A 56,603-nucleotide genomic window follows, 5' to 3' on the forward strand; every position below is an offset into this window, starting at 1 on the left:
GTGAGAAGCAGTTCCCCGCGGGGAAGTTCATGGTCCCCTGCGCGCTCATCATCGGCCAGCGGACACAGTCCACGGACAAGAAGACAAGCCTCAACTCGGCCCTTCGAGACTTCGCCGTCCCGGTCTGACACCAGAAATCCGGAGCGGTTGATACTTCCGTAGAGGGAGTGTGACGGGACGGAATGTGACGATGGAGCACCTCGACGACATCCTGGCCGAGTGGGCGCTGGGCACCCTGGACTCTCCTGCCTGGGAGGCCGCGGAGCGTCACCTGTCCACGTGCTCGCGCTGCCGGGTCGAGGCCGACCGCCTGTCCATGGCTCGCGAGGGCCTGTCGATGGCGGTGCCGCCCGTCGAGCCGCCCGCCGCCGTGTTGCAGGGGCTGATGGAGCGCATGGAGGGGCCGCGTCGCTTCGAGCGCTTCGCGGACAAGGTCGCCGCGTTCTACGACCTGTCGAGGGAGCGGGCGCTGGCGCTGCTGGAGTCGCTGTCGGATGCGTCGCAGTGGATGCCGGGGCCGGTGGAGGGCTCGGAGCTGCTGCCGGTGGAGCCGGGGCCCGGGCGCGAGGGGATGATGGCCGCGGTGCTGCGGCTGGGCCCGGGCGTGCGCTACCCGCGACACACGCACCATGGCCGCGAGCTGAACCTGGTGCTGGAGGGCGGGCTGCGCGAGCAGGACGGGCACGAGGTGTGGCCGGGCGAGGAGCTGACGAAGACGGAGGGCAGTGCCCACGGCTTCAGCGCGCTGCAGGGCCCCGCGTGCGTGTGCGCGACGCTGCTGGAGGGCGCGACGGAGTTCGAGGAAGAACTCGCCACGCCCGAGTGAGTTGTCATAGCCTTGAGACATCTGGCGCCCCTACTTCGTCCATGAGCCCCTGATGGCTTGCCATCAGGGGCGGGGCGCCGACTTTTCTTTTCAGGTCGGGAGGGGACATGCCTCGGGTGTTGCGTGAGGTGGTGGGAGCGCTGACGCACGAGGGCGCTGCGGCCTTCGACCTGTCCCAGACGGACCCGCTGACGCACCTGACCTTCACCAAGGGCTCGGCGCTGCTCGAGGAGAGCTTCTACCGGACCCAGGTGGAGGAGATTCAGCGCTACGCGGCGGCGCTGCTCGCGGCGGAGCGTCACGAGCGGGGCTTCGGCTGGAAGTTCGCCGCGTACATGCGCGACCCGGTGAAGGGGAAGGGCAATCGCATCCAGGGGAGTGCCGCGCCGGCCATCCTCTCGGCGGCGGACCCGGACGGGCCCTTCACGGAGGAGTACACGTTCCGTTGTCTGAGACACCGCGCGGATGACGTGGCGGTGTTCGTCACGCACTTCGACAACCTGGGGCTGGGCGAGGTGCCCGAGGCGGCGCGCAAGGGCATGGCGCGAGCGCTGGCGGACATGGACCTGTATCAGCTGCTCAAGTACGCGGGGCGGCGGTTCCCGCTCTCTCGGCGCCGGAAGAATGGCCAGCGCGCGAGCCTTCGGCTGGTGGATGCGATGGGCGTGGCGAAGGCGCACCTGGATGAGCGCACGCTGAAGCTCTACCGCTACCTGCACGCGCCCACGCGTGAGCGCTCGGCCCTGGCGCAGGGGCTGGAGCTGCTGGAGGCGCGCCGCGCGTTCTTCGGCGGCGAGGCGAGCGTGGAGAACTTCGTGAAGGGGCGGCTCTCCACGGAGCAGGCGCTGTCGTTCATGGGGTCGACGCAGGAGACGTGGCGCCGCGTGCTGGACGTGCCTGGGCTGCTGCCGGACCTGGCCTTCAAGGGCTACCTGCGCGCGATGTACCGGGCGGGCATTCCGGTGGACGTGCTGCTGGCGGAGGCGCGCAAGCGGCGCTTCGCGGGGCTGTGGCCGCATCAGGTCTACATGGGGTGGTGGGCGGCGATGTGGGGCAAGACGCGGCAGAACTCCCAGGAGGAGGACTGCTTCCACGCGGACCCGGAGCCGGCCATCGCGCCTGTCTTCGAGGTCATCCTGGAGAAGGTGTGCGAGGGCTTGTTGCCGGAGGGCAAGAGCCTGGGCCTCGCGGATATCTCCGGCTCCATGTTCGCCACGAAGCTGGGCGGGGCGAAGAGCTCCGCGCACGTGGGGGACGTGGCGGTGGTGCTGGCCGCGGTGATGTCGCGCGAGCTGGGGTACGCGGCGACGTTCTCCGATGACATCTTCGTGGAGGACCTCGCTCCGGGGCAGGGTGTGCTCGACCTGTCCGCCAGACTGCGCGGCGGGCAGGGGTGGGGCGGCACGCAGGTGGTGAACGCGGTGATGAACCTCATCACCCTGCTGCTGAAGAATCCCTCGCGGCCCAGGCCCCGCACGCTCTACTTCTTCTCCGACATGCAGTTCCATCCGCCGGAGGTCCAGAAAGTGGATCCGGCCCTGGTGGAGTCGCTGCGAAAGAAGGGCCTCGAGTTCGACGCGAGCGTGCCGCCGCTCCAGGCCGTGCTCCAGGCGTGGCACCACGTGCTGGGTCCGGTGGACGTGGTGCTGTGGAACCTGGAGGCCTACGACAACGCGCCGCTGCCCTCGCGGGTGCCCAACGTGTTGATGCTCGCGGGCTTCGACGCCAACTCGTTCCGACACGTGTCCGCGTGGCAGGCGTCAGGCAGCCCCGCGCTTCCGGCGAAGGCCCAGGCGGTGTCCCCCGCTGACGCGGGTGGCGTGAAGAACCCGGGCGTGGAGCTCGACTTCATCCGGACGTTCTGACGGTCAAGGCTCAGGCGTGCTTCTCGTCGAAGGCGGCTGGCTTTCCTGCCCCCACATGCAAAGGCAGCGACCGTGATGTCTGGGGTCGCTCCCTCTGCAATGAATGGCAACTCCGCGGTCTGGCCTGACGTCGCTCAGCCGGGTGGGGCTTCAGGAGTGGAGTGGCTTACAGACACTCAGGGGGGTGGTGCTTGGCGCAGGTATAGCAATAGCACACGGCGCCGCCCGGCTCTTCTGATGAGGGTCCTTCGGCGGAATAGAGTGCATGTTCATGCTTGGCCAGATGCTCCTTCACGGCGGCATCGTCCAGATCATGTGCCGCACCGCCGCAACCCCACGCCGGAATAACGAGTGCCGTCATCGCAAGCAGACCCGCGAGCTTCCTATTCATGGTGTGTCCTTTGAGTGAAGCGTTGCCGACGGATGGCTGCATTCTCCATCCGGTGCTCCCGCGATTCGCCATAGCGAAACCGAGAGTCCTGGAAATGTGCCACAGCTCTGATTGTGTGTGTGGATTTGCCTCGGAGTGATTCCCTGGAGTGTTGGGTTCTGCACGGACTGCCCTTCAGGGCACTACTGCTGGAGGAGGATAGGCCTCGCAGGGAGATGTTCGAGGGCCGCGTCTGTGTGGATTCTACTTATCGCGGAAGACGGGCAGTCCCTGGCTGATGCGGTCGAAGAGCGCGCGCCGGTCGACTCGCGCCGGCTCGCCGTCGTCCTCGTCGGGCTCGAGCACGTCGTCGACGAAGATGGACTTCAGCTCGGCGCCCACGCCGTCGCCGTGGCCGTACCTGTTGATGTCGAAGTGATGCGCCGCTTCGACGTGGGCGTCGAAGGCGTGGTCGTCCTCGATGACCACCCTGGCCCGGATGGTGGCCGCGCTCAGCAGGTGGTCGTTGTAGGAGCCGAGCACCACGTCGCGCGCCTCGATGTCGCCCCCGACGGTGAACTCTCCGTTGGTGTGGAGCGCGTGGCACTTCAAGTCGCCCAGGATGTTCACGAGTGAGTCATTCTCGTTGTCGCGCACCACGCCGTGCACCGTGACTGTCCCCGTCACCGCGAACGGTCTCTTGATTTCCAGGTCACCGTCCACCTCCAGGTCGCCGTGGTGGAAGAAGGCTCGCTTCAGCGTCAGCGGGCCCTTCAGGTGGACCTTCCGCTCCGTCACCCCGAGCAGCGCGCCGCGGATGGCCTTGAGCTTGTTCAGCGCCTCGCTCGGCTCACCGGAGTTGTGCAGCCCCGTGGCCGCTTCCTGCGCCGAGCCCACGGGGTGATTGACGGTGTACTCGAACGAGAGCGTCTTGCCATTCAGCGCCTTCGTCAGCGCGGCCTCGTCGATGGGGATGGGCGCGAACGGGTCCGTGCTGTCGTACTGGAAGGGGACGCTCGCCTTGCCTCCCGCGGCCTCCAGCGCGCTGATGGCGGCGATGAAGCCCGGCGTGTACTTGTTGTGCTCCACCCACTGCTGCGGCTTCTTGCGCAACCCCACGCCCAGGGGCGTACGCCCCATCCCGTCGATGGCATTCACGTCGGCGCCGCGCTCGAGCAGCAGCTTCACTCTGTCCGGAGCGCCCATGGCCGCCCAGTGAAGAGGCGTCTCTCCCGAGTCGTCCCGCGCGTCGATGGCCGCGCCCGCGTCGAGAATCTCCCGGTAGAGCGCCTCGGACGTCGAATTGAACGCGCCGCCGTTCCTGTCCCTCACGTCCGAGGGCGCCGTGCCTCCCGAGGCGCGCAGCAGGCGGACGATTTCGAGGGCCCGGTCCTCGCTCTCCTGGCTCTTCTCGAAGGGGAGGGCGCGCAACAACGGCGTCTGCTGGTGTTTGTCGCGCGCGTTCACGTCCGCGCCCGCCTCGATGAGCGCCCGCACCACGGCGACGCTGGGGAGCGGCTCGCGCTTGGTGTAGGGCCCCTGCACGGCGAGATGCAGGGCCGTCATTCCGTGCGCGTCGCACGCCTTCACGTCCGCGCCCTCGGATACGGCCTTCTTCACGGCCTCCACGCTCAGTTCCGTGTTCCAGCGGGACTTGTCCCCGCACAGTGAGAGCAGGGCCTGGGTCGCGTCGCTGTTCGACTTCGCCGACATTTCAGCCTCGAGGGGTTTGGCGGAGGCGCGGGACGCCTACTTCTTCTGCTTGCGGAAGACCGGCAGCCCCTTGCTGATGCGGTCGAAGAGCGCTCCCTTGTCGAGCTGCGGCGTCTCTTCATCCTCGTCGTCGTCGTCCGAGCTCTCTTCATCGTCGGAGTCGTCGTCCGTTGCTTCTTCGTCGCTGGACTCCTCGTCGTCCAACTCCTCTTCGTCGTCGGAGTCCTCTTCGTCTGACTCGTCGTCGTCGGAGTCCTCTTCATCATCGGACGTGTCGTCGGAGTCCTCGTCGTCCGTCTCTTCTTCGTCGTCCGAGTCGACGTCGTCGGAGTCCTCCACGTCGAGGGCCTCTTCGTCCAGCTCCTCCTCGTCCGACTCCTCTTCCTCGGGTGCGTCCTCGGCGCCCTCGAACACCTGGTCGACGAAGATGGCGCGGAGGTCGTCGGCCACGCCCTCGCCGTGGCCCTGGGCGTACGTGTCGATGTCGAAGTGGTGCTCGGCCTCGATGGTGGCATCGACGGCGTGCTCATCCTCGATGACGACCTTGGCCCGGATGGTGTCCGCGCTCAGGATGTGGTCGTTGTAGTAGCCGAGCACCACGTCGCGCGCCTCGATGTCGCCCCCGACGCTGAACTCTCCGTCGGTGTAGAGCCCGTGGCACTTCAGGTCGCCCAGGATGTTCACGAGCGAGTCATTCCCGCAGTCCCGCACCACGCCGTGCACGATGACGTCGCCTGTCACCGCGAACGGCTTCTGGATGCTCAGGTCGCCGTCCACCTCCAGGTCGCCGTGGTGGAAGAAGACGCGCTTGAGCGTCAGCGGGCCCTTCAGCCGGACCGTCCGCTCCTCCACTTCGAGCACGTCACTCACAGCCTCCAGCTTGTCCAACGCATCGTTCGGGTCACCGAAGCTGTGCAGCCCCGTGGCCAGCTCCTGCGCCGAGCTCACCGCGTGCTTGAAGGAGAGCTTCTTGCCCTCCAGCGCCTTCGTCAGCGCGGCCTCGTCGATAGGGAAGGGCGCGAACGGGTCCGTGCTGTCGTACTGAATGGGAACGCTCGCCTTGCCTCCGGCGGCCTCCAGCGCGCTGATGGCAGCGACGAAGCCCGGCGTGCGCTTGTTGTGGGCCACCCACACCTCCTCCTTGGTGCGCAGCCCCACGCCCACGGGCGTGCGTCCCATCCCGTCGATGGCATTCACGTCGGCGCCGCGCTCGATGAGCAGCTTCACGAGCTCCGGCTTGCCCGCGCCCATCGCGCGGTGAAGCGGCGTCTGTCCCGAATCGTCCCGCGCGTCGACGGCCGCGCCCGCGTCCAGGACCTCCCGGTAGAGCGCCTCGGTCGACAGCCTGAACGCGCCGCCGCTCCTGTCCTTCACCTCCGAGGGCACCTTGGCGCCCGCGGCGCGCAGCACCCGGATGAGCTCCAGCGCCCGCTCCTCGCTGGCCTTGTCCGGCTCGTAGCTGACGGCGTGTATCAACGGCGTCTGCTGATGGTGGTCGCGCGCGTTCACGTCCGCGCCCGCCTCGATGAGCGCCCGTGCCACGTCGACGCTGGGGAGCGGGTCGCCCTCCGAGTAGGGCGCCTGCACGGCGAGATGCAGGGCCGTCAGGCCGTACGAGTTGCCAGCCTTCACGTCCGCGCCGTCGGCTACGGCCTTCTTCACGGCCTCCGCGTTCAGTTCGTTCTTCCAGCGGGCCTTGGCCTCGCAGAGCGAGAGCAAAGCCTGGGTCGCGTCACTGTTCGACTTCGCCGACATTTCAGCCTCGGAGGTGGAAAGCGGCGCGAGTGTCAGTGAACACCTGGGCACTGTCACCCGCAATCCCGGGGGGGATTCGTCGCGCACCGCCCTTCATCCCGAGCACGGGCGAGGCCGCGTGTCATGGGGTTTTCCACAAATCAATGATTTCAAGCCCCCGTCCTGCCTGCTGGCCGACCCCGTTCGTTGTCGCCGTGGACGAGAGGCCAGCGGGCGGGGTGGGGGTGGCGCTATGGTGCGAGGCGCATGTCCTCTCAAGACCTCGCCACGAGGCTCGCCCGCACGACGCTCGAGCTGTGCCGCATCTCCAGCCCCATCACCCACGAAGGTCCTATCGCCGACTTCGTCGAGCGCTGGGCCCTCCAGCACTTCCCCGCGAAGGAGGTCTTCCGGGTAGGGCACACGCTGCTGCTCGGGCGCCTGGATGACCCTCGTCCCACGGTGGCGCTCATCGGCCATCTGGACACCGTGCCCGCGCACCCCAGTGACGTGGGGCGGGAGCCTCGCATCGAGGGTGAGCGCATCTTCGGCCTGGGCGCCTCGGACATGAAGGGCGGGCTCGCGGTGATGATGGCGCTCGCGGAGGACCTGCGCCGCGACACGCTGCCCGTGAATCTCGCGTTCCTCTTCTACGAGCGCGAGGAGGGCGCCTACGCGGAGAGCGGCCTGATTCCCCTCTTCGCGAAGCGGCCGGACCTGGCGGGCGTGAAGTTCGGCATCGCGATGGAGCCCACGGACAGCGAGGTGCAGGTGGGCTGTGTCGGCTCCATGCAGGTGACGGTGCGCTTCACCGGACGCAGCGCGCACTCGGCGCGGCCTTGGCAGGGGGAGAACGCCATCCACAAGGCGGGCCCGTTCCTCACGGAGCTGCTGGCCCGTCAGCGCGTGGAGGTGGATGTCGACGGCTTCCGCTTCTACGAGGTCATCAACGCCACGCTCGCCAAGGGTGGGCGCGCGCGCAACGTCATCCCCGAGGCGTTCGAGCTGAACCTCAACTACCGCTTCGCGCCGGGAAAGAGCATCGAACAGGCGAAGGCGGACGTGCACGCGCTCGTCGCGGGCCGCGCGGAGGTGGAGATCACCGACGCGTCGCCCAGCGGGCCCGTCGTCGCTGGCAATCCGCTGTTCCAGAAGCTGCTCGCCATCACCGGGCTGCCCGCCGCGTCCAAGCAGGCGTGGACGGACGTGGCCCGCTTCGGCGAGTGGGGCGTGGACGCCATCAACTACGGCCCCGGTGAGACGGCGCAGGCCCATCAGGCCAACGAGAGCGCGCCCATCGCTCCCCTGGCCGTCGCCTACGAGAAGCTGGCCGCGTTCCTCAAGGGCTGACGGGGCGGGCTTCCGCAATGGGGGCGCGGGAGGACTAGAGTCCACCGCGCCCACCATGTCGTCGAGTCCTCTCGTGTCTTGGAACACCCCTGCTCGCGCCGCCGCGCCCGCTGCCTCCTGGCGCGGGCTTGGGAGCCGCTGGCGTGGACCCGCGCTGGTACTGGCGGGCTACACGGTGCTCGCGCTCCTCTATGGCGCGCAGCTCTTCGTCTACCGCGCGTCGCGAGGCGAGCCCCCCAACACCGGCGAGGCCCTGCTGACGGGCGCCATCGTCTGGTACTGCTGGGCGTTGCTCACGCCGTGCATCCTCGCGGTGGCGCGCCGGGTGGCCGCGACGGGGAAGCCCTGGCCCGTGCAGTTGGTGCTTCATGTGCCGCCGGGGCTGCTCTTCGCGGTGCTGCACCTGGCGCTCGTCGCGGGACTGCGTCAGCTCCTGCTGATGGCTGACGGTGGGGGGCGGGCGGCCTGGGCGCACTTCACGTGGATGCTGTCGAAGACGACGGACTTCGACCTGCTCGTCTACCTCTCCGTGGTGGGGCTCGACGCGGCGCTGGGATATTCGCGGAGGATGCGCGAGGAGGCGGTGCGGGCTTCGATGCTCGAGGCTCAGCTCGCGCAGGCGCAGCTCCATCTCTTGCGCAGCCAGCTCCGTCCCCACTTCCTGTTCAACACGCTGCACGCCATCTCCACGCTGATGCATCGGGATGTGGAGTCGGCGGACCGCATGGTGGGGCAGCTCAGCGAGCTGCTGCGCGCGAGCCTGGAGCGGGACGGTCGCCACGAGGTGCCCCTGTCCGAGGAGCTGGAGTTGCTGTCGCCCTACCTCGACATCGAGCGCACCCGCTTCTCGGACCGGCTCCAGGTGGAGGTGGACGTGTCCCCGGAGGTGCGTGATGCCCTGGTGCCTCCGTTGCTGCTCCAGCCCCTGGTCGAGAACGCCATTCGTCACGGCATCGCCCCGCGCCGGGGGCCGGGCCGTGTCTGGGTTCGAGTGCACCGCGACGGGGAGCGGCTGGCGCTGGAGGTGGGGGACGACGGCGTGGGGCCGCCCGTGGGAAGCACGGAGCTGAAGGAAGGCATTGGCCTGGGGTCCACGCGCGCGCGCCTGGAGCGGCTCCATGGTGCCGAGCAGTCGTTGACGTGGCGGGCTCATGCGCCGAGCGGCTTCGTCGTCTCGCTCTCATTGCCCTACCGGAGTGCCCGGCCATGACGACGGTGCGCACGCTCATCGTCGATGACGAGCCGCTGGCCCGTGAGCGGCTTCGCATGCTCCTAGCCTCGGAGCCGGACCTGCATCCGGTGGCGGAGTGTGGTGACGGGCAGGAGGCCCTGGAGGTGCTGGCTCGGGAGCGGCCCGCGCTGGTCTTCCTGGACGTGGAGATGCCGGAGCGGGATGGCTTCGGGGTGCTGGCCGAGGCGTCGCTGGTGCCTCCGCCCGTCATCGTCTTCGTGACGGCGTGGCCCCAGCACGCGCTGCGGGCCTTCGATGTCGCCGCGGTGGACTATCTGCTCAAGCCCTTCACGGTGGAGCGCTTCCGTCGCACGCTGACGCGTGTGCGCGAGCGACTGGTCTCGCCTCCAGGCGACTTGCGTCAGCAGCTCCAGCGCTTGTTCCAGGAGCTGCGCCCGGAACCCGGGACTGGGTCCACCGAGCGACTGGTGGTGAAGACAGGGAGTCGGACGCTGCTGGTGCCCGTGGAGGACCTCGACTGGGTGGAGTCCGCCGGTAACTACGTCACGCTGCATGTCGGCGCGGAGGAGCACCTCTTGCGCGAGACGATGGCGGAGCTGGAGGCGCGGTTGCCGCCGCGTCGGTTCGCTCGGGTGCACCGCTCGGCGCTCGTGAATGTGGACCGCATCGTCTCGCTGTCACCCACGCTGTCGGGGGACCACCGGCTGGTGCTGCGCGATGGACAGGAGCTGACGTTGAGCCGCACGTACCGGGCCAGGCTGGAGCAGGTGCTCGGCCATCCGTTGTGACGTGCGCATCTCTTCACTCCTCGTCGACGGCCAGCAGGTCTCCAGGGTCCGGGTCGTACTGGATGAGGTCGCCCGGCTCGCATTCGAGGGCCATGCAGAGCTTGGACAGGTGCGTCTGGCTCACGCCGATCTGCTTCGCCTTCAGGCCTTTTCTGGCGAGCACCTCGGCCAGCGTGATTCGAATCGGCATCAGAAGATCTCTTCGAGCTCGCTCTGCAGAGCGAAGGCATGCGTCAGGACGTTGGCGAGCAGCGTCAGCGCGAGGGGTTCGTCCTCGTCCAGCCTCGGCTCGTCCCCCGATTCCGCGTCTCATCCCAGCCGTCCCCCACGGGGCCGCTCCGTCCCTAGCCTTCCGCTCACCTGGGAGGCCCGTCGCCTCCCCTCGGAGGACGTCATGAGGCCTGTCGTGTGTGTGGGATTGGCTGCGCTCGTCACGGCGTGCGCGGCCGGGAAGTCGGCGCGTGGAAGTGGAGACGCTGTCACCGCGGAGGAGGTACGCCGGTTCACCCATGCGGCCGTCACCGTCATGCAGGCGTATGACCTGGAGAGCCGCTTCCATGAGGCCGCCGCGCTGGGGCGGTTCGCCAGTGAGCGGGCTCGACTCCTGGGGGACCTGGGCGGCGAGGCCCGCCTCCAAGCCGAGCTGGGCCGCGTCCTGTCCCGCCAGCTCCGCCATGAGCCCGGAATGGATGCGGGCGCTGTCCTGGACCTGTTGCGTCGAGCACGTCGGCTCGCGGAGGACTCGGGGGACGCGCGCGCCCGGGTGGCCGCGCTGGATGCCGAGGGCATGTTCCACTACTTCGACAAGCTCCTGGCGGGGAAGGGCGAGTGGGCGCCCATCGTCGCTCTCTTCGAGCAGGCCCGGGCCCTGGCCGAGTCCTCCGGAGACACGCGCGGGCACACCGAGGCGCTCTTCCACCTGGGCCTCACCCAACAGTTCCAGGGGGACCCCGCGGGCGCGAAGGCCTCCTTCGAGCACTCCCTGGCGCTGGCCCGGACGTCGCGAGACGCGCTGATGGAGTCCTACGCCCTGCGGCACCTCGCGGGGCTCGCGGAGGACAGGGGGGAGCTGCACCTGGCCCTGGAGCAGTTCGAGGAGTCGCTGCGCCTGAGGGAGCAGGTGGGCTTCCGCACCGGGCAGGTGTTCGCGCTCGTCACGGTGGCCCTGGTCCGCTCCCGGCTCGAGCCCAAGGGCACCTCCGCGCTGGAGCCCGCGCGCAAGGCGCTGGAGCTGGCCCTGGAGCTGAAGGACCCGTCGGGCGAGCGCGAGGCCCGAGCCGCCCTGGGCCGCATCCACCTGCGCCGCGAGGACGCCACCGCCGCGCTCCCCTTGCTGGAGCAGTCCCTCTCCAACGCGGAGTCCCATGAGGACTGGCTCTCGACGGTGGAGCTGCTGCTGGAGGTGACGCGGGCCCACGCCCTGCGCGGCGAGCGGGCCCGCGTCGAGGAGCGGCTGCGACAGGCACGCGCTGTGGCGAAGGCGCATGGGTTGACGGAGTCGCTCGCGCGGGTGGAGCAGGTCGAACGCGAGCTGGCTCACGCACCGTGATGCGTGAAGGCTGACGCGCCATTCGTCCGCTGTTGTTCATCTGCGCGAGGGGGGTGGCTCTCATCGCGTGCGCACAGGCGTACGCTGTGGGTCGTAATGCAGGCAGCTTCCCTCACCGAGGAGTTGGAATGACTCACGAGACCGTCAATTCGCAGATCACCGATGCCATCGCGCCCTCTGACCTGGGCGTGGCTTCCGATACGTCGTCCTCGACGCGCAAGTCGTCCACGCGTCGGCGCCGTGTCACGAAGAAGGCCGCTGGCCGCACCGGTGCCCGTGCGAAGAAGACCACCTCGCGCCGTGCCTCCGCGAAGCGGGGCAAGACCGCCGCTCGCAAGTCGACGACGCGCAAGACGGCCAAGCGGAAGACCGCTGTCCGGGGGACGCGCAAGGGTGCTCGCAAGGCCACCACGCGCAGGACGGCGGCCGCCGGTCGCACCGCGCGCAAGAGCCCGGCCCGGAAGAAGGCCACCACCCGTGGCGCCGCGCGCAAGGGAGCCCGGAAGACCCCCGCCCGCCGCACGACGCGCCGCTAGTCGCCGCCTCGCACGCAAGCGGGGACCCCCTCCAAGTACAGGGTCCCCGCCGCGTGCTCAGCGCTTCATGCGCAGCAGGAACAAATCACTGCGCGCGGGCGCCCTGCGGCCGGTGCCGAAGTCCGACTCCCGGTCTGTGTGACCGAAGAGCAGGGCATCGCCGTCCGGGAGCACCTCCACGAAGCGGATGTCCTCCACGCCATACAGCTCGCCTCGAGGCCGAGGCGGGTCTGACAGATACAAGCGCAACCCGAGCGACGCGCCATCCGCGCCGTAGCGCAGCGCCACGGGTTGCGCCGAGCCGAGTCCGTCCGGCCCGGACGCGCCATCCACGATGAGCGAGTAGGTGAACCCGGCGATGACGAGCCCGCCCGAGGGCTCCACGCCCAGCGCTCCCGCCTGAAGGCCATCGCCCAGGTTGCGACTCCATCGCTCCTTGCCCTTGGCATCCGCCGACACCAGGAACGGGCTGGCCCGGTACACGTGGCCCTGCAGCTTCGACGTGCCCCACGACACCGTGCCCAGGAAGGAGCCCAGCGCCACCACCGTGCCCTGGCCGTCCACGCCCACGTCGCTCACGGTGCCTCGGGCCTGGGCCAGCGGCCTCGCCCACGCCAGGGCGCCGGTCGCCTCGTACACGGCGACGAAGGGGCTGCCATCCTGCGCCGCCTCCGTGCGCTGGGTGCCGAAGCGGGCCGCGCCCACATATCTCCCGCCCACCACCATCCTGTCCTGCGCGTCGCGCGCCAGGGTGGTCACCGTCACCCGCGAGTCCGAGCCCTCCGCCCGGCCGACGGACAGCGCGCGCTCGGGCTTGCCGTCCACCGAGTACGTCACCACCACCGCGCCAGAGCCCGCCACGCCGCCGCCGAAGTCCGTCGCGCCCGAGGTGTTGAACGCCACCATCGGCCGTCCCTGGGCATCCAGCACCAGGTCCGCCACCGTGGCGTCTCTCCCTGGAACAGTCGCCGACCAGAGGACCTGGCCCGCCGGGTCCAGGCGGACGAGGAAGGCGCCCTCGCCCAGCTCCAGCGGCTCGAAGTCCACCAGCCCCCGGGCATCCACCGCCACGAAGAGGCCGCCCTCGGGCGCCGGGGCGACGCGGGCATTCACATCCGCGCGCAGCGACGCGGGCGTCTCCGCCACGCGCACCGGGTAGCTCCGCGTCCACCGCATCTCGCCCGTCGAGGCGCGCCGCGCGAGCGTCAGCCGCACCGTGTTGTCCGTGGGTTGACGCTCCTGCAGGTCGTCCAGCTCGTAGAGGGCCGCGGTGAGGAGGTCCCCATTCGCATCCATCGACGCGCCGAGCGCCAGGTCATCCTGGGCGGTGCCCTCGCGCGCCAGCCACAGCGTGCTCCCCGGCGTCGCCGGAGGAGGAGGTGGTGGCGGCTCCACCGGCGGCGGACCGCCCGCATCCGGAGTCCCCGTGTCCGGAGTCTCCTCGGGAGGTGGAGTCCCCGCGTCGTCTTCCTCCGAAGGTGTCTCCTGCGCGGGACAGTCGTTCCGCGAAGGGTTCGGACAATCAGGAGGCGTCTCGGCCTCCGCGTCATCACACCCCGTCACCAACCCCGCCCATCCCAGCGCTGTCGCGATTGCGACAGTCCGGAACCACCGCCGCCCTGGATGCATGAAGCCCCCTCGCCCTTCCGAGGGTCTCCACGCTGGTAGGTGCCAGCAATACCGTGTGCGACGTCTGCCCGCCCGCCCGCTTCGAGCCGCGCGCCCGCTCATGCGCGAGGCGCGCGCGTGCCTCGCATGCACACCGGACGTCTCCTGTGAGGGAGGCGCGCTTCCCACGTCGGGCAACGCGCGCGCCCTTCAGCGCCAGAAGCCCACGGACAAGCCGACGTTGGTGTAGCGGCTCGCCAGGTCGAACGAGGCGCTGATGGACCAGTCCTCCCAGTAGCGCAGGATGAAGACCTCGAAGCCGCCGGTGAGGTGGGGGCGCGGCGGCCGGCCGTCGAAGGGCGAGGGCTCCGCGTACACACCTGCTCGCAGCCGAATCATCCCCTGCACCGTGTCGTGCTCCACGCCCAGCCGGGGGGCGAACTCGGAGCCGGAGCCCACGCGCTCCTCCTGCGCCGTCGAGGCGAAGGTGCGCAGCGGCACCGCGTTGTCCACGCCGGACAAGAGGTCCACCTGCGCGCTGATGAGCCACCGTCCCGCCGGAGCATCCCGCGGCTCCTCCTCCGGCACCGGCAGCGCATCCCCTTCGACGACGAGCTGTCGCCGGGCGGCGGGAGACAGGCGGTTGTAGCGCTCAGCGCCCTCGCCCAGCCGCCAGCTCGCGCCCACCGACAGCACCGCTGGGGACACCACCGCGCCGAACAGCGTCCGGTCCGCCAGCACGGGCGCCTGGCCCTCCTCGCGCCGCCAGTCCGCCACGACTTCCGGACGCACCGTCACTCCCAGTCGCCAGGGGCGCCCATGCGGGCGGTACAGCATGTCCACCGCCACGCCCGTGTCGCCGTAGCGCAGCTCCGTCCCGCCCGACGCCAGCCGGAAGGACGCCTGCGCCGCGTAGATGCCCAGCGCGAGGATGAAGTCGTCCTGTCCGAAAGACACCGCTCCGGCCAGCACCGACTGCGTCATCGACACGCGGATGCGCTCGCTGTCGCCCGCGCAGGCCTCCGTCGCGCAGTAGGTGACGGCGCTGTTGCGCAGCGCGAAGCCGATGCCGAAGCGCTTGTACTGCAACAGCAGGCCGCCCAGCAGCTGGCGCCGGTCCTGCGACTCGTCCGGGCGCCCGTCGTTGTCCACGTCGCGCCCGCGGGAGCTGGTGAAGGGCAGGTCCAACCAGGACAGGGTGACGCCCAGGTCCCAGTCCTTCTCCAGCGCGGCGCCCCGGTGGGCCAGCGCCGCCAGGTTGCTGGGAAACCCCGCCGCGCCCTCGGCGATGCCCACGTAGGCACCGCCCAGCGCCACCACGCGCGCCGAGCCCAGGAGCGCGCCGGGGTTGAAGTACAGCCGCTCCGGACGCGGCTCGGTGGGCTGCTCATCCTGCGCCCGGGCCGCGGGCGAAAGGCCCAGCACCGCGCATCCACCGAGCGCGCGAAGCCATCTGTTCCACCGCGTCGAGCCGCCCATCCTGGAGTCCGTCACGTCGTTGGAGGCACTCACCGCGAAGGGACTCACTGCGCCCGCACGACCTCGGCGAAGAGCCGGTCGGAGTCCGCCGCCAGGGCGGTGTCGCGGAAGGTGAGGCCCCCGGCGTCATGGGTGACGAGCGCCAGCGTCACCTTGCGCCAGCGGATGTCGATGTCCGGGTGGTGGTCCGCCTTCTCCGCCGCCTGGGCCACCTTCTCCACGAAGGCGATGCCCGCCAGGAAGGAGGGCGCCTCGAAGGTGCGGCGAATCATCCCGCCTTCGAGCTTCCAGTCGGGGTGCTGGGCGAGGAAGGACGTGAGCGCCTCGGGAGCGAGCAGGGTGCGGTCTTGGGCCATGATGACTCCTTCATATCCGCTCTCGCGCCCGAGGGAAGCCATCCGTACGGTGACGTCAGGGGGTGGACGTCCACGGGTAGATGCGCAGCTCGGGAATCACGTCGTGTCTCACCGTCCAGGTGAAATGGTCCGAGATGCGCGTAACGCCAGGGTTCACTCCGGCGCCGGGCAGCAACACGAGCAACAACTCGCCACGCTCCGAGTCCCAGCGCGGAGTGGCGCGGAACTCCGAGCTCGTGAGGGAGGTGACGACGGGCAGGGTGGGGCCGTACCGCAGCTCCGGCGGGGAGACGGAGAGGCCCGGGTCCAGGGGCAGCTCGCCTGCTTCCTGGAGGCCGTGTCCGGCCGTCACCGTGTAGCGGAGCAGGACGCTGCTGAACCCCTGCCCGGACGAGCGCATCACTCGCATCCACAGCACGCCCTCTCCGTAGCCAAGGGGCTCTCCGGTGACGGGCGTGCAGGGCTTGCCCGGGACGGGCACGTAGGTGTCCTGGGCGCCGAGCTGGAAGGGACAGGCCCACGTGCGCGCGACGAAGGTCACCGGCTCTTGAAGCCGGTGCACCAGCCAGAGCGTCGTGTCCGCGCGCAGCGCTATCACTTGCGTACCATCCGGACTGAAGGTCAGCCCGGGCAGCCCGGCCCACTCGGACGTCGGTACGGCGAGGACGCCCGTGCCCTCGCGGAAGATGTAGCGGTACACGGTGGTGGCATCCACCAGCACGTACTCATCCTCCGTGGCCAGCCGCGTGTGCGGGGTGGTGTCCATGCTCGCGTTGAGCGGGAAGGGCGCGGTGCCGGTGAGGACGAGGGGGCCGGTGCCCGGGTCGACGTAGCGGCGCACCTGGCCTTCGAACAGCGACCACACCACGTCACCGACGACGGCGACGGCGGGGTTGCGAGCCTGTCCCACCGGCTGCTCCTGCTCGCCTGACTCCCGGAAGGCCCGGCCATCGCAGACCCAGGTGCCGCCGCGCGTGCGCGCCAGGTGCAGACACTCGGCCTTGTTGGTCACCCGCGCCACGGAGGGGCGCTGGCGCTCGTCCTCCGCCACGTACACGTCGAACTGCTGCAGGCTGCCCACCGGCGCGAAGGAGACGATGAGGTGGTAGCGGCCCGTCATCGTCGGCGTGAAGCGGACGTTGGCCATCCAGGTCCACGAGTTCACCGTCGCCGTGGCTTCCACGGGGAGGTTGTTGGGGTCCTGGACCTCGACGGTGACGGACTCGGGGACCGCGTCTCCCGCGCGGCCACAGTCCATGTTCGTGGCGGCGGAGACGAGCAGCGCCACGGGCTGGCCCAACGGAGCGAGCAGGGTCGGCGCCGTGCTGGTGCCGCCTTGGATGCAGTCCCCTGGGACCGGGTCGCCGGGGCAGCCCGCCCCGAGGACCAGGGCGAGCACGATGGCGGCGAGCCGACTCGCACGCGCCGCCCGGCTCATGCGCGCTCCACCGCGCGCTTCCACTTGGCCAGGTGGCGCTCCCGCGTGTCGGCCTTCATCTTCGGCTTGAAGACCTTGTCCGCCTTCCACGCGCGGCGGATGGCGTCAGGACTGTCCCAGACGCCCGCGCCCAGGCCGCCGAGGAACGCCGCGCCCAGGCTGGTCGTCTCCAGATTCTTCGGGCGGACCACCGGCACGCCGAGCAGGTCGGCCTGGTACTGCATGAGCAGGTTGTTGGCCGCCGCGCCGCCGTCCGCCTTGAAGACGGGGATGTCCCGACCGCTGTCGCGGCGCATGGCCTCCGCGAGGTCATGAATCTGCAGGGCGATGCCCTCCAGCACCGCGCGCGCCATGTGGGCCACCGTGGTGGAGCGGTCCATGCCGGCGAACAGGCCGCGCGCCTCGGGGCGCCAGTGCGGCGCGCCCAGGCCGGCGAGCGCGGGGACGAAGACGACGTCGCCGGAGTCCTTCACGCTGGCGGCGAGCGCCTCGATATCCGGCGCGCGCTTGATGACCTTGAGGCCGTCGCGCATCCACTGCACCGCGGCGCCCGCGATGAAGCTGCTGCCCTCCAGCGCGTACGTGGTGGAGCCGGTGCCGCTCAGGCGCCACGCCACGGTGGTGAGCAGGCCCGCCGACGAGCGCACCGGCTCCGTGCCCGTGTTCATCAACAGGAACGCGCCGGTGCCGTAGGTGCACTTGGACTCGCCGGGCTCGAAGCACGCCTGACCGAAGAGGGCGGCCTGCTGGTCTCCCGCCATGCCCGCCACGGGGACGCCGTCCGGCAGGCTGCGCATGCCGCGAGTGGTGCCGTAGACCTCCGCCGAGCCGCGAATCTGGGGCAGGCACGCGGCCGGGATTTTCAGGAGCGCGCGCATCTCGTCGCTCCACTGCAACGTCTTCAGGTCCATCAGCAGGGTGCGGCTGGCATTGGACACGTCGGTGACGTGGGTGGTGCCGCCGGTGAGCTTGTAGACGAGCCACGTGTCGATGGTGCCGAAGCACACGTCACCGCGCTCCGCCTTGGCGCGAGCGCCCTTGACGTGCTCGAAGAGCCAGTGGAGCTTGGTGCCGGAGAAGTACGGGTCGACGACGAGGCCCGTCGTCTCGCGCACGCGCGGCTCCACGCCGCGCTCCTTGAGCTGCCGACACAGCTCCGAGGTGCGCCGGTCCTGCCAGACGATGGCGCGGTGCAGGGGCTTGCCGGTGTCGCGAGCCCACAGGCCCGTCGTCTCGCGCTGGTTGGTGATGCCCACCGCGGAGATGTCCCGGCCCACCAGCCCCGCGTCCTTCAGCGCGCGGCTGATGCACCACTCGCTGGTGGTCCAGATTTCATCCAAGTCATGCTCCACCCAGGACGGCTTGGGGAAGTGCTGGGTGAACTCCTTGTAGGAGCGGCCCACCACCTTGAGCTTCGAGTCGAGGATGGAGACGTGGGTGCCAGTGGTGCCCTGGTCTAGGGCCAGGACGTACTTCGCCTTCGGCATGGGGTGGGTCCTCCCAAAGATTGACGGCGCGTTGGGAGGACCCTACTCCACGTCAACGGCCGGTGTAGATGCCGATGGCGCCCGGACGCGTGATGTTGTTGGCGCCATCACGAGTGGCCCCGAAGGCCACCAGCACCACGCGCGAGTCGCCCGTGCCCACCACCTGGATATCCCAGAGGGGCTGGCTGGCCAGTCCGCCCAGCGCCTTGTTGTGGGTGATGACGGTCCCCTCGGTGTGCAGGCGCATCAGACCCCGGCCCCAGCGGTGGCCAATCCACAGGCTGCCGTCGCGAGAGTCCCGCTCCAGCGAGGCCACGAAGCGCTCCGCCTCCCCCGTCAGCTCATGGTCCACCACCTGCCCCGTGTCGCTCAGCTTCGCCAGGCCCCACGCGAAGCTGGACACCCACACGGTGCCGTCCGGCATCAGCGCCAAATCACTCACCACGTCGTCCTTGCGCTGCGCGGGCGTGGGAGGGATGGGCTCGGCCACGGCGTCGGGCCAGATGTCGATGCGGTTGGCGGTGTGTTTCTTCTCCTCGGACTGCTTGCGCGCGGCCTCGAAGTTCCAGGGCGCGCCGGTGCCCGCGTGGCCCACGGCGTTGGTCATGATTCGGAAGCGCGAGCTGCGGATGGCGGTGCCCATCCACACGTCGCCATCCGGACGCACCGCCACGCCCCACACGTCCCCGGCGAGCCGGCTGTCCTCGTCCGTCTCGTCCGTGCCGTGCATCTGGATGGCGGGGTGGACGTGCTCCATGACGCCGAACTTGCAGCGCTGGCGCAGCTCGCGGTCCACCTCGTTGCCCTGGGCATCATGGGACACGTAGGGCCACGCGTTTGCGGCGCGGACCTCGGCATTGGCGCAGGCCTCGCCGCCCTGGTAGTTCGCCTCGCCCCACGCGAGGCCATGGTTGGCGGCGAACCACAGGCCCTGGGTGGCCTTGTCCCAGACGATGCGGTTCACCGTGCAGAGCTTCTCGCGGTGGCCATAGCCGGGCACCGAGTGCGCGGGCGAGTGGAGGTCATAGTGGACGACGGCCAGGGTGCCATCGACCTTCAGCTCCACGCGGTCCGCGTCGCCGCTCTTGTAGATGGCGGGGTCCTCGGGCTGGCCGGGGGCCTTGTAGAACTCGCTCTCGCAGTTGGGGCGGCCCTGGTAGCCGACGAAGACGGTGCCCGGGGGACCGCCCGTCACCGCCGTCACCTTGAGGTAGCGGTTCTCTGGCAGCGGGTCCTTGCCCTTCCACGCGGCCCAGGGGTGCAGGCCGTCCGCCATGGTGAAGCACTGGAAGGTGTTGGCGCCGGGGCGCAGCAGACAGAGGCCGTCCTCGCCGCCCGCGACCCAGAGGTTGCCGCCCTCGTCCTGGGTGACGCCGAGCACCTCGCGCGGTCCACCCTGCGCGGAGCCGAGGAAGCGCCAGCCGCTGGCATCGGGAGGAATGGGTGGGCCGCTGGCCGGGCCGGCATCGGGTGCTCCGGCGTCGGGCGTGCCCGCGTCGTCGGGGAGGCCCGCGTCAGGGGGCTCACCGGCATCGGGTGCTCCGGCGTCGTCATCGACGGGCGCTGTGCCCGCGTCGGGTTGTTCCTCCTGGTCCTCGATGGGCGGCGCGCGTGTGTCCACGCTGTCCTTGCAGCCCGCGAGCAAGAGCGCGCCCAGCAATCCCAGCCACCATCCACCTCGTCCATGCCCGCACATGTCTGCTCTGCCTCCGACGGCCCTGGGCGAACGGCCCTCACGCGCCGGTGGCTTGGAGGCAAGTCGGGTGCCAGCAGCGCGAAGGCTGGAATGGGACGCGCCAGGGGCATGACAGGGTGAGGCGAGGGATGTGAGGAAGCGCCGCGCTGCCCATGGGAGGAAATGCGCGGCCTGGCCCCCGAGGTGGGGGACGGCGTCACGTGGTGAGCAGTGAGGCCCGGTCAGCGCTCTCGGGTGGCGGATTCAAACAAACAGGTGCGGGTGCTGGAGTGTGCGGTGGGGGAGGGCTCACTCCAGGTTGGAGGCGCGCAAGCCAGGCATCAGACAGAAGCGCACCATGGTGCATTCGATTTGATGCAGTCCCGCCGCCAGTGCACGGGCGGTCGCCCGGGGGTTGTGGACCGCGAAGGACCTCCGGACCCTGCCTTCCTCGAAGATGGCCTCCAGCAGCGCGAGCTCGCGAGCCCGGGGGCCGGCGAGGCACGGCTCGACGAGGGGGAGGATGTCGCGAAGCGCCGCGGTGGTGATTCGCAGGTCGCGAATCATCCGCTCCACCATCCCCTGACGGATTTCGATGAACGTCTGCAACCTCACCTCGGGAGTCCTCGCGTCCCAGACGGCGGCCTCGATGTCCGCGAGCGCCACGGCCCAGACCTGGTCCACCACCGCGTTGAACAGGTCCTTCTTGGTCTTGAAGTAGGAGTGGAGCATCCCCGGAGACAGGCTCGCGCTCCGCGCAATGTCTTGCATGGAGGCCCCTGTGAAGCCCCGCCGGGCAAAGGCCTCGCGTGCCGCCGTGAGAATGGCGGCCCGCTGTCTGGGAATCATCGAGACGACGGTCATCATGCGAGCGCTCACTCCGAAGGCCGTTAGAAGCCGAAGCCCACCGCCACCGAGGTCACCACGTCTCCCGACAGCGGGTCTCTCGCCAGCTCGATGCCGACGGCGGGAATCGCCACCTCGCGGACGTAGGCGCGGACGCCCACTCCGGGGGAGACGTACTTGAGCAACGAGCTCCGCCACTCCACCCGGCCCACATCCACGAAGGCATGCGCGGTGAGGGTCAGCATGCTGGGGCTCCAGAGCGGCACCTGATACTCCAACGTCGCCGAGCTCGCCGTCTCCGCCCACAGGGTCCCCGCGGCGAAGCCACGGCTCCCCGTGCGACCGCCCAGGAGCTGCGCGTCCAGGAACGCGTCCCCTCGCGTCTGTCCGTGCTGGGCCGTCAAGGTCAGCGCGTGGTTGCCAAAGACAGGCAGTGTGTAGCTCGCGAAGAGCGACACCTGACGCAGCTCGCGAGAAGAACCCAGGAAGCCCAGGCCCTCACGGTAGAGCGCCCGAGCCACCAGGCCTTCGTTGAAATAGAAATGGAAGTCCTGGCCCAGGTATTCGGCCGACATGCTGACTCCGTGCACCTCTCCCCGCTGAGGAGTCTCCGGGCCAGTCGTCAAGGCGAGTGGCTTGTTGATGAGGGAGAACCACCCCGCGCCAACGTTCAGCTCCGGCGTCACCTGGTAGCCGAGCGTCCCCGCGATGTCGAAGCGCCTGTCCGTGTATGTGTCCTTGATGACGTCCCGGACGTGGCGCTCCCTGTCCGTCTTGGCGAACTGGAACGAGAGGAGGCCCGTCCAGGGGCTGCCTCCGATGCTCGGGTCCCGATACATGGAGAACAGGGTGCCTCCCCGGTTGCCCCACATCCCTCCGCCCACCAGCGTCTTGCGCAGCCCGAAGAGGTTGCTCTCGACGGCGAAGACACCTGCCTGCCACTGCCCCTTGCCCGAGGAGAAGACGGGGATGGGCAACAGCGTCCAGCGCTCCTCGACGGTGATTTGGAGTCCGACGCCCTCGCCCTCGGGACGTGTCAGCACCTCCACGCTCTTGAAGAGCTGCAGGTTGAGCAGCCTGCGCTTCAGCTCGGCGGCGTCTCCGGTGGTGAGCACATCCCCCGGAGCCATGCGCATGGCTCCGAGGATGACGGACTCCCGCGTGCGGGTGTTGCCCTGGATGTCGATGCGCTCGATGCGCCCCGTCAGCGTCGCGGGCGGTGGGGCCGAGGCTTCAATCGACACTTCTCCCGCGAGCGGCGCGGGGCCAGGGCTCGATGGAGTCTTCACGTCCTGAGCCCGGCTCGAGAACGGGAGCGCGACGGCGTGCAGCACGACGAGGAGTCGGGCGTGGTGCAGGGACGTGTTCAGCATGGATGCGGTCTTCATGGCGTTCGATGAATCGCTGCTACCGCGCGGGCGCCAGGGAGTTGCCGGTGGGGTCGAAGAGGCCCGTCGCGCGGGCCAGGGCCAGACGTGACAGCTGCACGTTGAGCGCCTCCGTCACGGCGGACATCTGGGCGCTCGCGAGCGTCGCGTTGACGTCCGTCACCTGGAGGTACGTCGTGGCGCCCGCATCGAAGCTCTGCTTCGCGAGCCGTGCGCTCTCCCACGCGAGCTTCACCCGCTCCTCGGCCGTGCTGAGGTTGACCTCCGCGCTCTCCAACTCGCTGCGCGCCTTGCGGACTTCGTCGCGAATCTTCTCCTCGGTGCCGCGCAGGTTGGCGTTCGCCTCGGCGATCTTCCCGGAGGACTCCCGCAGGTTGGCTTCGCGCAGTCCGCCGTCGAACAGGTTCCACGACAGGGCCAGTCCCGCCGTCCACGTGGACGCCACGCCGGTGAGGCCAGCGGTGTTGCTCGTCGAGACGTTGCCCGTGGCATGCAGGGTGGGGAAGTACTCCATGGCGACCTGTCGGCGCCCACCGCGCGCCAGGTCCACGTTGAGGCGCGCGGCCGCCGCGTCTGGACGATGGTCGAGGGCCGTCTTCTCCGCCGTGCTCGCATCTCCCGCCTGGGAGGGGACCGCGACGGCCGCCTCCTTGGGGGCCGCCACGTCGAAGTCCACTGGCCGCGCGAGGAGCGCCGCGAGGGAGCTCTTCGCGGTCGCATAGGCGTTGCGGCTGCGCACCACCTCCTGCTCGGCCTGCTTGCGGTCCAGCGTCGCGCGCAGCAGCGCCAGCCGCTCCACGTCACCCACCTCGAAGCGATTCTTGGCATCGCGCTCGAAGCCGAGACGGACCTCCAGGAGCTGCTCCTGCACCGCCATCGCCTCCCGCAGGCTCGCGGCGCCGAGATAGGCCTGGGCCACCGAGAAGAGAATCTCGCGGCGCGAGTTCTCCGCCGTCAGTCCCGCCACCTTCTCACCCAGGTAGGCATTCTTGATGGCGGGCCACAGCGTGGGGACGAGCAGGGCCTGCCGCGCGGAAATCTGACCGGAGAGCTGGTCCTGCTTCTGCAAGGTGATGGGTTCCGGAGCGCCAGGGAGGGTGAACGTCAGCTCCCTCGGATTGCGGAGGTACGAGCCGCTCGCGGTGACGCTGGGGAGGTAGCCGGACCAGGCCTTGTTGCCCAGCTCCTTGGACTGCTGGAGCCGAGCGCGCGCGGCGTCGAGGCTGGGGCTCTGCTTCTCCGCGAGGGCGATGGCCTCCTCGAGCGTGAGCAGCGGGAGCGCGGTCGCCTCCGTGCCAGACGCGGGCATCGGCACGCCGGAGGCCGCCTGGGACGCCGCGTCCCGCACGGGTGTGTCGCTCGCCGGCTGGGAAGTGGGGGTGCGTCCGGGAGTGGCGGAGAGGTTGGGCGCCTGCGTCAGCAGGACACTGGTGAGGAGCGCATGGAGGAGCATGGTGGGGACCGAGGCGGGTGCGTCAGGAGGAGAGGACACACGAGGTGCGTCGCGGCCCCTTGAGAGGGCCGGAGCGTCGACCTCGCGAGTCGGAGGGAAGGGGGCGGAACCGAGGGTGTGGCTCTCGGCTCCGCCTTCAGTGGGGCACGGGCTCGTGCTTCAGTGGGAGCCCTCCTCCGCGAGGAGCGGGCCGCTCGGCGCGACCACTTCCTCCGACGCCTCGGCGTCACTCTTGCGACGACTGAAGCGAGCGGAGAGCCCGTCCAGCAGCGAGTAGACGACGGGCACCACCACCAGCGTCAGCACCGTGGAGCTGATGAGGCCGCCGATGATGACGAGCGCCATCGGCACGCGAGTCTCGGCGCCGTCTCCCTTGGCGAGCGCCACCGGAATCATGCCGGCCACCATGGCGATGGTCGTCATGAGGATGGGGCGCAGGCGCACCGGCGCGGCTTCGAGCAGCGCGTCGCGAGCGCTCTTGCCGGCGTCTCGCAGTTGCTGGGTGAAGTCGACCAGCAGGATGCCGTTCTTCACCACCAGGCCCATCAGCATGATGACGCCGATGAGGGCAATCATCGACAGAGCATGGCCCGACAGCAGCAGCGCGCCGATGGCTCCGATGAGCGCGAAGGGCAGCGACAACATGATGGTGAACGGGTGGATGTAGCTGCCGAACTGCGCCGCCAGAATCATGTAGAGCAGGAGGATTCCCAGCCCCAGCGCGGTCGCGAAGGCGCTCACGGTCTTGTTCAGCTCCTTCGCGTTGCCGGCGAAGTTGCCCACCACGCCCTGGGGCAGCACCTGCTCCGCCTGCGCGGTGAGGTAGCTCATGCCCTCGCCCAGGGTGTAGCCCGGGGCCAGGTTGGCGAGCAGGGTGATCTGCCGCTTCTGGTTCATCCGGTCAATCTGCACCGGGCCCTCGGAGGGGGTGATGCTGGCCACGTTGCGCAGCTCCACCAGTTGCCCGCCCGTGGTGCGCACGGTGAGCTGTCCCAGCGCCTCCTCGGAGGCGAGCGTCGCGTCGGGCAGCCGCAGCTTCACGTCGTACGTCTCGCCACCCTCGCGGTACGTCATGAACTCGTCGCGCCCCAGATAGGCCCGCAGGGCGATGCCCACCTGGGCCGCCGGCACGCCCATCTGCGCGGCGCGCTCGCGGTCCACGCGCACGTCGAACTGCGGCTTGCCGCTGCGGAACGTCGTGTCGACGTCGGTGAAGCTGGAGTGGGACTTCATCGTGGCGAGCAGCTTCTCGCTGGACGCGACGACCTGGGGCCAGTCCGTGCCGCGCAGCACGTACTGAATCTGCTGATTGCGGCCACCGCCACCGACGCCGGAGACGTCTTGGATGGAGAGCATCACCCCGGGGCGCTCGGCCAGCGCGTCACGCAGGCGCACCTTGAAGGCCTCCTGGTCGAAGGCGCGCTCCTTGCGCGGCACCAGGTTCACCAGCACCTCGCCCTTGTGCACCTCCTCGAGCGTACCGCCGCCGGCCGTGCTGAACGTCTCCTTCACGCCCTCCAGGGGGCGCACCTGCGCGGCGACGATTCCCAGCTCACGCTCGGTGTCCTCCAGGGTGGAGCCCACGGGCAGCTCCAGCGTCACGCGCACGGCCCCGTTGTCGGAGGGAGGGATGAAGGTGAACTTGAGGAAGCGGGCCATGCCCAGCGTCAGCACCAGCACGCCGACCGCCACGGCGATGGCCAGGGCGCGCCGCCCCAGCACCCAGTCGAGGATGCGGCGGTAGCCGCGCTCCATCCCCACGAGCCCGCGCTCGATGGCGGCGCTCACGCGGTTGCGGGGCGCGTTGTGGGCGTGGCTCTTGAGCAGACGGCTGGAGAGCATGGGCGTGAGCGTCATCGACACCGCGTAGGAGATGAGCACCGCCACGGCCACCGTGACGCCGAACTGGAAGAAGAACTGGCCAATCGTCCCCTCCATGAAGGCCACGGGGATGAACACTGCGACGATGGCGAGCGTCACCGCGAGCACCGCGATGACAATCTGCGAGGTGCCCTCGAGCGCCGCCTTCATGGGCGTCTTCCCTTCCTCCAGGTGGCGGACGATGTTCTCGATGACCACGATGGCGTCGTCGATGAGCAGGCCGATGGAGAGCGTCAGCGCCAGCATGGTGATCATGTTGAAGGTGAAGCCCAGCATCGCCATCACCGCGAAGGTGCCGATAACGCTCACCGGCAGCGCGACGGCCGACACGAGCGTGGAGCGCCAGTCCCGCAGGAAGAAGAGCACGATGAGGACGGAGAGGACGCCGCCGATGAGCATGTCCTCCTGCACCGCGTGGATGGACGCGCGAATCGTCGTCGAGTTGTCGCTGATGGTGGCGACCGTCACGCCCTGGGGCAGCTCGCTGTTCAGCTCCGCGAGGGACTCCTTCACGTTCTCCGCCACTTGCACCGTGTTGGCGCCCGACTGCTTGCGCACGACGAGCGCGAGCGCGGTGCCCGTGTCCGAGCGGGCCAGTCCACGCGCCTCCTGCGCGCCGTCCACCACCGCCGCGACGTCACGCACGCGCACCGGCGTGCCGTTGGGGCTGGCGACGATGATGGCGCCAATCTCTTCCACGCTGCGCGCCTCGGCCGTCAGCCGGACGATTCGCTCACGGCCGCCCTGCGTGGCGCGCCCGCCGGGCAGGTCCACGCTCTGCGCCTGGAGGGCCTGGCTCACGTCGCCGATGGCCAGCCCGTAGCCGCGCAGCCGCTGCGGGTCGACCACCAGCTGAATCTCCCGCTCGCGGCCACCCACCACGCCGATGCTGCCCACGCCCGCCTGGCTCTGGAGCGAGGGCTTCACCACGTCCTCGGCCACGCGCGTCAGCTCTTCAATCGGCAGCGCGCCGGAGAGCGACAGCGTGAGGATGGGCGCCGCGCCGATGTCGAACTTCTCCACGACGGGCGTCTCGATGTCGTTGGGCAGCTCGCGCAGCGTGGCCTGCACGCGGTCCCTCACGTCCTGGGCCGCGACGTCCACGTTGGTGCCCAGCTTGAAGCTGATGGTGACCTGGCTGACGTTCTCCAGGTTGATGGAGTTGAGCTCGTCCACGCCGTTGAGCGTGTTGAGCGCCTCCTCGAGCGGGTCGGAGACGTTCTTCTCCATCGACTCGGGGTCCGCGCCCGGCAAGAGCGTGGTGACGGTGACGACGGGGATGTCGACGTTGGGGTACTGGTCCACGCCGATGCGCGGATAGGCATACAGGCCGAAGACGACGACCGCCGCCACCAGCATGACGGTGAAGACGGAGTGTTTGATGAAGGTCTGGAGCATGGTGGTGGCGCTCGTCGGAGAGGGGAGGGAAGGGGAGGGCTACTGGACGACCTGGAGCGCGACGCCGTTCTGGAGCGGCAGGCTGGCGTCGGCGACGACGCGCTCCTCGTGGCCGAGCCCATGCACCACGCGCACGAAGCCGGGCAGCACGCGCTCCACCTTGACGTCACGGCGCTGCGCCTTGCCGTCCTGGACCACCCAGACGAAGCCCTGCTGGCCCTTCGAGTTGACGGCCTGCGAGGGCAGGAAGAGCCCCGCCTGGCCCGACGTGTCGTCGGTGGCCATCATGTTGGAGAAGTCCAGCTCCACCAGGGCGCCCGCGCGAAGGACGACGCCTTCGCTCTTCGCCGGCAGCACGTCCGCGAGCACCTCGACGGTGCGCGTCTGCGAGTCGATGGTGGCGCCGAGGCTCCTCACCTTCGCCTCGAAGGGCGCGCCGGAGGGGTTGAGTGTGCCCTTGACGATGGTGCCCACCTTCACGCGGTCGACGAAGGCCTCCGGCACCGGGGCGCGCACCTCGAGCGCCTGCGTGTTGACGAGGCCGAAGATGGCCGTGCCCGGCGACACGTAGTCCCCCTCGTTGCGGCTGCGCGTGGTGATGACGCCGTCGAAGGGCGCGGTGAGGGTGGCGTCGCGCAGCGCCTCCTGCGCGCTGGCGAAGACCGCCGCCGCCTGCTCGGCCTGGGCCTGGGCCTGGCGGTAGCCGACTTCGGCCTTGTCCAGTGTGGCGCGCGCGAGGCTGCCCGACTCCGCCAGCACCCGTGCCCGCTCCACCTCTGTCTTCGCGCCCTCCATCGCCGCTTCAGCCGCGGCCTTGGCGGCGCGTGTCTGATTGGCGGTGAGCCGCGCGTTGGAGGTGTCCAGCTGCGCGAGCACCTGGCCGCGCTTCACCGCGTCGCCCGCGTTCACGGTGACTTTCGTGAGGGTGCCGGAGACCTCCGCGCTCAGCGTCGCCTCCTGCTTGGCGCGCACGCTGCCGGTGGCCTGCAGGACGCTCGCCTCGAGCTGCTTGGCCGGAGTGACTGCCTTGACGCCCACCGGCTTCTGGACGGCCTGCGCCGCGGGAGGGGGAGCCACGGGCTTGCTGCCCCCGCCACACGCCCCCGCCACCACGGCCACCACCACCACTGCTGCCTTCAAGCTCGTCTTCATCGCTGCGTTCCTCGTCGTGGGGCCGGGACTTCAAGGGCGTCCGGCACTGAATGACTGATTTGGTTTTCTGGTCAGTCCCGGGCAAACGAACACCCCAACCCTCCGGGCACGGAGTGGGGCCCGTGGGGTGTCAGCTCATGGGGGGCTTGGAGGCGGGTGGGGAGGAGAGGCCGCGGATGAAGACCTCGAAGGCGGCGTCCAGGGCTTGGAGCGTCAGGGGAGGGGTGTCCTGGGTCATCAGCCTGGGGACGAGCATCCCGATGAGCTCCACGAAGCCGCGCGCCGCCAGTGGGGGGGCGCTGACGGTGAAGGCCCCCTGCGCCACCCCGTCCTCGAAGACGCGGGCCAGGATGGCGGCGTCCGCCTCCTGCATCTGGGGCACGAGGTGCATCACCTGGGTGCCCAGCTCGAAGAGCGTGGCCAGCTCGAGGCGCTCCCCGTCGTGCTTCCGGACACTCTGCTCCAGCTTGCAGCGGATGTAGGCGCGGACCTGGGCCTCGGGCGTCGTGGCTCGCTGGACGCTCGCCTTGAGCTCGGCGAGGCTCATCTCGTGGGATTGCCGGACAATCGCCTCGAACAGCGCTTCCTTGCTCTCGAAGTGCAGGTAGATGCTGCCCTTGCCGACGCCCGCGCGTTTGGCGATGTCCTCCACCGAGGCCTTCTTGAAGCCGAACCGGGCGAAGACTTCGCCGGCGGCCTTGAGGATGGCGATGCGAGGGTCGGAACTCATTGACCAGAATGGTAATCCGGTCAGTGGGTCATCGCAAGTCCCTTGTCGCGGGACTCATGTGCCGCATGCACCCACCCGGGCGGGCTTCAGGGGGCTTGTCTGGCGGGTCGTCAGGCGCCCGGCGCTCGCGAGGGTGCGCCGGGGCCGGGGTTGGGGTGGCTCAGGAGGGTTTCGAGTTGGAGTGGTCGGTGGCCTTGCTGACGAGGTAGCCGCCATGGCTGATGGCGAGCAGGGCGATGAGGCCTTCGGAGAGCTCCGGGAGGCTGGTGAGGGCGCCGCGTCGGATGGCCATGGAGATGTCGACGAAGTAGGTCACCGCGGCGATGGCGGTGAAATAGAACATCTGCACCTTGGCGAGGTCGATTCGGGCGGTGTTGCCGACCTCGTCGCCCTGGAAGATGTCGGAGATGCGCGCGTCCTGGATGCTCTTGTTGGCATAGAGGGCGCCCTGGCGCTGGGCGTTGATGTCGGAGGGGCTCTCCGAGAGCTGGGCGGCGGTGAAGGCGACGACCTTGGCGTCAGGGGTCTTCGCGCGCTTGCCGCTGAGCAGCAGGGGTGTGCCGAGCAGTGACGTCGAGGCGATGCCCATGGCCCACCAGAGCTCCTGGGGGATGGCGACGTTGACGGCATCGGGAGTGTTTGTCTTCACTCGGGCGATGACCATGGTCAGGTAGCCGGCGACGACGATGACGGTCCAGGTGGCGGCCTGGAAGCGAGACAGGCTCATGATGTTGCGCTCGCTGATGAGCACGCCGAAGGGTGTCCCGGTGAGGCTGTGGCCGAGCACGGCGAGGAAGGCGAGCAGCACGGCGGACGCGGCGATGTAGCTCCAGCCAGGGGCGATGAACCACGCCGCCGCGACGCTGAGCAATGGCAGCGCGGTGGTGAGCATCATCAGCCGCTGGTTCTGTGGGACTGGGATGGGAGTGACGGCGCCGCCTGGTTCAGGAGGCGTGAGGCGCACATCGGGTTGAATTGCCGCGACGACGGACACACCAGCACTGGTGCTCGCTTCACTGTCATGACTCATGACACCCCCCGGGTGAGGGGTGAAGCATAGGCTCTCTTTCAGCCTCCCTGCCATGGGCCCACTGGAATCAGACAGCCGTGGTCAGTGTCGCGGGATGTCTGTGGTTGGCGCACTTCGAGCTTCCGGAGTCCCTCGGGCCCGTGCCTCCGGCCGTCGTGTCGAGCTCGCCGTGTCCGCGTAGCCCGTCAGCTCCACGTAGCCGCGCCCCTTCACGGGCTGGCCCGCACGCACGCCGTCCAGGTCCACGCTGCCCTCCCAGTAGCGCACGCTCACCGGCAGCTCCTGGTCCGAGAGCTTCGGCGTCACCGTCAGCTCCAACCCGAGCTTCTCCACGCCCAGCTTCCACTTCGACGGATACACCCCACCGCGCGGACTCTTCCACGTGCTCAGCACCGCCAGCTTCACGTCATCCCGGGTCAGGTGCACGGAAGCACTGTCCACGGCACCCACGGGAGGCACCCACGTCCCCGAGCTGAACGGGTCCACCGTCCCATCCTCGCGACGCAGTTGGTAATACATCAGCTCGCTGCCATCCGAGAGCTGGAGTGAAAACCAATCCCAGCCCACCTGGTCCGCGCCCAGCGCGCTGGTGCTCCACTCGCGGTCCATCCAGCTCTCGCCCGTCACCGCGTACGTCTGTCCTTCCACCCGCACCGTGCCGCGCGAGGGCATGCGTGTCATCGAGTAGTAATACGATGCATTGCCCGGCTCGGCGCTCTTCTGGCTCAAGCCCCGGTCCCCTTCGAGCACCGGCGGCTTGCCCGGCTCCAACGACAACTCCAGCGTGACGTCGTCCGTCTCCGCCCGCAGCCGCATCGGCCACGTCGCCTCACCCACGCTCGCCGCCTCCCAGTCTTCCAGCCACACCTTGAACGGCTGCGTACTCGCCCCCGCGAGCCCCAGCGCCGCGCGGCTGTAGCGCTCCGCGACATGGAACCGCCCCGCCGCCACGTCCGTCACCGTGAAGTGCCCCAGGTACACCTGCCGCGTCCCCCACGCGGAGTCCCGCGCCGGCGCCTCGGGTGCCAGCGCGTTTCGGAACAGCGTGAACTGGTAGCCGAAGGCGCGCCCGTCCGCCGTCTCGAGGTTGCCCGTCCAGTACCACCACTCCGTGCGGAACTCCGGATGCGGGCCGTGGTCCTCGGGGAAGTGGAACGCGCGGGGCTCGAAGGCTCGCGCATAGCCTGCCGTGCCTCCGTCACCCCCACCGAGCGCCTTCGCCACCGTCAGCGTCCCGCCCCTCGCGAGCGCGGGAGGCTCCGTCTCGCGCGTGACGACGTACGCCGCCACCGCCAGCGCCGCCAGCACCACCGCCGTCCCGATGACGAGCCCTCGGCCGTTGCTCATGGCGTCACTCCTCCCTCAGCGCGAACGCGGGATTGGCACGAGCCATCTTCCACGCCGGGTACAGCCCCGCCAGCGCCGAGGCCACCAGCGCCAGCAGCATCGCCTGCCACAAAGTCTCCGGCGTCACCTCGAGCCGCAGCGTCCAGCCGAAGGACCGCTGGTTGATGACATGCACCAGGATGTACGCCAGCCCCACGCCCAGCGGCATCGAGAACAACCCCGCCAGCAAACCCAACAGGCCCGTCTGCAGCGACACCAGTCCCCAGAGCTGTCGAGGCGTCAGCCCCGTGGCCCGCAGCACCGCGAACTCCCGAGCCCGCTCCAGCTGCAATGACATCAACGCACTGAGCACCCCCACGAAGGCCACGCCGATGGCCAGCAGTCGGAGCACCTGCGTAATCGTGAAGGTGCGGTCGAACACCTCCATCGACGCCTGTCGCAACGAGCGATTCGGCCGTACCAGCAACGCCTGCTCATCCCCCGCGCTCTCGCGCACCGCGGTCACCAGCGAGTCCACGTCCTGCCCCGGCGACGCGTACAGCGCCACGCCGCTCACGCCCCGGTCGTCGTACCAACGCTCGTAGGTGGCGCGAGGCATCAGCATCGTCCCCACGTCGGAGCCGTAATCGAAGTACACGCCGACCACGCGGAAGGCGTGAATCCCCCGGTCCGTGGCCAACCGCACCGTGTCACCCACGCCCACGCCCCGATGGAACGCGAAGGGCTCCGAGACGATGAGCGCCTCCGTCGACGCATCCAGCGCGCGCCACACAGCGGCCTCGTCACCCTGCTTGAAGCGGTAGGGCCGCCCCGGAGAGCGACTGAAGTCGACGGCGATCAAGTCCGTGGGCACACCGTCCACTCGCGCCCGCGTCACGCGCAGGGTGCTGCTGCCCGCGACGCCCGGAAGGGTGCGCAGCCGCTCCACCAGGCCCGGCACCAGCGTGGAGTCTCCCCGTCGCGCCACCAGCGAGGGAGGGGAGATGAACACATCCGCCAGGAGCGAGGCCTCCAGCCACGACAGCACCGTGCCTCGGAAGCTGGACACCATGAGGCCCACGCCCACCGTCGTCGCCACCGCGACCATCAGCGCCGCCAGCGCCACCGCCGTGCGACTGAGGCTCGTCCTCACTCCGCGCGCCGCCATGCGCCCCAAGAGCCCGAAGGCGAGCCCCAGCGGCCCCGCGGCGAAGAGAGACAGCCGCTCCGTCACCCATGGCACCAGCAGCGCGGCGCCAATCAGCACCGCGAAGAGCCCCACGTACGCCGGCACCAGCGCCTGCGTGGGCCACCCCAACAGCCCCACGCCCGCCGCCAGCACCAGCAACCCCAGCAGCGCCAGCTTCGGCGCGCGCGTGCGCGACACGTCCTCCAGCGTCGAGCGGCGCAGCGTCGTCGCGGGCGCCGAACGCGCCGCCTCCCACGCGGGCACCAGGGCCGCCAGCAGCGTGGCCCCGATGCCCAGCGCCAGTCCCTTGGCCAGCGTGAAGGGCTCCAGCGCCAGCCCGCGCACGCTCACCACGAAGTAGAGGTCATTGATGGTCTGGGTGATGAGCCCCACCAGCCCGCGACCCAGGAGGATGCCGAGCAACAGCCCCGCCACCGTGCCGACGATGCCGAGCACCAGCGCCTCGCCCAGCACCAGCGCGAACAGCTCGCCCCGGGTGATGCCCACCGCGCGCAGCCGCCCCAGCAGTCCGCGCCGCTGCACCACGGAGAACGTCATCGTGTTGTAGATGAGGAACATCCCCACCACGAGCGCCAGCAGCGACAGCGCGGTGAGGTTGGTGCGGAACGCCTTCGTCATCTGCTCCACCGTGCCGGCCCGCGCCGCCGCGCGCACCACCTCGGTCCCCGTGGGCAGCGTCGCGCGCAGTCGCTCCGCCTGCGCGTCCCCGCCCGTCAGTCGCAGGTCCACGCGCGTCAGCCGCCCCACGCGCCCGAGCACCTCCTGCGCCGTGGACAGGTCCGTCAGCACCAGCGCCTCCAGCGCGCGCGCCGTGTCCTCGTCCGCGGGCGCCAGCAGCGCCGCCACGCGCAGCGAAGTCTCGCGGCCCTCCACGCGCACCGGCAAGAGCCCACCGGCCTCCACGCCCAGCGCCCGCGCCGCCCGCGCGCTCAACAACACCGTGCCCGGCTGGGTGAGCAGCGCGCCCACGTCGCCCACGGCTTCGTCACCCGCGTAGTCGCGGAAGGGCGTCTCCGCGAAGGGGTCCACCCCCAGCACCGTGAGCGTGCGCCGGTCGCCCACCGCCGCTTGCACGTAGCCTTCCACCACGGGCGCGGACACGGGCGCGTCTGGACGCAGCCGCAAGTCGCGATACACACCCTCCGGCAGTCCCGAGGTGCCGCCCATGAGCTGGTGCGTGGCCTTCCCCGTCACCGCATCGGTGGAGCGCTCGAAGGCGCGCAGCGCGCTGCCGCTCGCTAAATCAATCGACACCACCACCGCGACACCCAGGGCGATGCCCAAGAGGGACAGCGCCGTCAGCCACGGGTGGCGGCCCAGGTGGCGCAGGCTGGAGCGCACCAGGAGATTTGTCACCGGGGCTCCCTTCGCGGCGCTTCGCGTTCCACCAGGCGCCCGCCCGTCATCTCCAGCACCCGGTCCGCGCGGGCCACCAGCCCCGGCTCGTGCGTGACGACGAACGCGCACGCGTGGCCTTGCCTGGTGAGGCCCTCCAGCAAATCCAACACCTGCCGGCCCGTGGCCTCATCCAGGTTGCCCGTGGGCTCGTCCGCGAGGAGCAGCGGCGGTGAGTGCGCGAGCGCTCTCGCCACGGCCACGCGCTGCTGCTCGCCGCCGGAGAGCCGGTCCGGAAAGCTGTTCGCGCGGGAGGCCAGTCCCACGCGCTCCAGCAGGGCCCGCGCCTTCGCGCTCGCCTCCGCCGCGTCGTGCCCGTTGAGCTCCACCGGCAGCCGCACGTTCTCCTCCACCGTCAACGTGGGCAGCAGGTTGAACGCCTGGAAGATGAAGCCCACGTGCTCGCGGCGCAGCAACGTGCGCTGGCGCTCGCTCATGGTTCCGAGGTTGCGTCCGTCGACGAGCACCTCGCCGCGCGTGGGCAGGTCGATGCCGCTGATGAGGTTGAGGAGCGTGGACTTGCCCGAGCCGCTGCGGCCCAGCAGCACCACGAACTCGCCCCGGCGCAGCGTCAGCCGCACGCCGGAGAGCACCTCGCGCGCGGTGTCGCCCTCGACATAGGACTTGGTGACGTCACGCAGCTCGACGAGAGGAGGGGTGTCGGACTCAGGCATGTGCGAGCCCTTGATATACGGGGCCGGCGCTTTTCGCCGCGTCCCCAGCCCCCGTCACGCGCCCGCCGGTTGTGGCTCCCATTCCCCGAAGTCACGCCACTGCGTCAGGAAGCCCCCCACCTCGCTCGCCAGCAGGGGGCCGTCGGTGTCCCGGGGGATGACGTGGAAGCCGCGTCGCAGCGAGACGACGCGCACGCTCGGCGACGCGGTGAGCCGGCGTGCCAGCCACCGTCCTCCCTCCGGGTCCACGACGTGGTCCTGCTCGGCCACCGCCACCAGCACGGGACAGCGCACCCCCGCGACACGGCGCGCCGCCTCGTCCTGCAAGGTGACCAAGTCCCTCAGTCGCGCCACCGGGAAGCCGGAGAGCACCGGCGCCTCGGCCAGCGCCACCGGGTCCGAGATGTCCGTGCCCGTCTTCTCCACCCACGGCCGCGCCCACTCCAACAGCGGCGTGCGCGACAGCTGGCGGATGAGCATCATCCGAGGCCCCCGGAAGCGCACGGCCGGGGCGACGAGCGCCAGCGCCCGCACCTTCTCCGGGTGGTCCGCCGCCAATCCCAGCGCCAGCAGCGCCCCCATGGACAGCCCCACGACGGAGACGCTCCGGTGACCCCGCAGCGCATCCAGGGCGCGCTCGGCCGCCGCCCGCCAGTCGCGCCAGGTGACACCGAGGAGCGCCTGGGGCGTGGTGCCGTGACCCGGCAGGAGCGGCGCCACCACATGCATCCCGCGCGCCGCCAGCGCCTCGCCCAGGGGGCGCACATCCCAGGGACTGCCGGTGAAGCCGTGCAGCAACAGGCACGCGTCCGGGCCCCGTCCCAGCTCGAAGGGCTCCGTTTTCTCCGCGTCCATGGCGAGCGAGGCATCCATCATGAAGACAGGCTGGCCACGCGGAGGCGCAGGCGCTATGCCCCCTGCCTCATGGCGGACACTCCGAAGCCCCCGGACATGCAGTTGCAGATTCAAATCGACGAGGACGTCGCCAATGGTCAGTACGCCAACATGGCCCTCGTGAACCATACGGACACGGAATTCACGTTGGATTTCATCTACGTCCAGCCGCAGCAGCTCCGGGCCAAGGTGCGCTCGCGCATCATCACCAGCCCCAAGCACATGAAGCGGTTGATGCTGGCCATGCAGGACAACCTCAACCGCTACGAGGCGAAGTACGGCGCCATCGTCCTGCGCGAGGACGACGGCGGCATGCACTGACGCGGGGCCCCGCGGCCCGAGGGCGGCTTCACTCCTCGGTGGGCTCGCTGGGGTCCTTCTTGCCCGTGGCCAGGTACGCCTCCGCGCGGGCCTCGAGGTGGGCGGCGAGCCTGGGCTCCACGCGCGACAGCACCTCCCATTCGATATCCGAGGCGCGACGCACGACGGGCTTCGCCGGCGACAGGGGCTCTCCCTGGACGGAAGCCGCCGCCGCTCCGTCTCCCAGCTTGGCGTCGCGGGTGCCGGCGCCGAGGCTCGGATGCGCGGGAGCGCGCCCGTTGGTGGTGTAGGCCATCCGGTAGGCGCGCAGCACGGCGCGGCCGTCCGACAGCGGATGGACCTGCACGAGGATGCGGGACCAACTGGCGCCCATGTCCGTGTTGCCCCGGATGCGCCAGGTGGTGTGGACGTAGAGCGGGTCCGCGCTGGGAATCAGCTCATACTTCTGCTCCGCGAGCACGCGGCGGGTCGTCGCCAGCAGGGCGTCCGACGGCAGCGTGTAGATGGCGTTGCCGCTGGTGGTCTCCACCAACTGCTGGCGGGTTTCAGGCGTGACGGCGCAGCCACAAGCTCCCATCAGGAGCCCGACCGTCACCCACGTCGAAAGGCGTGAGCGCATGGTGATGTTCTCGAAATTCCCCGGGGGACGGCGGATGGAGCGCTGGCTCGCGAGCCCGGGGTCTGGCTCGCGGGGGACACTCCTGGAAACGCACGGGGCGTGTCCCCCATATCGCCGTGCTCGTTGAACGGGTTGGCATCCATCCCGCAGCGGCGCAGACTCGGGACATCGTGCTCCGAATCCTCGTCTCATTGTTCGTGCTGCTGTGCGCTCGTACCGCCTCCGCCCAGTGCCTGGGGGACGGCGTGCAGTTGTTCCCCACGCCGGGTGCCATCGTCCCCATCAACAGCCGGTTCCTGCTGGAGGGCGTGGGCACGGCTCGGGAGCCCGTGGTCGCGCTGGTGGGCAAGAAGCTGCGGCTGGTGGCGAGCGACCACGAGGTGGAGGTGAAGGCGCAGCGCGGCTGGGAGAGCAGCCTGGGGCGGGCCACCATCGTCCTCAAGGTCGTGGGCAAGCTGGAGCCGGACAGGCGCTACACGCTGCGGCTCGACGAGGTGCTGCCCAACGTCACCGTGCTCAACGGCCGGGGCGGGGCGCTGCCCGAGTGGAACACCGGCAAGGGCGCCGACACGCAGCCGCCGCGCTGGCAGAAGCGCCCCGCCGTCTCCGAGGGCTTCCTGCGCCGCACGGCCCAGGGCACCGCGCGCTTCGTGCGCCTCAACCTGTCGCTGAAGGAGGAGAGCCCCGCGTATCTCGTGGTGAAGCTGGAGCCGCGTCGTCCGGGACCCAGCGTCCAGCAGTACGTGGTGCCGGTGACCAACAGCACGGCCTTCATCGGCCACGAGGCGTGCAGCGGGACGTTCGCCCTGGAGGACGGCCGCAGCTACCGGGCGCGCATCGAGGCGTTCGATGCGGCGGGCCACAACGCGCCCCCCGTTCCTCCTGTGGACTTCGAGGCGCCGGCCGACTACTCCGCGCCGTAGCGACGACAATCGCCAGGAGCAGGCATGACGAAGGTGGACGTGGAGAGTCTGAAGGAGCGGATGGCCTCCTTCACCCAGTCGCTGCAGGACGACATCTGCGGCGCGCTGGAGCGCCTGGACGGCACGGGGCGCTTCCGTGAGGACGCCTGGACGCGGCCCGGCGGGGGCGGGGGACGCAGCCGCGTGCTGGAGGACGGCGCCGTGCTGGAGAAGGCGGGCGTCAACACGTCGGTGGTCTTCGGAGAACTGGAGGACCAGTTCGCCAAGAAGCTCCAGGGCGAGGGGCGCTCCTTCTGGGCGGGCGGCATCTCCCTCGTGCTCCACCCGCGCAACCCGCACGTGCCCACGGTGCACGCCAACTACCGCTTCATCCACCAGGGCGGGAAGGCGTGGTTCGGCGGCGGCGCGGACCTGACGCCGTACTACCTCTACGAAGAGGACGCGGCGCACTTCCACCGCGTGCACCAGGCCGCGTGCGACAAGCACGATTCGACGTACTACCCGCGCTTCAAGGCCGCGTGTGACCAGTACTTCTACGTGCGTCACCGCGAGGAGACGCGCGGCGTGGGCGGCGTCTTCTTCGAGAACATGGGCGGAGATTTGGAGCGCGAGCTGGACTTCGTGCGCGACTGCGGCCGGGCCTTCCTGGACGCGTACCTGCCCATCGCCGAGCGGCGCAAGGACACGCCCTTCACCGAGGCCCAGCGCTTCTGGCAGGAGGTGCGGCGCGGGCGCTACGTGGAGTTCAACCTCGTCTATGACCGGGGCACCGTCTTCGGCCTGGAGACGCGCGGGCGCACCGAGTCCATCCTCATGTCCCTGCCGCCCCAGACGCGCTGGCGCTATGACCACCACCCGGAGCCTGGAACCTGGGAGGCCCGGCTGGTGGACGTGCTGCGGCAGCCGCGTGACTGGGCCGCCTGGAAGCCGGAGGGCTGAGGACCATGTCCGACGACTCCTCCACCTCCCCTCCGCCCTCGACGGGCGGCGCTCGCAAGAAGTGGCCCCTCTTCGCCCTGGGGCTGAGCGTCATCGCCGCGGTGCTGGGCGTGCTCGCCCTCCGGCACGCAGGGCAGCCGAGCGAGCGGCCCACCGACACCGAGGCGCGCCTCAACGTGCTCGCGCTGTGTGACGCGGTGCAGGCCTATCGCGACGAGCACGGCGCCTATCAAGTCGCCGGCCCCACACCGCGGGACGTGCCGCGCGGAGGCGAGTCGGTGCCCTTCCCGGAGAACGACGTCTTCCACCACCTGGGCTTCGAGCCGGGGGAGCGGGTGCGCTTCCAGTACGAGGTGGTGGTGCAGGAGAGCCCCGTGGGAGAGCCGGAGGTGTCGTGCCTGGCGCGCGGTGACTTCGACGGGGACGGGCTGAACTCCGTCTACCGCGTGCGGTTGGACGCCAATGGAATGACGACGCCCGTCGAGGTGGAGCGCGAAGGCGAGTGACGGGTCCGCAACCTGATCCCCGCTCCGGGCGAGAATCGGGAAATGGGCCACGTCGGTGACATGAGGGGGCCCCGCGACGGTCCCCGGGCAGGCAGGGGAGGGGTGCCCCGGGGGGAGCCCGTCTCCGACACACCGCGTGATGGCGGGGCCCCGCATCGAGGTACTCCGTCACTGCCGGACACTTCGTTCATCCCCCCAAACGGTTCTCAGGACGCGTCCGAGCTAGGCTCCCAGAGTCCTTTGGATGACGAGGCACCGCCCATGTCCTCTTCCTCGCGCATCACCTCCAACTTCAACAAGCTCGCCCGGCTCATCCTCAACTCGCCCGCGGGAGTGCCGCGCGGCGGCCCCAAGGTCCCCGAGGGAGGCGGACCGCCGGGTGGGTTCCTCGTGAAGGACGCCTTCCGGCGCAAGGGCGCCATCCCTGGCGGCCATCCGACCCTGGGGGGCCAGGAGCGGGCGCCGCTGCGCAAGGTGGCGGAGCTGGTTCCTCCCGGGCTCAAGAAGGTGGTGGGCCAGGAGGAGCTGGGCCTGCGCTTCGGCTCGGACGCGGCGCTGCTGGCCCAGCACCTCAAGCCCTCGCAGCTGTCGAGCAGCGAGCGCGCCACCCGGCTGTGGGAGTTCTTCGCCGCCTACGCCGAGGCCGCCGTGGCCCAGCCGCCCCAGAAGGAGGGGCAGGAGGCCTTCCGCGAGTCGCTCAAGGGCCAGGGCTTCGCGGAGCTGCGCGACGCGCGCACCGGCCAGGACGGGGTGACCCAGGGCCTGTGGGTGCTGACGGCCAAGACGCCCGACGAGGCCCGCGAGCGGGTGGCCACCGTCCAACTGGAGCCACCTCCAGAGGTCCGCCACTCGGAGGCCGCTGTCCGCGGGGAGGGGGTGGCCGAGGGAGGGCTCGCCGTGCAGCCCCGGGCTCCGGATACGCTCCGGGGCGGCCCCGCGCCCCTGGGGCTCCAGGCTTCCGAGTCCGAGGGTTCCGACGAACAGCCCTCGGATTCCGACGGCCGGCGCCGCTCGTCGGGCAAGCGGCTGGGGCCCCAGATGTTCTGGAACGTGCTCCACCGGTTCCGCTCGGACCCCGAGGACGGGGCGGTGGCGCAGGGACAGTGGGACAGGGCGGCCTTCGGGGCCATGCTGGCCCTGGTGGGCATCGCCCTCGTCGTGCTGGCGCTCGTGAGCCTCTAGGGGGGCCCGGCGGGGAAGCTGCCCGGCGGCGGAAAGTCCTTGGCGCTGGCCGGCTTGTGGTACGTTGCCGCACCCATTGGCAACCGACGACCTTACACTCGTCAAGCGCGTCCGGAGCGGCGACCAGCGCGCCTTCAAACTCCTCGTCGAGCGTTACCAGCGCAAGGTGTACGCAGTTGCGCTCGGTATGCTCAAGGACAAGGAGGAATCGATGGACGTCTCCCAGGAGGCGTTCGTCAAGGTCTACAAGTACCTGGACCACTTCAAGGGCGACTCGTCCTTCTACACCTGGCTCTACCGCATCACCGTGAACATCTGCATCGACGTGCTGCGCAAGCGCGGAGGCGGAGGCGAGGTGGTGGAGTTCGACGAGAACCAGGCCATGGACCTGTCCGAGGCGCGCATCGGCGCGTTGGGCAGCCGCCTGGGCACCAACCCCCAGAAGAGCGCGCTCCGACGCGAGCTGGCGGAGAAGATCCAGGAAGCGCTCGCCACGGTGCCCGAGAAGCACCGCGCCATTCTCCTCCTCCGGGAGATTGAGGGCATGTCCTACGAGGACCTGGCCCGGACGCTCGATATCCCCAAGGGCACGGTGATGAGCCGCCTCTTCCATGCCCGGGCGAAGGTCCAGAAAATCCTGAGTGAATACCTGGAGTTGGACGAAGCGAAGAGCGGAGTGGGCAGCGAATGAAGGTCCCTCGAATATCTGAGGGAGCCTCGCGTCACAGCGTTCGCAGCATCCACCACCGAGCAGGGTGAAGGTTATGGCCGGAAATCCCGCATGTGAGCGTTTCGTCCCCATGCTCTCCCCGTATGTCGACGGGGAGCTGACCCCCGCGGAGCGGGTGAACGTGGAGCGTCATCTGGGCGCGTGCCGCGACTGCACGGGGCGCGCGGCGGACCTGCGGGCCGAATCCGGCCTGCTCCGCGTCGGCCTGGACATGGCGGTGGATGACGTCGACTTCAAGGACTTCGCGCAGAAGGTCATGGCGCGGGTGACGCCGGAGAAGCCGCCCCTCCTGGAGCGGCTGAAGCTGGCGCTGTCTGAAATGTTCCTCTACCAGCGCACGGCGATGGTCTCCTCGCTGGCGACGGCGGCGGTGCTCGTGCTGGTGGGACTGCCGCTCTTGCTGAGCGACAAGGCCCCGGTGGGTTATGGCGCGGAGCGGATGACGGTGAAGTCCATCCAGCCCTACCAGGACGCCCGCGTGGCGCCGGTGGTGATGGAAACCGATAACGGTGGCACCATCATCTGGCTGGTGGATGAAGAGACGCAGGACGGCTCGTCGTCGGATGAGGACGAGGAGCAGGAAGAGGACATTGGTGGCGGGCTTCGCAAAGGCAAGGGGCTCAAGCCCCTGGGCAAGCCGAAGACCGACGTGGAGCGCCCCTCGGGAGGTCCCCTGTGAGAAGAAACGTGTCGTCTGGCCGGGTGCTGCTGGCCGTGCTGGGCCTGGGCTTGCTGATGCCGGTGGTGGGCCAGGCCCAGGAGGAGCAGAAGGTCAGCGTCCAGGTGGAGGTGGTGCTCGCCTCCAAGAAGGGCTCGGAGGTGGAGCCCCCGGAGCTGGCGAAGATGAAGGAGCAGTTCGAGAAGCAGAACTTCAACTTCACGTCCTTCAAGCGCCTGTCCAACGAGAAGCTGGAGGTGGGCGCGAAGACGGCCACCGAGGTGAAGCTGCCCAACGGCAGCAACGCGTCGCTGCTCCTGTTGGGCATGAAGGAAGGCACCGCCACCGTGCGCGTGGCCATTCCGCGCCAGCCCACGCTGGACGTGGAGCTGGGCCGGCAGGGCGCCGTCTACCAGAAGGCGGGCAAGCACGTGGGCGGAGAGCTCATCCTGGTGCTCTCCCCGCCCTCGAAGTAACCCCGCTGTCCGTAAACCGGGCCAGCCGGGCCTGATGGCTCAGGCGGCCCGGTCCACCGCCAGCGACACGTCGCTGAAGTCGGCCTCGTCCACCTCGAAGGACTCCTCGACCTCCACCTTCGGGGCGGGGGCCAGCGTGGCGCGGCGCGGCTCCGTCTGGTCGGCGCGCTCGTGCTCCAGGTGGATGCGCAGCCCGTCGAACATGGTGTCGAACGCCCCGTAGATGCGGTTCACCATGGCCAGCGCGTCGTCGCGCACCGCCGGCTCCAGCACCATGGCCTCCAGCTCCTCGGCCAGCTGCTGCTCGAACATGGCGTGCTGCTGTTCGGCCTGCATGTGGTGGTCGGAGAAGTACTTGAGCTTGTCGTCCGCGCCCTGCGCCGCGCTGATGACCGCGGTGCGGCTGAAGAACACGTGACTGGTGGACTCCAGCGCCCACAGCAGGACGATGCGCAGCCGGTCATCCACCGAGCGGTAGACTTCGCTGATGATGGAGTAGGCGGCGTCACGCGTCTTCACGTGGGCCTTGCCGTAGAGCGTGCCGATGCTCAGCGAGCCCCCGGTGAGCTGGGCGATGTCGTCCTCGAACCACTGGTCATGCCCGCCTTCCTCCGCATGGTGATGCGTGGCGAGCTCCTTCAGGTGTGCGTCCTGGATGAAGTGCGCGTTGAGGCGCAGCACATCCTGGAACGTCATCACCCAGAAGGTGAGGCGAGGCGCGAACGCCATCACCTGTTCTATCGGTCGGTCCTGCTTCAGGTCCGCGAAGAAGGGGTGTGAGGCGAACCGCTCCTCGCACACCGCGATGTGTTGGAGCACGGCCTTCATGGATGTCCCTCCCAGATGCATGTCTCCGCGTGGCCCTGGCGGAGTGTCTTGAGACGACGCGCCCAGGGCCGGGTGGAAGAGCCACACGGCACTGGAGGCCAGCGATGTGCGCTACCAACTGATGTTGTACGTGCAGGCCCCATCTCCACGACGGCGGCAACTCTTGGGGTCATGTTCAATACGCACCCAAAGCGAATCCTTGGGACGGAACCTGTCGGTGATTGCCTCGAGCAGCCCGTAGTCCAAGTCACAGGGATAGGGATTGTCGCAGCGCATCCTCGCGTTGCGCTTGTCCACCGGCTCGTAGTGGTAACCCCCGATGTTGCCCTTGCCCCGGTGGTTCATCTTGTACGCCATGTCCACCGCGCGGAGCCCCTTCTCCAGGGTGTCGATGTCTGGCGGGAAGTGCGCGCTTTCCGGAATCTTCCGGCCAATCGTTCGCACCGTGCTGGGGCCAATCTTCTCGAACACCAGGCTGAAAGATTTCAGCAGCGATGGCATCGGGTACCACGTCTTCGCTTCCAGGGGCGTGATGCCGTTCTCCGCGAGGATTCGCAGCGCCCGCGCCTGGGCCAGCTCCATCCCGTTGACGATGGCGAGGATGGACTGTCCGACGATTTCGACACCCTGGTAGGCGGCGAAGGTCGGCGGCGCGGGATGGACGGAGGGAGGAGTCTTCAATTCCATACGTGGATGTCCCCGGAAGAAGCGATGCCAAGCATTGAAGCTGTTTTCCCGGGTCTTTTCAAATTGACTGATATGTCTAAACTTTTCCGCTGGCGTGAATACGTTTTACATTGGGGGCAGGGCTGACCCATGTCTTGATGTCTCGTGTGAGGTTTCAAACACTCGCGTGGGAGGAGCGGCGCGCGGGTGTGCGGATGCGGGTGGGCCTGACAGGGCGTGCGGAGATCGCGGTACGGACTGAAAAAATGGCAGTCCTTCCAACGGCGCGGGGCGGGTGCGGGCCGCCAAATCGAGTGAAGTCGCGGGGTTGAGCCTCGGCACGCAGGTTGCTCTTGGTCATTGGGCAGACGGGCGGCGGCGGCGGTGGCGGGTCGGTGTGGTGGCGCGGTGCATCCCTCATTCATCCTTGGAGAAGAACCATGTCGAAGACTCAGCGTGGGCAGGTCATCCGTCGTAAGGCTCGTCAGGTGAAGGCGACGACGGCGCGGGCGGTGTCGGGTGCTGGCAAGCACGCACGCCAGGTGCAGGTGACGCTGGGCGACCTCATCGCGGCGGCGTTCGACACCGTGGGCGGCGAGGTGAAGAAGGTGAAGCAGGTGATGTCCTCCACGGACATGACGGTGGCCACCGGCAAGCACATCGTCTTCGTGGGCTGAAGAGCGCGCGAGGGCGCCACGCGACGTGGCGCTTGGGTTGGGCGGCGAGGGGAGCTGACAGCGTGAAGCGCATCATCATTCCCGGGCGCAACTGCTGGACGGTGGAAGACTCGAGTGACGGCGGCGTGCTGGTGGATGGGCGCGCCTACTATCGGGAGCTGTACCGGGCCGCGAAGAAGGCTCGTCGCTACATCGTGATGACGGGCTGGCAGTTCGACAGCGACGTGTCCTTGCTGCGAGGCGAGGACCTGGAAGAAGCGCGCGGTGGCGAGGTGCGCCTTTTGCCCATGCTGGACGCGCTGTGCCGGGCCAATCCGGAGCTGCACGTCTACATCCTGGCGTGGGACTTCAGCATGTTGCTCGCCATGGAGCGCGAGTGGATGCAGCACCTGCTGTTCAACTGGACGACGAACGAGCGCGTGAAGTTCCGCTTCGACGCCTCCAGTCCCCTGTATGGGGCGCATCACCAGAAGCTCGTCGTGGTGGACGGCGTGCAGGCCTTCACGGGCGGCATGGACGTCTGTGATTGTCGGTGGGATGACCGGGACCATCGGGTGGGCTCGACGCTGAGGTGCGACAGCGGCAGGGACCCCCACGGCCCCTACCATGACGTCCAGACGGTGCTCACCGGGCCGGTGGTGGAGAGACTGACGGAGCTGTTCGAGGCGCGCTGGGCGCACGCGGGCGGTGGAGAGCTGCACCTGCCGCGCGTGGCGCGAGACGACGTGACGTTTTCGTCCAGCGTGCCGGCGCCCCCAGGGCCCGTGGCCATCAGCCGCACGTTTGGAAAGACGCTCGTGCCGCCGCAGGAGGCGGTGCAGGAGGTGCGCGCGCTGTTCCTGGACGCCATCGAGGCGGCCGACCGGTTCATCTACATCGAGAACCAATACTTTTCGTCGCGGGCCATCTTCCAGGCGCTGGTGAAGCGCTTCCGCGCGACCGGACGTCCACCGATTCAGGTGGTGCTGGTATTGCCGCGGAAGCCGGAGGCCCTGCGCGAGCAGCTGGCCATGGGCATCGCCCAGGTGCGGCTCTTGCGCACGCTGGAGCGGGTGGCTCAAGAGACGGGCAACACCTTCCGGGTATACTGCTCGGCGGGGCGCCACCCGGAGACGGGCGCGGACGTCTTCACGTACATCCACTCGAAGGTGATGGTGGTGGACGACCGCTTCCTCACGGTGGGCTCGGCCAACACCACCAATCGCAGCCTCGGCCTGGACTCCGAGCTGAACATGAGCTGGGAGTCGGAGGAGGAGGGCGACGCGGTGTCTCGCGCCATCCGCCGCGTCCGCCTGTCGCTGGTGGCGGAGCACGCGGGGCTGTCGGGCGTGAAGGAGCTGCTGCCGCTGACTCGCTCGGCGCCGTCGTCGTGGGTGGACTGGCTGGACGCGGTGGCGAGCGCGGGCCTGCACCGGCTGCGCCCGCACCCCCTGGAGACGGTGTTCGACCAGAGCCCGCTGCTCAAGTCGCTGGAGCCGGAGGAGCTGGTCATCGACCCGGAGGACTCCGTGCTGGACGAGTCCCTCTTCGAGGCGCTGCGCGGCGCGGAGGACGGGCTGTTCGCCTCGGGCATCCGGCTGCTGTCGCGCTGGCTGGTGGGCGCGGCGGAGGAGCGTCCCCACCGCGCGATTCTCCCCGCGGGCTCGGATGACGAGGGCGGTCGCTGCGGGAGCTGAGGCAGCCCTTGCGAGTGGGGTTGCCTGGTCAGCGGAGGAGCGTGACAGGGGTGTCACCCATGAGGCGGGTGTGCCGAGGCTCGGCAGTGTCACCCACACCGCGAGGCCGAGCTGCTTCGCGGGAGCACGGGGCCGGGTAGACTCAGGGGACGATGACTGGCGCCCCCCTTCTCGTCCTCTTCGCCCTTGTATCCAACCAGAGCTCCACCATCTCCGAGGAGGGGCCGGAGCCCTCCGGACAGGACACGCCCGTGTCCGCGGCGCGGCTGGACGAGCCCGCGCCCCCCGGCAGTCGCGTGGGAGGTGAGGGCTTCGGCTTCAGCGGACAGCTCGAGGCCGGTGGCTTGAGCCTCCCCTCCGGAACGCCGGGTGGAGGGCAGGACCTGTTCATCCGGGTGTACCCGTCGCTGGGGCTGACGAAGGGGGACTCCTTCGTGCTGCGACTGGGCGCCAACCTCCGGATGCGCATGGTGGACGAGGAGCCGAAGCAGGCGGACGGCGACTACGGCGCGCGCCTGCGCCGCGAGGACTGGGACGAGCTGAGTGATATCGGCCAGGTGGTGCGCATGCTGCGCATCGGCCAGGAGGGGCAGTCGGCGTTCTACCTGCGCGTGGAGCCCTTCGTCGACGAGTCACTGGGCCGGGGCTATCTGCTGGGCCGCTACAGCAACGCGCTGTCGCCGGACTACCACCCGGCGGGCGGCTCGCTGACGATGGTGAAGGGGCCGGTGCGCGCGGAGATTCTGGCCAGCGACGTGCTGGGCGCGCGCATCTTCGCGGGTGAGCTGATGTTGGACCTGGGCCGCGCCGCCAGCGACGACTCGGGCAAGTTCGACCGCTACCTGCTGCGCCTGTCCGCGGCGCACGACGCGGCGAAGGCGGGTGGCGAGACGCCGAACATGACGCTGACCTCGGTGGGCGGCGACGTGGCGCTCTATAAAGGGGAGCGCCTGCGCGCGTGGGCGCTGCTCGCGGGTGGTGCGCGCTTCGCGGAGGCTCACTCGCCGGCCGTCGGTGGCCTGCTGGGCGTGGCGATGGAGGGGCAGTTGGAGAGCGGCACGCAGCTGAGCTTCACGCTGCAGGGCCGCAAGCAGGGCGGGCGCTTCCGCTTCGGCATGTTCGGTCCGGACTACGAGCTGGGGCGCTTCTCCGGCACGGGCCTGATGGAGCAGCCCATCGCCGACGAGGAGCTCCCCGACGGCTTCGCCGGCTACCTGGAGGCGTCCATCGCCAAGGGCAGCGCCGACACGACGCTGCTGTTGGGCAGCGTGGCCGCGCAGTACCACGGCTTCGGCCGCACGGACCTGGATGTGTCGGCGGGCTTCGAGCTGCCCGGAGGCCGCACCCGGGCCCTGGCGCGCGCGGTGCTGACGGCGCTGGGTGACAGGCCTCGCTACTCGCTGGGCGTGGAGGTCCGCCAGCGGTTGGTGAACCACCTGTACGCCTGGGGCTCCGGCGGCACGGTGCACTTCCCGCAGGCGGATGGGGCGCTGGTGCGCGGCGTGACGGCGGGCATGGGCGTGGGCGTGGACTTCCAGCGCTGAGCCTCAGGTGTCCAGCGGCAGGGTGACGTGGAAGGTGGAGCCCTGGCCCACCTCCGTGTCCACCTGGATGTGGCCGCCGTGGCGCTCGACGATGTCGCGGCAGATGTAGAGCCCCAGGCCCAGCCCACCAAAGCCGGAGATGGGCGCGTTGCGCGCGCGGAAGAAGCGCTGGAAGAGGTGCTGGCGCTGGTCCTCGGGGATGCCGATGCCCGTGTCCTTCACCGATATCCGGGCCTGGGTTCCGTCGCGCTCCAGTGTCAGCCGGACGACGCCCCCGCTGGGGCTGTACTTGAACGCGTTCTCCAGGAGATTTGTCAGCACCTGCGCGAGCCGGCCCCGGTCTCCCTTCACCACCAGCGGCTCCGGCGGCGCCTCGTACTCCAGTGTGTGTTGATGGCCGAGCGGACGGACCTCCGCGAGCACCTCGCGGGCGAGCGACTGCAGCTCCACGGGCTCGCGGCGCAGCTCCAGCCTGCCGGCTTCGATGCGCGTGGCATCCAGCAGGTCATGGATGAGCACGGACAGCCGCGTCACCTGGGCGAGCGCCTTGTCCACGTGGTGGGGCTTGGGGGCGTGGCCCGCGGCGGCCTGCTGCTTCATCATCTGGAGGTGGAGCTTGAGCGGCGTCAGCGGCGTCTTCAGCTCGTGGGCGGCGATGGACAGGAAGTCGTCCCGGACGCTGATGGCCTCCTGCGCTTCCTTCAGCAACTCCTCCCGCTCCTGCCGCGCGCGGTGCTCCGCCGTCACCTCGACGACGACGGCGCCCAGGCCGACGATGCCGCCGCTCGGAGTCCTGACCGGGTAGTAGCTGACGCGCCAGTGCCGCAGCTTGTCGGGCGTGGCGGGCACGTGTCCGGACATCTCCATGTCGCTCAAGGGGATGCCGGTCTCCATGACCTGGAGCATCAGCGGCGCGAAGGTGGAGGACATGTTGGGGTTCATCTCTTGCACCGTCCTGCCCAGCTCCTCGTCGCGCCTGCGCCCGTGCAGTGACGCCAGGGCTTCGTTGATGCGCAGGTAGCGCAGCTCCCGGTTGATGAAGGCGAGCCCCACGGGGGCGTGGTTGAGGAACGTGTCGAGCAGCGCGAAGGACTCCTCGGCCCGCTCCCGCGCGTTCTGCTCCGCGATGAGCAGCCGCTCCCGCTCCACCTTCGCGCGGCGCTCCTCCGTCACGTCACGGTAGCTCCACACCCGGCCGATGACCGCGCCGCCCATCCGCTGGGGCAGCGACGTGCTCTCGAGCATGCGGCCGTCGCGCAGCTCGATGGTGTCCACGGCGCTGTCCTCCGAGAGGATGAGCTGGTTCTGGATGCGCGCGACGAAGCGCGCCGGGTCCTTCGCCAGCGGCGCCGCGAGCTCGAGCGCACGTTGCGCGACGCGCGACTCCATCACCTCGTCGCTGAGACCCCACATGAGCTGGAAGCGCTTGTTGTAGGCGATGATGCGCTGGTCCGCGTCCACCACGATGACGCCGTCCGCGATGGAGTCGAACATCGCGCGCAGCACGGAGTGGGCGTGCTCCAGCCGCTCGCGAGCCCGGCGCTGCTCGGTGACGTCCACCATCAGCCCGCGCAGCCGCATCGGCTGGCCATCCTCCGAGACGGCCGTGACGTGGGCCCGCATCCAGACGATGTGTCCGTCGGCGGCCAGCATCCGGTACTCGAACTCGTGAGGACGCCCCTGTCGCCAGGCGCTCAGGCACGAAGAGAGGACCTCCGACCAGTCATCCAGATGGACGTGCCGCGCCCAGAAGTCAGGCTGGCGCAGCCACTGCTCCGCGGGAAGGCCCAGGAGTCGCTCGGCCTGTCTGCTGACGAAGGTGAAGTGGAACTCGGCGTCGGCCTCCCAGACGATGCCGTCGATGCTGTCGATGAAGTCCTCGTAGCGCTTGCGGACGCGTGACAGCTCCGCGGTCAGCGCGTCTCGCGCCGCCTCTTCGGGCCCCAGCGTCTGGAGTCTGGCGCAGGCTCCCAGCAGCAGGCCGTCGTCTCCATGCACCGCCATCACCAGGGCGCGCAGCCGCTGGCCTTGTCCGCTGCCCTCGCCCATCCCCTGGCCGCTCGACAGCGCCGCCTCCAGCGCGCGGGCGAGCCAGGGCATGCGGGCGAGCACCTCCCGCGCCGCTCGCCCACCGACATCGCCTTGCTCCGCGCCGGCGGACCGCGCCAGCACCGTGTCCATCCAGACAATGCGGTTCGCCGCGTCCACGATGAGCGCGGCGTGGAGGCTCCTGCCCACTTGCAGAAGCCGCTTGAGCGCGGGACTGGCCGGAGCGGAGGCGTCCGGACCTGCCTGCCCCTCCCGCATGTCGCCCTTCGCCACTGGCGCCACCTCCATGCGGCATGGCCGCCCGCTCATTCCCAAACATGGGACTCGTCCCAGTGGCGGGAAAGGGTCGCTTCTCCTCTTGGTGCCCGCTTGACTACGGTTGTAGTCAGGCGTACTTGTCCTGTGACTACAGTTGTCGTCAGGGGATGGTCATGAAGAAGCCGGTGGGAGAGCAGGAGCTGTCGGTGCTGCGGTACGTGGCCGAGCACGGGCCCGCCACGGTGGGCGAGGTGGTGGAGCGCTTCGGTGAGCCCCAGGGGTTGGCGCGCTCCACCATCCTGACGGTGATGGAGCGGCTGCGGCTGAAGGGCTACCTCACGCGGCGCAAGGTGGACGGCGTGTTCCAGTACGCCTCTCCGGTGCGGGAGGGAGAGCTGCTGCGGGACGTGGTGGGCGACTTCGTCCAGCGCACGTTGTCCGGCTCGCTGTCGCCGTTCGCCGCGTACCTGTCCGACGCGGACGATGTCTCCGACAAGGACCTCGCGCAGCTCCAGGATGTGGTGGCGCGGCTTCGCTCGAAGAAGCGGAAGGAGTAACCCATGCGGACCGGATGGCTGATGGAAGTGGCCTCGGGGTTGGCGTCGTGGCCGGAGGGACTGTGGCGCGCGTCATGGCAGGGCGCGGTGTGCGCCGCGCTGGTGTGGGGTCTGACGCGACTGTGGACGCGGATGCCGGCCTCGCTGCGCGCGGGCCTGTGGTGGTTGGTGGCGCTCAAGTTCGTGGTGTCGCTGGGGGGGCCGCGTCCGCTGGCGCTGCCGGTGTTGCCCGAATCGCTCGCGTTCCTCTCGGGCCAGCCGGAGACGCTGGTGCCCGTGAGCGCCGAGCGCGTCGAGGGTGGCGCGGTGGGCATGTCGCCCGGCTCGATGGAGCGGGGTGTCGTGGCGGCTCCGTCCACCGATGCGGCGCATGCGGTGGTGGGCGAGCGTGACACGCACGTGGGAACGCTCGGGATGGTGGGAGGTGAGGTCCACTTCGCGCCGGTGGGGCAGGGCGCGCGGGTGTCGGGTGCCGAGTCCTCCGGGAGTGGCGCCGGGGCCGTGAGCGGCTCGTTCCTTTCTGACGTGCATGACCTGGCGGTGGGGTGGAAGCAGGTCCTGGTGCTGGCACTCCTGGCGGCGTGGGTGATGGGGGTGGCGTGGCAGGTGCGGTCGCAGGTGCGGAGCTGGGCCTTGATGCGGCGGTTGCGCCGGAGCGCGCGCCCGCTGGAGCACCCGGTGCTGGAGACGGAGGTCCTGGAGCTGTCCGAGAGCGCGGGACTGCGGCGGGCTCCCACGCTGCTCGTGTCGGATGAGGTGGCGAGTCCGCTGGCGACGGGTCTGTGGTCTCCGGTGGTGGTGCTGCCGACGAAGGCGGTGCGGCGGCTCCCCGTGGAAGGGCTGCGCATGGCGCTGGCGCACGAGGTGGCGCACCTGAAGCGCGGTGACTTGTGGCTCGGCTGGGTGCCGGCGCTCGCGGAGGCGTTGCTTTTCTTCCATCCGCTCGCGCGCCGTGCCGCGCGGGAATACGCGCTGGCCCGTGAAGAGGCATGTGACGCGGAGGCGCTGCGACTGACGGGCGCGGAGCCCGCGGATTACGGCGAGCTGCTGCTCGCCTTTGGAGTCACCCGTTCTCATGGGACCGCCGCCGCGCTCGGTGCGTCCGCTCACGTTCACGCGCTGCACAGGAGGTTGAGCATGCTGGAGTACGTCGACATCGGTTCCTCCCGTTCTCGTCGTTGGTTGAAGGTGACTGTCTCCGCGCTGGGGCTGGTGGCCCTGGTTCCCTTCCAGGTCGTCGCGAGACAGGAAGCGAAGCCCGCGCGGGAGGAGGAGTCGAAGCAGGCTGCGCCGATGCCCGCGGCCAGACCGAGCCCTGTCGCTCCGATGGCGCCGGCATCTCCAGTGGGTGAGCGCCCTGTCGCGCCGAAGCCGCCGCTGCCCCCCGCCGGGCCGCACGCCGTCGCGCCGAGGCCGATGCTGGCCATGGCCCCACTCGCGCCACGGATGGCCGTGAAGGGTGTGCTCGCCGCCCCCCCGTCGCCTCCCACTCCGCCCGCGCCCCCGTCGCAGCTCGAGGACGACGACTCCAGCTACGTGCTGCTCTCGGGCGACAAGGCCACGATGAGCGGCAGCACCGTGGACCTGAAGCTCGCGAAGATGTTCAAGGACAAGAGCGGCGGCGAGCTGCTCTATGTCCGCCGCAAGGGCGAGGCCTTCATCATCCGCGACGCGGCCACGCTGAAGGCGATGAAGGACGCGCTGGAGCCCATCCGGGTGAGGGGTGTGGCGCAGGGCTCCGTGGGCTCGCGCATGGGGGCGCTGGGACAGGAGCAAGGCACGCTGGGACTGAAGCAGGGCAAGCTGGGAGTGCAGCAGAGCGAGCTGGCCTTGCAGCACGCCGAGCTGGCCCACAAGCGCGCCGGGTTGCATCTGGAGTCCAATCGCCTGGACGCGCTCCCCGAGGCCGAGCGCGAGCGTCGTCAGGCGGAGCTGGACAAGCAGGAGGCCGCGCTCGACAAGGAGATCGACGCCCTCGACGTGAAGCAGGAGGCGCTGTCGAAGCAGCAGGAGGAGCTGGGCCGCGAGCAGGAGAAGCTCGGCCAGCAGCAGGAGGAGATGGGGCGCGAGATGGAGAAGGTCCACAAGCTCCACGAGAGTGAGATTCGCGACTCGGAGCGGAAGATCCAGTCCGTCATCGATGAGGCACTGCGCAAGGGTCTGGGCCAGCCGTTGCCCACCTGATGACGGTCCGCGTGGGGACTCGTGTCGCGCGGGCTGGCGCCCCTCTAGCTTGAGGAGCCCGCCCTCTGCCGGAGGTCCCCATGAGCCTCGCCGCCGCCCCTCGCAGCACTCCCGCCGGTACGCTGGACACCGTCATCCAGCGGGTGAAGCAGGGCTCGCGAGCGTGGGTGAAGCTCGGGATTCCCGAGCGACTCTCGTTGCTGGAGGAACTCAGCCGCGGCTACGTGGCCATCGCGGAGCCGAGCGTGCGCGCGGCCTGCGAGGCGAAGGGAATCGACCCTGACGGTCCGCTTGCCGGAGAAGAGTGGCTGGCGGGCCCCATGGTGGTGGTGCGCAACCTGCGCCTGCTGGCCGACTCGCTGCGGGACATCCAACGTCACGGTGTCCCGCGCATCCCCGCGTCCCGGCTGCGCACGATGGAGGACGGAAGGCTCGCGGCGCGCATCTATCCGATGAACGCACTCGAGGGGATGCTGCTGCCGCGCACCGCGGGGGAGGTCCACTTCCTCCCCGGCGTCACCGCCGACAACCTCCGCGAGCACCAGGCGTCCTTCTACCGCAAGCCGCATGACGGACGGCTGTGCGCGGTGCTCGGCGCGGGCAACGTCAACTCGATTCCTCCCGCGGACTGCCTCTACAAGCTCTTCGTTGAAGGCGCCGCGTGTGTCCTCAAGATGAACCCGGTGAACGCCTACCTGGGGCCCTTGTTGGAGCAGGCCTTCGCGGTGCTGGCGCGGCGGGATGTCTTCGCGGTGGTGTACGGCGGCGTGGAGGAAGGCGCGGCGCTGGTGGGGCACCCGGCGGTGGATGAGGTCCACATCACCGGCAGCGATAAGACCCATGACGCCCTGGTGTGGGGGCCGCCGGGCCCTGAGTCGGACGCGCGTCGCGCGCGCGATGAGCCGCTCTTGCGCAAGCCGTTCACCAGCGAGCTGGGGAACATCTCGCCGGTGGTGGTGGTGCCGGGGCCTTACACGGAAGGGGAGCTGCGCTTCCAGGCGGACAGCATCGCCGGCATGGTGTCCAACAACGCGTCCTTCAACTGCAACGCGGCCAAGTTGCTGGTGCAGCCGAAGGACTGGAAGCCGCGCTCGCATCTGGTGGATGTGGTGGAGGCGAGTCTGGGCAAGGCCACCGTGCGACGCGCGTACTACCCGGGCGCGGACCAGCGGTGGCGCCAGTTCACCGAGGGACGGCCGCACCTGCGGCAGGTGGGCCATGCGGGCGTGGGCGAGCTGCCCTTCGCGCTGATTCCGGACGTGGACCCGAGCCACGCCGAGGACCGTGTCTTTCGTCACGAGCCCTGGTGCACGGTGTTGTCGGAGACGGGGTTGCCTGGCGGAGACGACCCGGTGGAATTCCTGGCGAGCGCGGTGTCGTTCCTCAATGACAAGGTGTGGGGCACGCTGAACGTCACCCTCGTCATCCACCCGGCCTCATTGAAGGATGCGGCCGTGGCCGCAGCGCTGGAGAAGGCCATCCGCGAGCTGCGCTATGGCACCGTGGCGGTGAACACGTGGCCCGCGGCGGGCTATGCGCTCGTGTCCCTGCCCTGGGGTGGGCATCCGTCCTCGACGGCCCAGGACATCCAGAGTGGCCTGGGCTGGGTGCACAACAGCCTGATGTTGGAGCAGGTGGAGAAGTCAGTCCTGCGCGCGCCGCTGACGAGCCTGCCAGCCCCGCCCTGGGTCCCGGGACACCGGAGCGTCCGTGACCTGGGCCAGCGGCTGGTCCAGTTCGAGCGGTCCCCGTCCTGGCTCAAGATACCGGGCATCGCGGCGGCGGCGCTGCGTCGCTGAGTGTCGTGGATTCGCTCTCCCAGCAGAGGCTCGGGGGAGGCTCGTGCCCGGGCTGCCGGGGCTCGTGGGCCCGTGATAAACCCGGGGCATGTCATCGACGCATGCTCGGGAAGGCGGACGGTTTCTCCAGGTGGGGCAGCCGCAGGAGGCGGTGAAGAGTTTCCAGAAGGGGCTCGCCATCAACCCGGACGACGTGGACTGTCTGCTGGGGCTGGTCCGGACGTACCTGAGCACGGGCGCGGCGGGCGACGCGGAGGCCGCGGCGTTGCGGCTCTTGAAGGCGAAGCCGGACCATGCCGAGGGGCAGGCGCACCTCGCCATGCTGAGGGCGCAGGCGGGCAACGCGGACGCGCTGGAGGCGCTCAAGGCGTTGGCCGCGGCGCCCACGTCGGGCTACTTCGAGCGCTTCAACCTGGGGGGCCTGTTGCTGGACCGGGGCGACTTGAACGGCGCGCGGGCCGCGTATGAGTCCGCGCTCCAGGTGTCGCCCGACAGCGCGCACACGCACTTCGAGCTGGGGCGCATCCACCTCCAGCAGGGCACGCCGAGCGCGGCGGTGACGCACTTCCAGAAGGCGGCCGAGGGCGCGGCGCAGGAGGCGATGCCGCTGCTGATGTTGATGCGCGCGCACGCGGCGCAGGGCTCGCTGGGGCTGGGCATCCAGGCGGGCACGCAGGCGTTGGACAAGGCGCAGGGTGGCCTGCGTCGCGCGGTGCTGGAGGACCTGTTCAAGCTGTACCTGTCGGCGGGGAGTCCCGAGGGTGCGAAGCGCTCCGCGCTGGAGCTGCGCCAGGTGGAGCCGACCCACGTGAACTACGTGTACATGCACGGCCTGGCGGTGATGAGCGCGGGCAGCTTCGCGGAGGCGAAGGACCTCTTCGAGGAGGCGCTGCGACTGGCGCCTCGGAGCTGGCAGACGTTGCACGCGCTGGCGCAGATGCATGGCGCGTTGGGTGAGCGCGCGGAGGCGCGGCGGCGGCTGGAGGAGGCGGTGGTGCTGGTGCCCACCGAGCTGGGGCCGGTGAATGACCTGGCGCTGCTCCTGATGCAGGACGACGAGCATGCTCGCGCGAAGCCCATCCTGGAGCAGGCGCTGGCCGCGCATCCGGAGGATGCGACGACGCACCTGAACATGGCGGTGGCCACCTTCCTGACGGACCGTGCCGCGTGCATCCACCACGCGCAGCGTGCGCAGGCGCTGGGCGAAGGCGTGGTCCGCGAGCAGGCCGAGCGGCTGTTGAAGAAGCTGAACGAGGGCTGAGGGCCTACACCGGTGTGAACTTCACGCCGGTGGTCTTGATTCGCTCCAGGGCCTGCTTGATGTCCTCGGAGACGATGAGGGCCAGGTCCCAACCCGCTGTGCGGAAGACCTTGGCCTCGCCGACCTTCGTGGCATCGATGTGGAGGTCGTTCACAGCGAAGTATTGGCCGACCTTCTGGGGCATCCCGTCCTCCGGCTCCCAGAACTGGACCTTGGATGACTGTTCATCGATGCAGTGGATGAGCCTGGTGGCGACCAGGATGAGGTAGTGGTCCGGATGGCCCTTGATGCTGACGGGCACGGTCTGCACATCGTCGGGAGCCAGTTCACAGACGAGGGTGGCCACCTTGACGTGGACGATGGGCGCGAGGCCCACGCCCGCCAGGGAGAAATCCAGCGCCTTGCCCTGCTCGTCGATGGGGATTCTCAGCGGACCTTCGATGCGGACAGTCCTTCCGCCCCTGAACATCCAAGGGTCCTCCACCTCTTGTCCGCGAGAGTCCTCGGGATCTCCCAGGTACCAGTTCCCGGCCTGGACATCCTCGGCCATCCTGAAGAAGCGACTCGGCATGGCGTCGACCGCTACTTTCCTTGGGTCACGAGCTTGTTGAGGTCCGTGCCACGGGTGGCGACTTCCTTGGCCAGTTTCTGGAGTGCGCGAGTCAGGGCCTCGCGGCATTCGTCCACCCTGCGACAGTTCGCGGTCGCGCCGTTCAGTTGGTCGAAGACACGCTCGTGGTACGCCTGGGGATGCGGCCCTTTGTGGCCCTCGAGGGGCACGATGTTCTCGGAGTCCTTCAACTCCATCCCCGCCTTCCTGAAGATTCTCCTGAAACGTGGCGTCCAAGGGCCACCGCGTGCGGTGGAGCGGCTGTTCTTGTCAGTGGCGATGTGATGCTTCCGGGGGCGGCCGTCGCGCATTCCCCGCGCCGCCATGGCGACAGCCTGAGGGGCGAGACCGATGGCGAACCTCATCGAGCAGTCGCAAGCAGTCGCCCGGCTGGTCCTTGCGGGCGCACCACTGTCCATACGCGCGTGTCAGCTCCTCATCCGCATACGTCTCCAAGAGGTGAAGACCCTCGGAGCCTGCGTCGTCTTTCTGGAGGATGAGCCGAGGACCCCGACCCCGGCCTTCGTAGCGATACACCGCGCTTCGTTCGGGCACGCCGAAGAGTTCCCGGGCTTCTCTCAATGGATGGACAAAGGGCCGCACATCGTGGGCGAGGGTCGCGATGGCCTCTTCGAACTCGTCGTCGTCCAACTCCACGGGGCCGGAGTCGTCCTCCGTGAAGGGCCTGTGGGCAAGAGCGGTTCCCGAGCCTGTATCCAGGCGGACGACGCGGCTCGTCGAGCAGCCTGTTCCGATGAAGAAGAGCCCCAGCCAGAAGAACCAATACGTACGCATCA

General features: G+C 69.5%; 47 protein-coding genes and 3 pseudogenes. 23 read left to right on the plus strand and 27 right to left on the minus strand.

The features are described 5' to 3' along the window. The 3 genes and pseudogenes from ACN469_RS37865 to ACN469_RS37875 all read left to right on the plus strand — a co-directional run. Positions 1–128: pseudogene (locus ACN469_RS37865) on the plus strand (2,3,4,5-tetrahydropyridine-2,6-dicarboxylate N-succinyltransferase); the annotation flags it as partial. A gap of 62 nt (positions 129–190) precedes the next feature. Then, complete coding sequence (locus ACN469_RS37870) at positions 191–826, plus strand: cupin domain-containing protein (protein WP_498776631.1); 636 nt, start codon at positions 191–193, stop codon at positions 824–826. Between the two features lie 107 nt (positions 827–933). Continuing rightward, on the plus strand, positions 934–2,691 hold the full coding sequence (locus ACN469_RS37875; protein ID WP_498776262.1) for a hypothetical protein: 1,758 nt from the start codon (positions 934–936) through the stop codon (positions 2,689–2,691). A 634-nt stretch (positions 2,692–3,325) separates the two neighbouring features. On the opposite strand, the gene ACN469_RS37880 is transcribed toward ACN469_RS37875, so the two are convergent. Continuing rightward, a complete protein-coding gene (locus tag ACN469_RS37880) occupies positions 3,326–4,774 on the minus strand; it encodes an ankyrin repeat domain-containing protein (RefSeq protein WP_498776263.1) in 1,449 nt (482 codons plus the stop codon). 36 nt (positions 4,775–4,810) lie between these two features. Beyond that, the gene (locus ACN469_RS37885) at positions 4,811–6,529 is read right to left on the minus strand and encodes an ankyrin repeat domain-containing protein (protein WP_498776265.1); all 1,719 of its coding nucleotides are present in this window, start codon (positions 6,527–6,529) and stop codon (positions 4,811–4,813) included. 246 nt (positions 6,530–6,775) lie between these two features. Here ACN469_RS37885 and dapE point away from each other — a divergent pair, with 246 nt between their 5' ends. The 3 genes from dapE (at position 6,776) to ACN469_RS37900 (ending at position 9,838) form a co-directional block, all read left to right on the plus strand. Beyond that, positions 6,776–7,858: a succinyl-diaminopimelate desuccinylase gene (gene dapE, locus ACN469_RS37890; protein ID WP_498776266.1), complete on the plus strand. Its 1,083-nt coding sequence runs from the start codon at positions 6,776–6,778 to the stop codon at positions 7,856–7,858. Positions 7,859–7,931: 73 nt separating this feature from the next. Further along, a complete protein-coding gene (locus ACN469_RS37895) occupies positions 7,932–9,068 on the plus strand; it encodes a sensor histidine kinase (RefSeq protein WP_498776268.1) in 1,137 nt (378 codons plus the stop codon). Beyond that, positions 9,065–9,838: a LytR/AlgR family response regulator transcription factor gene (locus ACN469_RS37900; protein ID WP_498776270.1), complete on the plus strand. Its 774-nt coding sequence runs from the start codon at positions 9,065–9,067 to the stop codon at positions 9,836–9,838. The genes ACN469_RS37895 and ACN469_RS37900 overlap by 4 nt, the downstream gene beginning before the upstream one ends. Positions 9,839–9,851: 13 nt before the next feature. On the opposite strand, the gene ACN469_RS37905 is transcribed toward ACN469_RS37900, so the two are convergent. Then, positions 9,852–10,028 (minus strand): helix-turn-helix domain-containing protein, encoded by a 177-nt coding sequence (locus ACN469_RS37905; protein ID WP_498776272.1) that lies wholly within the window; start codon positions 10,026–10,028, stop codon positions 9,852–9,854. A 204-nt stretch (positions 10,029–10,232) separates the two neighbouring features. On the opposite strand from ACN469_RS37905, the gene ACN469_RS37910 reads away from it, so the two are divergent. Next, positions 10,233–11,387, plus strand: coding sequence for a tetratricopeptide repeat protein (locus ACN469_RS37910; protein ID WP_498776274.1), 1,155 nt, complete (start codon positions 10,233–10,235; stop codon positions 11,385–11,387). Positions 11,388–11,515: 128 nt separating this feature from the next. Further along, entirely contained in the window at positions 11,516–11,923 is a 408-nt protein-coding gene (locus ACN469_RS37915; protein ID WP_498776276.1) for a cell envelope biogenesis protein TolA, read from the plus strand. Positions 11,924–11,980: 57 nt separating this feature from the next. Here the strand turns inward: ACN469_RS37915 and ACN469_RS37920 are convergent, their stop codons facing one another. The 17 genes from ACN469_RS37920 to ACN469_RS38000 form a co-directional block, all read right to left on the minus strand. Then, on the minus strand, positions 11,981–13,486 hold the full coding sequence (locus ACN469_RS37920; protein WP_498776277.1) for a hypothetical protein: 1,506 nt from the start codon (positions 13,484–13,486) through the stop codon (positions 11,981–11,983). Positions 13,487–13,741: 255 nt separating this feature from the next. Beyond that, positions 13,742–15,010, minus strand: a complete 1,269-nt coding sequence (locus tag ACN469_RS37925) for a hypothetical protein (RefSeq protein WP_498776633.1) — start codon at positions 15,008–15,010, stop codon at positions 13,742–13,744. 44 nt (positions 15,011–15,054) lie between these two features. Continuing rightward, complete coding sequence (locus tag ACN469_RS37930; protein ID WP_498776279.1) at positions 15,055–15,366, minus strand: 4a-hydroxytetrahydrobiopterin dehydratase; 312 nt, start codon at positions 15,364–15,366, stop codon at positions 15,055–15,057. A gap of 55 nt (positions 15,367–15,421) precedes the next feature. Continuing rightward, positions 15,422–16,804: a hypothetical protein gene (locus tag ACN469_RS37935; protein ID WP_498776281.1), complete on the minus strand. Its 1,383-nt coding sequence runs from the start codon at positions 16,802–16,804 to the stop codon at positions 15,422–15,424. Then, positions 16,801–18,291, minus strand: a complete 1,491-nt coding sequence (gene glpK / locus ACN469_RS37940; protein ID WP_498776283.1) for a glycerol kinase GlpK — start codon at positions 18,289–18,291, stop codon at positions 16,801–16,803. Before glpK ends, ACN469_RS37935 begins: the two co-directional genes overlap by 4 nt. Before the next feature lie 52 nt (positions 18,292–18,343). Continuing rightward, positions 18,344–19,987, minus strand: coding sequence for a hypothetical protein (locus ACN469_RS37945; protein WP_498776285.1), 1,644 nt, complete (start codon positions 19,985–19,987; stop codon positions 18,344–18,346). 288 nt (positions 19,988–20,275) lie between these two features. Continuing rightward, entirely contained in the window at positions 20,276–20,833 is a 558-nt protein-coding gene (locus ACN469_RS37950) for a TetR/AcrR family transcriptional regulator (RefSeq protein WP_498776287.1), read from the minus strand. 23 nt (positions 20,834–20,856) lie between these two features. Beyond that, on the minus strand, positions 20,857–22,200 hold the full coding sequence (locus ACN469_RS37955) for a POTRA domain-containing protein (RefSeq protein WP_498776289.1): 1,344 nt from the start codon (positions 22,198–22,200) through the stop codon (positions 20,857–20,859). 19 nt (positions 22,201–22,219) lie between these two features. Beyond that, complete coding sequence (locus ACN469_RS37960; RefSeq protein ID WP_498776291.1) at positions 22,220–23,653, minus strand: TolC family protein; 1,434 nt, start codon at positions 23,651–23,653, stop codon at positions 22,220–22,222. Between the two features lie 159 nt (positions 23,654–23,812). Beyond that, positions 23,813–26,932, minus strand: a complete 3,120-nt coding sequence (locus ACN469_RS37965) for an efflux RND transporter permease subunit (protein WP_498776293.1) — start codon at positions 26,930–26,932, stop codon at positions 23,813–23,815. A 39-nt stretch (positions 26,933–26,971) separates the two neighbouring features. Continuing rightward, positions 26,972–28,084, minus strand: a complete 1,113-nt coding sequence (locus ACN469_RS37970; protein WP_498776295.1) for an efflux RND transporter periplasmic adaptor subunit — start codon at positions 28,082–28,084, stop codon at positions 26,972–26,974. A gap of 130 nt (positions 28,085–28,214) precedes the next feature. Further along, positions 28,215–28,814 (minus strand): TetR/AcrR family transcriptional regulator, encoded by a 600-nt coding sequence (locus ACN469_RS37975; RefSeq protein ID WP_498776297.1) that lies wholly within the window; start codon positions 28,812–28,814, stop codon positions 28,215–28,217. 160 nt (positions 28,815–28,974) lie between these two features. Further along, entirely contained in the window at positions 28,975–29,844 is an 870-nt protein-coding gene (locus tag ACN469_RS37980) for a hypothetical protein (protein ID WP_498776299.1), read from the minus strand. A gap of 81 nt (positions 29,845–29,925) precedes the next feature. Then, positions 29,926–31,191, minus strand: a complete 1,266-nt coding sequence (locus ACN469_RS37985; protein WP_498776301.1) for a lipocalin-like domain-containing protein — start codon at positions 31,189–31,191, stop codon at positions 29,926–29,928. A gap of 4 nt (positions 31,192–31,195) precedes the next feature. Then, positions 31,196–33,736 carry an FtsX-like permease family protein gene (locus tag ACN469_RS37990; protein ID WP_498776303.1) on the minus strand — a complete coding sequence of 847 codons (2,541 nt, stop codon included), beginning with the start codon at positions 33,734–33,736 and terminating at the stop codon, positions 31,196–31,198. After that, the gene (locus ACN469_RS37995; RefSeq protein ID WP_498776304.1) at positions 33,733–34,449 is read right to left on the minus strand and encodes an ABC transporter ATP-binding protein; all 717 of its coding nucleotides are present in this window, start codon (positions 34,447–34,449) and stop codon (positions 33,733–33,735) included. Before ACN469_RS37995 ends, ACN469_RS37990 begins: the two co-directional genes overlap by 4 nt. A gap of 54 nt (positions 34,450–34,503) precedes the next feature. Further along, positions 34,504–35,304, minus strand: coding sequence for an alpha/beta hydrolase (locus ACN469_RS38000; RefSeq protein WP_498776305.1), 801 nt, complete (start codon positions 35,302–35,304; stop codon positions 34,504–34,506). A gap of 69 nt (positions 35,305–35,373) precedes the next feature. Between ACN469_RS38000 and ACN469_RS38005 the strand changes: the two genes are divergently transcribed. Beyond that, the gene (locus tag ACN469_RS38005; RefSeq protein ID WP_141641313.1) at positions 35,374–35,664 is read left to right on the plus strand and encodes a DUF3467 domain-containing protein; all 291 of its coding nucleotides are present in this window, start codon (positions 35,374–35,376) and stop codon (positions 35,662–35,664) included. Between the two features lie 28 nt (positions 35,665–35,692). Here ACN469_RS38005 and ACN469_RS38010 read toward each other — a convergent pair whose 3' ends face one another. Beyond that, a complete protein-coding gene (locus ACN469_RS38010; protein WP_498776308.1) occupies positions 35,693–36,283 on the minus strand; it encodes a hypothetical protein in 591 nt (196 codons plus the stop codon). Positions 36,284–36,450: 167 nt separating this feature from the next. Between ACN469_RS38010 and ACN469_RS38015 the strand changes: the two genes are divergently transcribed. The 7 genes from ACN469_RS38015 (at position 36,451) to ACN469_RS38045 (ending at position 41,697) form a co-directional block, all read left to right on the plus strand. Next, positions 36,451–37,206, plus strand: a complete 756-nt coding sequence (locus ACN469_RS38015; RefSeq protein ID WP_498776635.1) for a hypothetical protein — start codon at positions 36,451–36,453, stop codon at positions 37,204–37,206. 24 nt (positions 37,207–37,230) lie between these two features. Continuing rightward, positions 37,231–38,145, plus strand: coding sequence for an oxygen-dependent coproporphyrinogen oxidase (gene hemF, locus ACN469_RS38020; RefSeq protein ID WP_498776310.1), 915 nt, complete (start codon positions 37,231–37,233; stop codon positions 38,143–38,145). Positions 38,146–38,150: 5 nt separating this feature from the next. Beyond that, positions 38,151–38,651, plus strand: coding sequence for a hypothetical protein (locus ACN469_RS38025; protein ID WP_498776312.1), 501 nt, complete (start codon positions 38,151–38,153; stop codon positions 38,649–38,651). Between the two features lie 261 nt (positions 38,652–38,912). Further along, a complete protein-coding gene (locus ACN469_RS38030) occupies positions 38,913–39,833 on the plus strand; it encodes an Immediate early protein ICP0 (protein WP_498776313.1) in 921 nt (306 codons plus the stop codon). Positions 39,834–39,909: 76 nt separating this feature from the next. Further along, positions 39,910–40,524: an RNA polymerase sigma factor gene (locus ACN469_RS38035; protein WP_163864158.1), complete on the plus strand. Its 615-nt coding sequence runs from the start codon at positions 39,910–39,912 to the stop codon at positions 40,522–40,524. Positions 40,525–40,597: 73 nt separating this feature from the next. Then, complete coding sequence (locus tag ACN469_RS38040) at positions 40,598–41,242, plus strand: anti-sigma factor family protein (RefSeq protein ID WP_498776316.1); 645 nt, start codon at positions 40,598–40,600, stop codon at positions 41,240–41,242. Then, positions 41,239–41,697, plus strand: coding sequence for a hypothetical protein (locus ACN469_RS38045; protein ID WP_498776318.1), 459 nt, complete (start codon positions 41,239–41,241; stop codon positions 41,695–41,697). Before ACN469_RS38040 ends, ACN469_RS38045 begins: the two co-directional genes overlap by 4 nt. A gap of 39 nt (positions 41,698–41,736) precedes the next feature. Here the strand turns inward: ACN469_RS38045 and ACN469_RS38050 are convergent, their stop codons facing one another. Then, a complete protein-coding gene (locus ACN469_RS38050; protein WP_498776320.1) occupies positions 41,737–42,525 on the minus strand; it encodes a hypothetical protein in 789 nt (262 codons plus the stop codon). 111 nt (positions 42,526–42,636) lie between these two features. Beyond that, positions 42,637–43,212: a hypothetical protein gene (locus ACN469_RS38055; protein WP_498776321.1), complete on the minus strand. Its 576-nt coding sequence runs from the start codon at positions 43,210–43,212 to the stop codon at positions 42,637–42,639. Between the two features lie 419 nt (positions 43,213–43,631). On the opposite strand from ACN469_RS38055, the gene ACN469_RS38060 reads away from it, so the two are divergent. The 3 genes from ACN469_RS38060 (at position 43,632) to ACN469_RS38070 (ending at position 47,088) form a co-directional block, all read left to right on the plus strand. Further along, positions 43,632–43,868, plus strand: coding sequence for a chaperonin (locus ACN469_RS38060; protein ID WP_498776323.1), 237 nt, complete (start codon positions 43,632–43,634; stop codon positions 43,866–43,868). A gap of 62 nt (positions 43,869–43,930) precedes the next feature. After that, positions 43,931–45,544, plus strand: coding sequence for a phospholipase D-like domain-containing protein (locus ACN469_RS38065; RefSeq protein ID WP_498776325.1), 1,614 nt, complete (start codon positions 43,931–43,933; stop codon positions 45,542–45,544). 152 nt (positions 45,545–45,696) lie between these two features. Beyond that, positions 45,697–47,088, plus strand: coding sequence for a hypothetical protein (locus tag ACN469_RS38070; protein WP_498776327.1), 1,392 nt, complete (start codon positions 45,697–45,699; stop codon positions 47,086–47,088). 3 nt (positions 47,089–47,091) lie between these two features. Here ACN469_RS38070 and ACN469_RS38075 read toward each other — a convergent pair whose 3' ends face one another. Further along, a complete protein-coding gene (locus ACN469_RS38075; RefSeq protein WP_498776637.1) occupies positions 47,092–48,261 on the minus strand; it encodes a sensor histidine kinase in 1,170 nt (389 codons plus the stop codon). Next, positions 48,250–49,446 (minus strand): annotated as a pseudogene (locus ACN469_RS38080) (PAS domain-containing protein); the annotation flags it as partial. The gene ACN469_RS38075 and the pseudogene ACN469_RS38080, both read right to left, overlap by 12 nt. Before the next feature lie 122 nt (positions 49,447–49,568). Between ACN469_RS38080 and ACN469_RS38085 the strand changes: the two are divergent. From ACN469_RS38085 to ACN469_RS38100, 4 genes are all read left to right on the plus strand, one after another. Further along, positions 49,569–49,952 carry a BlaI/MecI/CopY family transcriptional regulator gene (locus ACN469_RS38085; RefSeq protein ID WP_498776329.1) on the plus strand — a complete coding sequence of 128 codons (384 nt, stop codon included), beginning with the start codon at positions 49,569–49,571 and terminating at the stop codon, positions 49,950–49,952. Positions 49,953–49,955: 3 nt separating this feature from the next. Next, the gene (locus tag ACN469_RS38090; protein WP_498776331.1) at positions 49,956–52,136 is read left to right on the plus strand and encodes a M56 family metallopeptidase; all 2,181 of its coding nucleotides are present in this window, start codon (positions 49,956–49,958) and stop codon (positions 52,134–52,136) included. 80 nt (positions 52,137–52,216) lie between these two features. After that, positions 52,217–53,935 carry an aldehyde dehydrogenase family protein gene (locus ACN469_RS38095; protein ID WP_498776333.1) on the plus strand — a complete coding sequence of 573 codons (1,719 nt, stop codon included), beginning with the start codon at positions 52,217–52,219 and terminating at the stop codon, positions 53,933–53,935. Positions 53,936–54,023: 88 nt separating this feature from the next. Next, the gene (locus tag ACN469_RS38100) at positions 54,024–55,196 is read left to right on the plus strand and encodes a tetratricopeptide repeat protein (protein ID WP_498776335.1); all 1,173 of its coding nucleotides are present in this window, start codon (positions 54,024–54,026) and stop codon (positions 55,194–55,196) included. Positions 55,197–55,200: 4 nt separating this feature from the next. On the opposite strand, the gene ACN469_RS38105 is transcribed toward ACN469_RS38100, so the two are convergent. Then, positions 55,201–55,767 (minus strand): imm11 family protein, encoded by a 567-nt coding sequence (locus ACN469_RS38105; protein ID WP_498776337.1) that lies wholly within the window; start codon positions 55,765–55,767, stop codon positions 55,201–55,203. A gap of 11 nt (positions 55,768–55,778) precedes the next feature. Further along, a pseudogene (locus tag ACN469_RS38110) lies at positions 55,779–56,601 on the minus strand (AHH domain-containing protein). Positions 56,602–56,603 lie beyond the last annotated feature (2 nt).

Origin of the sequence: Corallococcus terminator, from assembly GCF_049194865.1 — a bacterium.
In the GTDB taxonomy this organism is placed as follows: Bacteria; Myxococcota; Myxococcia; order Myxococcales; family Myxococcaceae; genus Myxococcus; species Myxococcus terminator_A.

Bases quoted from the DNA above. Each gene is read 5' to 3' on its own strand.
- ACN469_RS37870 (WP_498776631.1), top strand. From the start codon at position 191: ATGGAGCACCTCGACGACATCCTGGCCGAGTGGGCGCTGGGCACCCTG.
- ACN469_RS37875 (WP_498776262.1), top strand. From the start codon at position 934: ATGCCTCGGGTGTTGCGTGAGGTGGTGGGAGCGCTGACGCACGAGGGC.
- ACN469_RS37880 (WP_498776263.1), bottom strand. From the start codon at position 4,774: ATGTCGGCGAAGTCGAACAGCGACGCGACCCAGGCCCTGCTCTCACTG.
- ACN469_RS37885 (WP_498776265.1), bottom strand. From the start codon at position 6,529: ATGTCGGCGAAGTCGAACAGTGACGCGACCCAGGCTTTGCTCTCGCTC.
- dapE (WP_498776266.1), top strand. From the start codon at position 6,776: ATGTCCTCTCAAGACCTCGCCACGAGGCTCGCCCGCACGACGCTCGAG.
- ACN469_RS37900 (WP_498776270.1), top strand. From the start codon at position 9,065: ATGACGACGGTGCGCACGCTCATCGTCGATGACGAGCCGCTGGCCCGT.
- ACN469_RS37905 (WP_498776272.1), bottom strand. From the start codon at position 10,028: ATGCCGATTCGAATCACGCTGGCCGAGGTGCTCGCCAGAAAAGGCCTG.
- ACN469_RS37910 (WP_498776274.1), top strand. From the start codon at position 10,233: ATGAGGCCTGTCGTGTGTGTGGGATTGGCTGCGCTCGTCACGGCGTGC.
- ACN469_RS37915 (WP_498776276.1), top strand. From the start codon at position 11,516: ATGACTCACGAGACCGTCAATTCGCAGATCACCGATGCCATCGCGCCC.
- ACN469_RS37925 (WP_498776633.1), bottom strand. From the start codon at position 15,010: ATGGGCGGCTCGACGCGGTGGAACAGATGGCTTCGCGCGCTCGGTGGA.
- ACN469_RS37930 (WP_498776279.1), bottom strand. From the start codon at position 15,366: ATGGCCCAAGACCGCACCCTGCTCGCTCCCGAGGCGCTCACGTCCTTC.
- ACN469_RS37935 (WP_498776281.1), bottom strand. From the start codon at position 16,804: ATGAGCCGGGCGGCGCGTGCGAGTCGGCTCGCCGCCATCGTGCTCGCC.
- glpK (WP_498776283.1), bottom strand. From the start codon at position 18,291: ATGCCGAAGGCGAAGTACGTCCTGGCCCTAGACCAGGGCACCACTGGC.
- ACN469_RS37945 (WP_498776285.1), bottom strand. From the start codon at position 19,987: ATGTGCGGGCATGGACGAGGTGGATGGTGGCTGGGATTGCTGGGCGCG.
- ACN469_RS37950 (WP_498776287.1), bottom strand. From the start codon at position 20,833: ATGATGACCGTCGTCTCGATGATTCCCAGACAGCGGGCCGCCATTCTC.
- ACN469_RS37955 (WP_498776289.1), bottom strand. From the start codon at position 22,200: ATGAAGACCGCATCCATGCTGAACACGTCCCTGCACCACGCCCGACTC.
- ACN469_RS37960 (WP_498776291.1), bottom strand. From the start codon at position 23,653: ATGCTCCTCCATGCGCTCCTCACCAGTGTCCTGCTGACGCAGGCGCCC.
- ACN469_RS37965 (WP_498776293.1), bottom strand. From the start codon at position 26,932: ATGCTCCAGACCTTCATCAAACACTCCGTCTTCACCGTCATGCTGGTG.
- ACN469_RS37970 (WP_498776295.1), bottom strand. From the start codon at position 28,084: ATGAAGACGAGCTTGAAGGCAGCAGTGGTGGTGGTGGCCGTGGTGGCG.
- ACN469_RS37975 (WP_498776297.1), bottom strand. From the start codon at position 28,814: ATGAGTTCCGACCCTCGCATCGCCATCCTCAAGGCCGCCGGCGAAGTC.
- ACN469_RS37980 (WP_498776299.1), bottom strand. From the start codon at position 29,844: ATGAGTCATGACAGTGAAGCGAGCACCAGTGCTGGTGTGTCCGTCGTC.
- ACN469_RS37985 (WP_498776301.1), bottom strand. From the start codon at position 31,191: ATGAGCAACGGCCGAGGGCTCGTCATCGGGACGGCGGTGGTGCTGGCG.
- ACN469_RS37995 (WP_498776304.1), bottom strand. From the start codon at position 34,449: ATGCCTGAGTCCGACACCCCTCCTCTCGTCGAGCTGCGTGACGTCACC.
- ACN469_RS38000 (WP_498776305.1), bottom strand. From the start codon at position 35,304: ATGGACGCGGAGAAAACGGAGCCCTTCGAGCTGGGACGGGGCCCGGAC.
- ACN469_RS38005 (WP_141641313.1), top strand. From the start codon at position 35,374: ATGGCGGACACTCCGAAGCCCCCGGACATGCAGTTGCAGATTCAAATC.
- ACN469_RS38010 (WP_498776308.1), bottom strand. From the start codon at position 36,283: ATGCGCTCACGCCTTTCGACGTGGGTGACGGTCGGGCTCCTGATGGGA.
- hemF (WP_498776310.1), top strand. From the start codon at position 37,231: ATGACGAAGGTGGACGTGGAGAGTCTGAAGGAGCGGATGGCCTCCTTC.
- ACN469_RS38025 (WP_498776312.1), top strand. From the start codon at position 38,151: ATGTCCGACGACTCCTCCACCTCCCCTCCGCCCTCGACGGGCGGCGCT.
- ACN469_RS38030 (WP_498776313.1), top strand. From the start codon at position 38,913: ATGTCCTCTTCCTCGCGCATCACCTCCAACTTCAACAAGCTCGCCCGG.
- ACN469_RS38040 (WP_498776316.1), top strand. From the start codon at position 40,598: ATGGCCGGAAATCCCGCATGTGAGCGTTTCGTCCCCATGCTCTCCCCG.
- ACN469_RS38050 (WP_498776320.1), bottom strand. From the start codon at position 42,525: ATGAAGGCCGTGCTCCAACACATCGCGGTGTGCGAGGAGCGGTTCGCC.
- ACN469_RS38055 (WP_498776321.1), bottom strand. From the start codon at position 43,212: ATGGAATTGAAGACTCCTCCCTCCGTCCATCCCGCGCCGCCGACCTTC.
- ACN469_RS38060 (WP_498776323.1), top strand. From the start codon at position 43,632: ATGTCGAAGACTCAGCGTGGGCAGGTCATCCGTCGTAAGGCTCGTCAG.
- ACN469_RS38070 (WP_498776327.1), top strand. From the start codon at position 45,697: ATGACTGGCGCCCCCCTTCTCGTCCTCTTCGCCCTTGTATCCAACCAG.
- ACN469_RS38085 (WP_498776329.1), top strand. From the start codon at position 49,569: ATGAAGAAGCCGGTGGGAGAGCAGGAGCTGTCGGTGCTGCGGTACGTG.
- ACN469_RS38090 (WP_498776331.1), top strand. From the start codon at position 49,956: ATGCGGACCGGATGGCTGATGGAAGTGGCCTCGGGGTTGGCGTCGTGG.
- ACN469_RS38095 (WP_498776333.1), top strand. From the start codon at position 52,217: ATGAGCCTCGCCGCCGCCCCTCGCAGCACTCCCGCCGGTACGCTGGAC.
- ACN469_RS38100 (WP_498776335.1), top strand. From the start codon at position 54,024: ATGTCATCGACGCATGCTCGGGAAGGCGGACGGTTTCTCCAGGTGGGG.
- ACN469_RS38105 (WP_498776337.1), bottom strand. From the start codon at position 55,767: ATGCCGAGTCGCTTCTTCAGGATGGCCGAGGATGTCCAGGCCGGGAAC.